Here is a 56,175-nt window from a genome sequence, read left to right on the forward strand (position 1 = left end):
TTCATCGCCGCGACCGTCTCCTTCACCGCCGCGCCGCCCTCGACCGCCTCGGCCGAGGACTGCGCCGCCATGCCGTCAGTGACCTTCGCGTTCTCGGCGTTCTGGCTGATCGACGAAGACATCTGCTCGATCGACGCACCCGTCTCCTCGACGCTCGCCGCCTGCTCGCTGGTCGTCTGCGACATCGACTGCGCGGTCGCCGACACGCCGTCCGACGAGGACGACAGCACCGAGGCGGCGTTGCGGATGTCGGTGACGATGCTCGCGAGATTGCCCGCCATCGTATTCACGGCGTGCGTCAGCTGGCCGATTTCCGTACGCAGGTCGGCCACGCCCTGCATGCGCAAGTCGCCCGCGGCAACGATCTGGCAGCCGCGGATCGCGTCGCCGAGCGGACGCAGCAGCTTGAAGACGAGCAGCCACCAGACCAGCGCCGCGAGCGCGACCCCGGCGCCGGCGAGCGCCGCACGCGTCACCGTGTCGCCGAGGCCCGTGCCCAGCGCGAGCAGGATCGCCGCCAGCCCGACCGACGCGAGGCTCGTGCGCGCCTGAATGTTCAGATGCGCGAGCGCGCCAATCCGGCCGGCGAGACCGCTGCGCACCACCGCGCCGCCCTTCACCGTCAGTCCGCGCGCCGATCCCTCGCGGAAGCGGCGGTAGATGCGCTCGGCCTCGTCGACCTGCGTGCGTGTCGGCCGCGAACGCAGCGACATGTAGCCGACCACCCGCCCGTCCTCCCAGATCGGGTTGGCGTTGGCCTCGACCCAGTAGTGGTCGCCGTTCTTGCAGCGGTTCTTGACCATGCCGCGCCACGGTCGCCCGCCCTGCAGCGTCTTCCACAGGTCGGCGAAGGCCTCCGGCGGCATGTCGGGGTGGCGGATGACGTTGTGCGGCTTGCCGATCACCTCCTCCTCGGAGAATCCGCTGATCTCGAGAAAGGGGCGGTTGACGTAGGTGATGCGGCCCTTGAGGTCGGTCTTCGAGACGATGTACTCGCCCTCGGCGAGGTGTCGCTCCACATTGGTCACGGGCATGTTCACGCGCATGGCGAGTCTCCAGATCAGTTGTGCGGCACGGAGTCCGGTTGCGGGACCTCCGCCGCGGCGCTCATTTCGGTCCTCTCGCCGGCGGTCGCGAGGTCGTCGAGGGAAAGCACGTCGTTGACGCTCAGGATGATTGCGAAGCGCCCATTCACCTTGCCGATACCGGCGATGAAATCGGCCCGCACGCCGGTGCCGAAGCGCGGCGCGGGCTCGATGTCGGCCGGCGCCATCTCGAGCACCTCCGACACCGCATCGACGACGACCCCCAGGTCGTACTTGCGTTCGTCCGACTCGACTTCGACGATCACGATGCAGGTCCGCCGGGAGACGTCCGTGCGCTTGCGGCCGAAGCGCGCCGACAGGTCCACCACCGGCACGACCGAGCCGCGCAGGTTGATCACGCCGCGGATCGCCTCCGGCATCGTCGGCACCTCGGTCAGCTCGCCGTACTCGATGATCTCCTTCACGTGCAGGATGCCGATCGCGAACAGCTCGCCGCCCAGCATGAAGGTCACGTACTGCACCGGCACGTCGATCACCGGCTCCACTGCGGTCTCCAGCCTTGCGCCCATCGTCGCGGCTCCTCAGAAATTCACGAAATCGAGATCCAGATCGCCGAAGGCCGGCTGGGAGGCGCCCGCCGGCGTCGAGCGCGCTCGCCGAACCGGCTTCGTCGCCGGCTGCACGCTCTCCGACGCGCTCGCCGCCCCCCTCACCACCACTCCCGTCTCGACCTTGAAGAAGGCCATCGTCCGCTCCAGCTTGGCTGCCTGCCCGCTCATCTGTTCGGCCGTCGCGGCGAGCGCCTCGGTGGCCGCGGCGTTCTGCTGCGTGATCTGGTTGAGCTGCGTCATCGCGGTGTTGATCTGCGCGACCCCCGCCGACTGCTCTTCCGACGCGACGGCGATCTCCTGCACGAGGTCCGAGGTCTTGCGGATCTTCGGCACCATCGCGTCGAGGAAGCCGCCCGCCTGCTCCGCGAGCCCGACGCTGCCCTTCGCGACTTCGCCGATCTCGCGCGCCGCGACCTGGCTGCGTTCGGCGAGCTTGCGCACTTCGGTCGCCACCACCGCGAAGCCCTTGCCGTGCTCGCCGGCGCGCGCCGCCTCGATCGCGGCGTTCAATGCCAACAGGTTCGTCTGGTAGGCGATGTCGTCGATGATGCCGATGCGCTCGGCGATGCTCTTCATCGCCGCGACCGTCTCCTTCACCGCCGCGCCGCCTTCGACCGCCTCGGCCGAGGACTTCGCCGCCATGCCGTCGGTGATCTTTGCGTTCTCGGCGTTGTGGCTGATCGACGAGGACATCTGCTCGATCGACGCGCCCGTCTCCTCGACGCTCGCCGCCTGCTCGCTCGTCGCCTGCGACAAGCCCTGCGCCGTCCGCGTCACCTGCCCGGCGGCGGCGTTGAGATTGCCCGATGCGCTACGCGCCTCGACAATCACCGCCGAGAACTTCTCCGCCATCCGCCGCACGGCCGCGAGCATACTGCCGCGGTCGTCCGGCGCGACGCGCACGCTCACGCTCACGCCAAGGTCGCCGGCGGCGAGGCGCTCGATCACCGCCTTCGCATACGCGGGCTCGCCGCCCAGTTGCCGCAGCAGCCCCCTGAGGATGAACGCTGCTCCGGCGCCGAAGGCCGCAAGCACGAGCCATGCGACCAGCACGCACTGCTGCAGCGCATCGGCACTTTGCGCGCCGAGCTCCGCGACGGCCGGCAGCGTGCCGGCGACGCGGACCGCCTCCGCAATCCTTGCGACTTCGTAGTATGCGAGGCCCGCCAACGCGGCAAGGCCGAGCACCGCAACGCCCGCGAGGGCATACAGGCGCTGCGTGAGGGTCATTTCCCCGTTCATGGCAGTACGTCTCCGTCAGTGATTTGCAACCGGTCAGCCGATGGCGACCGCCCGTTCCGATGCACTGGGCCGCAGCACGCGCCCGCCGCCCGCCGCGTCCCGCGCCGCCGCCTCCTGCAACAGCGACGGCACATCCAGGATCAAGGCCACCTGGCCGCTGCCGAGGATCGTCGAGCCGCCGATGCCGCGCACCCGGCTGAAGACCTTGCCCAGCGGCTTGATCACGGTCTGGAACTCGTCCATCAGCTCGTCGACGACGAGCCCTGCTTTGTGCGCGCCATAGCGCACGACGACGATGCTTTCGCGATGACCGCCGCAGCCGCCGAGGCCGAAGTGATCGCGCAGCCGCAGGAAGGGCAGGATCTCGCCGCGCAGGTTGATGTAGGTCCGCCCCGTCGCCGCCTGCCGGTCCGCCTCGGAGAGCTCGACGCATTCCAGCACCATGTCGAGCGGCACGACGTAGGCCGCGTCGCCGACGCCGACGAGGAAGCCGTCGATGATCGCGAGCGTCAGCGGCAGCCGGATGCGGATCGTCGTCCCCAGCCCCTCGGTGCTCTCCAGCTCGACCGTGCCACGCAGGGCCTCGATGTTCTGCCGCACCACGTCCATGCCGACGCCGCGGCCCGAAAGATTGCTGACCTGTTCCGCCGTCGAGAATCCCGGCTCGAAGATCAGCTTGTAGATTTCGTGCTCCGTGAGGCTCTGCCCGGGCTGCACCAGTCCGCGCGCGACGGCCTTCGCGAGGATGCGCTCCTTGTTCAGCCCGCCCCCATCGTCGCTCACCTCGATCACGATGCAGCCCGAGTCGTGGTACGCGTTCAGGCGCAGCGTCCCGCGCACCGGCTTGCTGCGCGCGAGGCGGAGCTCGGCCGATTCGATGCCATGGTCGATCGCGTTGCGCACAAGATGCGTCAGCGGATCGGCGATGCCCTCGACGACGCTCTTGTCGAGCTCGGTCTCCGCCCCGGTGATCGCCAGTTCGATGTCCTTGCCGAGCTCCTTCCCGACGTCGCGCACCACGCGCTGGAAGCGGTTGAAGGTCTCGCCGATCTGCACCATGCGCAGGCGCAGCGCGCCGTCACGGATCTCCTCGACGAGGCGCGAGATCAGCGCCGTCGCCTCAAGCATCGCGCCGTCGCTCCGCTGCTGCGCGAGCAGATTCGCGCCCGCACCGGCGATGACGAGCTCGCCGACGAGATTGATCAAGCTGTCGAGCTTATCCGCCGGCACGCGCACCAGCTTGTTGTCCGCAGCCTTGCTCTCGCGGTTGCGCACCTGCTTGTCGAGCGCGCTCTGCACGACCTGCGGCGCCACCACCTGCTGCTCCACGAGCAGCTCGCCGAGCGGCCCTGCCACCGGGCCCGCCGCGAGTGCGGTCTGCCAATCGAGCCCGGCTTCCAGTTCGCGCCGCGTCAGGGCGCCGCTCGCGACGAGGATCTCGCCGAGGCGCAGATCGTCCTCGGGCAGGCGCCGGATCAGCTCGATGTACTCCGACACCTTGCTGCGCGGCGGCAGCACGTGGATCTCCGAATCCTCGCGCACGAACTCGAACACGTTCTCGATCGTTTCCTTGCTCGCGCCAGAATGCAGCTCGATCTCGAAGCCCAGATAGCAGGCTTCCGGGTCCATCGCCGGGCCCTCGGGCATCGCGTCGGACAGCGTCGTAATCGACACGACCTCCCCGACGGTCGCCAGATAGCGGATGAAGGACAGCGGATCCATGCCGTTGCGCAGCACATCGCGGTCGAAGCGCAGGGAGATGTGCCAGTTGTCGGTCGCGACGACATCGCCATCACCGCGTTCCAACGCGCCTCCGCCGGCAGCCTCAACGCCCCCGCGCGACTCGGTGGGCAGCGTCGTCGCCGCGATCGCCGGCTTGCCCAGGAACTCCCGCAGTCTTGCGATCAGGCGCTCGCCGCAGGCCCGGGTCTCCGCGTCCAGCGCCATCGCCGGCACGTGCGCCACGAGCTTGCCGATGTGGTCCCCGCAGGGTAGCAGCAGCGCAATCAGGTCGCCGCAGACCTGGATCTCCCGGGTCCGCAGCTTGTCGAGCACATGCTCCAGCACATGCGTGAATGCGACGATCGGCTCCAGCCCGAAGAGTCCGGCCGAGCCCTTGATCGTGTGCGCGGCGCGAAACATCGCGTGGATGAGCTCGTCATCCGCAGGCGCGCTTTCGAGGCGCAGCAGCGCCTCCTCCATGTCGCGCAACAATTCATCCGCCTCGGCGATGAAGGTGTCCAGAGCCTGATCGAAATTCACGTCTTCGGTCCCCTCAAGGATTGACACAGAGCGTCCAGATCCAGGCGTCAGTTCCGAGACACTCCGCCCTCTGCGGCGCAGTCATCCAGAAGGCTGGCAAGCTGCATCGTCTCCAGCGCGTCCTTCACTACATCGCTGCACCCGGCGACCCGCAGTTCGATCCCGCGCTGTGCGGCCTCGCGCCTCGCCAGGATCAGCAACTGCAGTCCCGCGGTATCCACCTCATTCACCGCCGACATATCCAGATGCACGACCGGGCCGGCGTCCAGCGCCCTCATCAGCAGCCCATGTTGTTCCGCGACGGTGTAGATCGTGAGCTCGCCTTCCGGACGGAAGCCGGCCGGCCGCTCATTCACGGCATCGGATAAAGTTGAGGAGTTCATCGGGTCCGCCTCTCCACTGTCTGCAGGAACTGCCGCGATTCGGTTGCCGATTGCGTATGCCAACGTGGAATGCAGTATCTGCTTTGCGGACTGAGGGGCGAGAGCGTCCAATTACACGCGTGGACTAGGTAATTTCTCACGGGCGCACGAGGCGCGGGCAATCGTCGGCCCGGGCCGCCCGTAAACGAAAAAACCCGGCAACCACGAAGGGCTGCCGGGTCTTACCGAACCGGGTACTACGAGGCGTCGCTTAAAACGGGATATCGTCGTCGAAGTCGCCGAAACCGCCGCCGCTGCTCGGCTGGCTCGGCGCGCGCTGCGCGGGCGCGGCCTGCGGAGCTTGACGTGCCGGAGCCGGGGCCGGCGCGTCATAGCCGCCCTCTGACTGGCGCATCGGCGCATCGCCGCCCGAACGCGAACCCAGCATCTTCATCTCGTCGGCACGGATTTCCGTCGTGTAACGATCCTGGCCGTCCTTGTCCTGCCACTTGCGCGTCTGCAGGCGGCCTTCCACGTACACCTGGCTGCCCTTGCGCAGATATTGCGACGCGATCTCCGCGAGGCGGCCGAAAAACACCACGCGATGCCACTCCGTTGCTTCCTTGCGCTCGCCGCTCGCCTTGTCCTTCCAGGTCTCGGTCGTCGCGATCGTCACGTTGCAGATCGCGTCACCGCTCGGCGCATAACGCGTTTCCGGGTCCCGACCCAGGTTGCCGATCAGGATCACTTTGTTCAGGGAAGCCATCCCTTTCTCCTCGAATACAAATTCAAATTAACGCGCGGCCGCGCTCGCAACGGCACGTCGCACAGGTGGATTCATCGATGTCGCCAGCAGCAGCCAGATCACGGCGAGCAGCCCACAGGCAAAATTCACGGCGCCACTGCCATAGTGTTCAGCAATCCAGCCGCCCATCGCCCCCCCCAGGAACAGCCCGACGGACTGCAGCGTGTTGTAGAGGCCCAGCGCCGTACCCTTCGCATGCGGGGGCGCGACGCGCGAAATCCATGACGGAAGAATAGCTTCGAGCACATTGAACGCAACGAAGAACAACGTCAACCACAAGCCCAGCGCCGGCAGGCTGCGCCCGAAGGCATACAGGCCGGCCTGCACCACTACCAGCAGTCCGACGGCCGTGCTGAAGATGGTCTTCATTCGACCGCCCTTCTCGGCGATGATCACCGCCGGCACCATCAACGCGAACGACAGCACCACCGCCGGCAGATAGACCTTCCAGTGCTCGGGCAGCGGCAGCCCGCCCCCCGCCACCAGCGCCGCGGGCACCAGCACCCACATCGCGGTCTGGATCAGGTGCAGCACGAAGACACCGAAGTTCAGGCGCATCAACTGCCCGTCGCGCAGAACATCCGCGAAGCGCCCGCCGTTCGCGCGCGGCAAGGCCGGCGCCGCCGGCACGACATACAGCACGACACCGATCGCCGCCAAGGCCAGCGCGCCGGTCAGCCAGAAGATCCCGTCCATGCCGATCAGCGAATACAGCACTGGTGCCGCCACCATCGACAACGCAAACACCAGGCCGATGCTCGACCCGATCATCGCCATCACCTTGGTACGATGCTGATCCCGCGTCAGATCCGCCGCCAGCGCCGTCACCGCCGCCGAAATCGCCCCCGCCCCCTGCAACACGCGGCCGACGATGACGATCTGGATGCTCGCCGCAAGCGCCGCGACAACGCTACCCAATGCGAACAGCACGAGTCCGAACACAATCACCGGCTTGCGCCCAAAGCGGTCCGACGCAACCCCGTAGGGCATCTGCAGGAAAGCCTGGGTCAGCCCGTAGGCGCCGATCGCGAGCCCGACCAAGCTCATGTCGTCCCCGCCCGGCAGCTTGTGGGCATGCAACGAAAACACCGGCAGGATCAGGAACAGGCCGAGCATCCGCAGCGCAAAAATGGCTGCCAGGCTCGCGCCGGCTCGCCGCTCGGCAGGTGTCATGGAGTCTTGCTGGGGTCGGGACATGGGAGACGGCAGACGAGACAAAGTGGGGATTCTAACATCCGCCATCGCCGGGTTTGTTTCAGGTCAGTGTTCTCTCGTATAGTTGCATGTTCCCCTCGTCGGCCCAGGTCCATGGACGAAATCCGCATTCGCGGCGCGCGCACTCACAACCTCAAGAACATCAACCTCGACCTGCCGCGCAACCGCCTCACCGTGATCACCGGCCTGTCCGGCTCGGGCAAGTCCTCGCTCGCCTTCGACACCCTCTACGCCGAAGGCCAGCGCCGCTACGTCGAATCGCTGTCGGCCTACGCGCGCCAGTTCCTGCAGCTGATGGAAAAGCCCGACGTCGACCTCATCGAAGGCCTGTCGCCGGCGATCTCGATCGAACAGAAGGCCACCAGCCACAACCCGCGCTCGACCGTCGGCACGGTCACGGAAATCCACGATTACCTGCGCTTGCTCTACGCGCGCGCCGGCACGCCGCACTGCCCGGACCACCCCGACCAGGCGCTCGAAGCGCAGACCGTCTCGCAGATGGTCGACCACATCCTCGCGCTGCCCGAGGACACGCGACTGATGATCCTCGCCCCGGTGGTCTCGCATCGCAAAGGCGAGCAGCACGAGCTCTTCTCCGAATTGCGCGCCCAAGGCTTCGTCCGTGTGCGCGTGGATGGTCAGGTCGGCGAGCTCGACGCCATGCCGCCGCTCGAAAAGGGCCGCCGCCACAGCGTCGAAGTCGTCATCGACCGCCTCAAGGTTCGCGCAGACCAGCGCGGCCGCCTCGCCGAATCCTTCGAGACCGCACTCACCCACGCCGACGGCCGTGCGATCGCCGTCGAAATGGACAGCGGCCACGAACACCTCTTCTCGGCCCGCTTCGCCTGTCCGATCTGCAGCTACTCGCTCGCCGAACTCGAACCGCGCCTCTTCTCGTTCAACAACCCCTCCGGCGCCTGTCCGAAATGCGACGGCCTTGGCCAGGTCGAATTCTTCGACCCCGCCCGCGTCGTCGCCCATCCCGAACTCTCACTCGCCGCCGGCGCCATCCGCGGCTGGGACCGCCGCAACCAGTTCTACTTCCAGATGCTCGCCGGGCTCGCGAGCCACTACGACTTCGACGTCGAAGCGCCGTTCGAGACCCTGTCCGAAGAAGTCCGCCAGGTCGTCCTGCACGGCTCGGGCCGACACAAGATCACCTTCCGTTACCTCTCGGACAACGGCCGCATGGTCCCGAAGGAGCACCCCTTCGAAGGCATCATTCCCAACCTCGAACGCCGCTTCCGCGAAACCGACTCCATCGCGGTACGCGAAGAGCTCGCCAAGTACCGCGCCACCCAGGCCTGCCCCGCCTGCCACGGCACGCGCCTGCGCAGCGAAGCGCGCCACGTGCTCATCGGCGGCCAGTCGCTGCATACCGTCAGCCACATGCCGCTCGGCGAGTGCAAAGCCTTCTTCGACGAACTCAGCCTCAGCGGCCAGCGCGCGCTGGTGGCCGCCAAGATCGTCAAGGAGATCTCCGACCGCCTGAGCTTCCTGATCAACGTCGGCCTCGACTACCTCTCGCTCGACCGCTCCGCCGACACCCTTTCCGGCGGCGAAGCCCAGCGCATTCGCCTCGCCAGCCAGATCGGCTCCGGCCTCACCGGCGTCATGTACGTCCTCGACGAACCCTCGATCGGCCTGCACCAGCGCGACAACGACCGCCTGCTCACGACCCTGCGCCAGCTGCGCGACCTCGGCAACACCGTGATCGTCGTCGAACACGACGAAGACGCCATCCGCTGCGCCGATTACGTCGTGGACATGGGCCCGGGCGCCGGCGTCCATGGCGGCGAAATCGTCGCCCAGGGGACCCCGACCGAGATCATCGCCAACCCGCAATCCCTCACCGGCGCCTACCTCGCCGGCCACGAGGCCATCCAGCCCCCCGTGCGCCGCAGTGCGCCCAACCCGGAACGCCTGTTCCACCTGCGCGGCTGCACCGGCAACAACCTCAAGGATGTCACCCTCGAACTCCCGGTCGGTCTCTTCACCTGCATCACCGGCGTCTCCGGCTCAGGCAAGTCCACGCTGATCAACGACACCCTCTACGCCATCGCCGCACGCCACCTCTATGGCTCCAACATCGAGCCCGCCCCCCACGGCGAGGTCGAAGGGCTGGATCACTTCGACAAGGTCATCAACGTCGACCAAAGCCCCATCGGCCGCACCCCACGCTCCAACCCGGCGACTTACACCGGCCTACTCACTCCGGTGCGCGAACTCTTCGCCGGCGTCCCCGAAGCGCGCGCACGCGGCTACGGCCCCGGCCGCTTCTCGTTCAACGTCAAGGGCGGACGCTGCGAAGCCTGCCAGGGCGACGGCATGATCAAGGTCGAGATGCACTTTCTTCCGGACATGTACGTCCCCTGCGACGTCTGCCACGGCAAACGCTACAACCGCGAAACGCTCGAAATCCGCTACAAGGGCAAGACCATCTACGAGGTCCTCGACATGACCGTCGAGAACGCCCTCGAATTCTTCCGCCCCGTCCCCGGCGTCGCGCGCAAGCTCGAGACCCTGATGGACGTTGGCCTCGGCTACATCCGCCTTGGCCAGAGCGCGACCACCCTCTCGGGCGGCGAAGCCCAACGCGTCAAACTCTCCCTGGAGCTCTCAAAACGCGACACGGGCCGCACCCTCTATATCCTCGACGAACCCACCACCGGCCTGCACTTCCGCGACATCGAACTGCTGCTCGGCGTCCTGAATCGCCTGCGCGACCACGGCAACACCATCGTCGTCATCGAGCACAACCTTGATGTGATCAAGACCGCCGACTGGGTCATCGACCTCGGCCCGGAAGGTGGTCACCGCGGCGGCCAGATCCTCTGCACCGGCGCTCCCGAAGCGATCGCGGGCCACCCGGCCAGCCATACCGGCCGCTACCTGAGGAAACTCCTCCCTGCGACCGCCCCCGCGTGACGGCGCCAAGACAGTTCGCTCGCTCAGTCTGCTTTCAGCGCTTACAATTTGATCAGCACCAGTCCTCGCTTGCCCCGGCTCCCCCAGTTGAGAATCGCGGCCGAAAGCATTAAGGAGACCGCCATGCCCGAAGTCCCGAACGACCCTCAAAGCATCTTCCTCGACCGCATCGAACGGCGGGTGAAGATCCTCAAGACGCTTCTCGACGCAGCTCTGGGCGTCTACCTTCCCGCCGAAGACCAGCAACGGCGACGTGCCATCGAACAGGTCGTGCGCTCGACGGCCCGCCAGAGCGAACTCCCGCAGCTGACCAACGACACGCTCAAGAAGGCCTACGACATCGTCAACGGACACCTCGAGGCCATGCAGAAGGTCCTTCCGCACGACGTCCAGTATCGCAATCGCGTCCGCAAGAACTGGTAAGGCGCCACCGCTCAGTCCGGATAACCGTCCGGATTCTGCGACTGCCAGCGCCACGCGTCGCGGCACATCGCATCGAGGTCGTAACGCGGCGACCAATCGAGACCCTCCCTCGCCCGCTCGGGATCTGCCCAGCACGTCGCGACGTCGCCCGGACGGCGGCTAACCAGATCGAACGCAACCGGACGCCCCGACGCCCGCTCGAACGCACGCACCACCTCCAACACGCTGTATCCGCGCCCCGTTCCCAGGTTGAGGCAGCTCACCGCATCCAGCGCATCAATCCTTTCGACTGCCTTCACGTGCCCCGCAGCCAGATCCACGACGTGGATATAGTCACGCACCCCCGTCCCGTCGATCGTCGGATAGTCGCTTCCGAACACCTGCAGCCTCGGCCGCCGCCCGACCGCCACCTGACATACGAAGGGCATCAGGTTGTTCGGCATCCCATTCGGGTCCTCCCCGATACGCCCGCTCGCATGCGCGCCGACCGGATTGAAATAGCGCAGCAAGACCACGCGCCAACGCGGATCGGACGCCGCCACGTCACGCAGGATCTGCTCCGCCATGAGTTTCGTCCAACCGTAGGGATTAGTCGGCCCGGTTGGAAAATCCTCACGGATCGGCACGCTCGCCGGGTCACCATAGACCGTCGCAGACGAACTGAACACGATCCTCCGGACGCCCGCTTCCCCCATCGCCGAAATCAAGGACAGCAGCCCTTCGATGTTGTTGCCGTAATACCGCAGCGGTTCGGCGACCGACTCACCGACCGCCTTCAGCGCTGCGAAGTGGATCACCGAATGGATGTCATGCGACGCAAAGACCCGCGCAAGCCCCTACCCATCTCGCACATCCAAGGGATAGAAGCCCGCCAGCGAGCGTCCGGCAATTTCCTCGACACGCCGGATCGCTTCGAGCTTGCTGTTGCTCAGATTATCAACGACGACGACCTCATGGCCGCCGGCCAGCAGTTCCACACAGGTATGCGAACCGATATAGCCCGCTCCACCCGTAACCAGTACTGTCGCCACGACGTCACCTCACTATTCCAGCGCCGCGCCGCCCGCGGCGACAAAAAAAATGGGCCGTCGAAACGGCCCATCTCTTCTACGGCTTCATGCACCCGATACTCAGGCTGCAGCTGCCTCGCTGACTTCGACAACTTCGTTGTCGGCGGGGCGATCGACGAGCTCGACCAGCGCCATCGGCGCATTGTCGCCGTCGCGGAAGCCGAACTTCAGGATGCGCAGGTAGCCGCCGTTGCGGGCCGAGAAACGCGGGCCCAGCTCGTCGAACAGCTTCACGACCATGTCGCGGTCGCGCAGGCGGTTGAAGGCCAGACGACGGTTCGACAGGCTCGGCTTCTTGCCGAGGGTGATCAGCGGCTCGACCACGCGGCGCAGTTCCTTGGCCTTCGGCAGCGTCGTCTTGATGACTTCGTGACGCAGCAGCGAGTTAGCCATGTTGCGGAACATCGCTTGGCGATGAGCGCTGGTACGATTAAGTTTGCGAAGACCGTTGCGGTGACGCATTTTTATTCCTCACTCAACTGCGCCAACTCAACCGAGCTTCTCAAGCCCGGCCGGCGGCCAGTTTTCCAGTTTCATGCCAAGCGTCAGCCCGCGGGAGGCCAACACTTCCTTGATTTCGTTCAGCGACTTGCGGCCGAGGTTCGGAGTCTTCAGCAGCTCCGTTTCGGTACGCTGGATCAGATCGCCGATGTAGTAGATGTTCTCGGCCTTCAGGCAGTTCGCCGAACGCACAGTCAGCTCCAGATCATCGACCGGGCGCAGCAGCACCGGATCGATCACCTGGGTCGTCGATTGCTCGACCACCGGCGCCGTTCCCTCGAGATCCGCGAACACCGACAGCTGATCCATCAGCACGCGCGCCGCGTAGCGGATCGCCTCTTCCGGATCGACTGCACCGTTGGTTTCGATATCGATGACCAGACGGTCGAGGTCGGTACGCTGCTCGACGCGTGCGCTCTCGACGAGATAGCTCACGCGGCGAACCGGGCTGAACGACGCGTCCAGAACGACGTTGCCGATGCTCTTCGTCTCGCCGGCAGCCGGACGAACGTTGCCCGGCACGTAGCCGCGGCCCTGCTCGACCTTGATCTGCATCTCCAGCTTGCCGCCGGGAGCGAGGTGCGCGATCACGTGGTCGGGATTGATGATCTCGACGTCGTGACCACCCTCGATATCGGCCGCCGTGACCACACCCTCACCCGACTTCGACAGGCGCAGGGTCGTCTCGCTGCGGTTATGCAGCTTCAGGACCACACCCTTCAGGTTCAGGAGCAGATCAACGATGTCTTCGCGCACACCGTCGAGCGTTGAGTACTCGTGCAGCACGCCCTCGATCGTGACTTCGGTCGGCGCATAGCCAGGCAGCGAGGAAAGGAGGATGCGCCGCAGCGCATTCCCCAGGGTATGACCGAAACCACGCTCGAACGGCTCCATCGTCACCCGCGCCTGAACCGGCGAGATGCTCTGGACGTCGATGATGCGGGGTTTCAGCAGTGAATTGCTTTGCATCAGCAGTTCCTCGGATCTTTGAGTCTTCAGGCGAGCCTGTTAGCGGGAGTACAGTTCGACCACCAGGCCTTCGTTGATCGTCGGCGGCAGCTCTGCACGCTGCGGATACGCCTTGAACACGCCCTTGCCGGCCTTCGCATCGACTTCGATCCATTCCGGGAAACCACGCGATGCGGCAGCCTCGAGAGCAGCCTTCACGCGCAGCTGGCCGCGAGCACCTTCGGTCAGCTCGACGACGTCACCCGGACGCACGACGAACGACGGGATATTCACACGCTTGCCATTGACCAGGATGCCGTTGTGACGGACCAGCTGACGCGATTCCGCGCGCGACGCGCCGAAGCCCATGCGGTACACCACGGAGTCCAGACGGCCTTCCAGCAGTTGCAGCAGGTTTTCGCCAGTCTGACCGCGACGGCGGTCGGCTTCGGCATACACCTTGCGGAACTGGGCTTCCAGCACGCCGTACAGGCGGCGGATCTTCTGCTTTTCACGCAGTTGTACGCCATAGCCGGACAGACGCTGACCGGAACGCTGGCCGTGCTGGCCAGGCGCATACGCACGACGCTCGATCGCACACTTATCGGTGAAGCACTTATCACCCTTCAGGAACAGCTTTTCGCCCTCGCGACGGCACTGACGGCACTTGGGATCCAGATTACGAGCCACGTTTCAACTCCTTGTCAGATACGACGCTTTTTCGGCGGACGGCAGCCGTTATGCGGAATCGGCGTGATGTCGGTAATGCTGGAGATCTTCATACCCAGCGCATTGAGCGCGCGCACGGCAGATTCGCGACCGGGACCCGGCCCCTTGATGCGCACTTCCAGATTCTTGACACCGCATTCCTGAGCGGCCTTGCCGGCAGCCTCGGCGGCGACCTGCGCGGCAAACGGAGTGCTCTTGCGCGAGCCCTTGAAGCCCGCACCACCCGAGGTTGCCCACGACAGAGCGTTGCCCTGGCGATCGGTAATCGTAATGATCGTATTGTTGAAGCTCGCGTGCACGTGGGCGATGCCCTCGGCAACGTTCTTCTTAACCTTTTTGCGAACTTTCGCAGCAGTCTTAGCCATTATCAGTCCCTATCACTTCTTGCCGGCGATGGCCTTGCGCGGTCCCTTGCGGGTACGTGCATTGGTACGGGTACGCTGACCGCGGACAGGCAGACCACGACGGTGACGGACACCGCGGTAGCAACCCAAGTCCATCAGGCGCTTGATGTTCATCGTCACTTCACGACGGAGGTCACCCTCCACGACGAACTTGGCGACCTCATCGCGCAGCCGTTCCATATCCGACTCGGTGAGGTCCTTCACCTTGGCAGAGCGAGCCACGTTGGCAGAATCACAAATATTCTGAGCACGCGAACGGCCAATTCCATAGATGGCGGTCAGCGCAATCTCGGCATGCTTGTGGTTGGGAATGTTTACCCCAGCAATACGGGCCATTCGATTACCCCAAAAAGCGAAACATTAAATATTAATCCTCGAGCGCCCTAAGATCAACCCTGGCGCTGCTTGTGCCGCGGATCTGCGCAGATGACGCGGACCACACCCTTGCGACGCACGATCTTGCAGTTGCGGCACAGCCGCTTAACCGAAGCCTGAACTCTCATTTTGTTGCTCCTGTTTCTTGATTACTTGGTCCGGAAAACGATCCGGGCCTTGGTCAGGTCGTAGGGCGTCAGCTGCACAGTGACCTTGTCACCGGGAAGAATCCGGATGTAGTGCATCCGCATCTTCCCCGAGATGTACCCGAGGACCATGTGTCCGTTTTCGAGCCGGACGCGAAACGTTGCATTGGGAAGGTTCTCTGTGACCTCGCCCTGCATCTCGATAACGTCTTCCTTCGCCATAGCTTACCTGGTCGGAAGCCCCGCCCCCTTGAAGTTCGCCTTCTTGAGCAGGCTCTCGTACTGATGTGACATGACGTACGCCTGGACCTGCGACATAAAGTCCATCGTCACAACCACCAGGATCAGCAGTGAGGTGCCTCCGAAATAGAACGGCACGTTCCACTTCAAGATTAACAACTCAGGCAGCAGGCACACCAGCGTGATGTATCCGGCACCCACCAGCGTCAGCCGCGTCAGGATCTTGTCGATGTATCGGGCCGTCTGATCGCCGGGACGAATCCCGGGAACGAACGCTCCGCTCTTCTTCAGATTATCCGCCGTCTCCCGCGCATTGAACACGAGCGCCGTATAGAAGAAACAGAAGAAGATAATCGCCGCGGCATACAACATGACGTAGATCGGCTGCCCCGGCGCGAGCGTCGAGGACAGATCTCGTAACCAGCGCATGCTCTCCGACGCGCCGAACCATTGTCCCAACGTCGCCGGGAACAGGATGATGCTCGACGCGAAGATCGGCGGGATGACCCCCGACATGTTCAACTTCAATGGCAGATGCGAACTCTGGCCGCCGTAGATCTTGTTGCCGACCTGCCGCTTGGCATAGTTCACCAGGATCTTCCGCTGACCCCGCTCGACAAAGACGACGAAACCCGTCACCAGCACGACCAGCACACAGATCAGCAGCGCTGTGAAGGGATGCATCGCGCCGGTCCGCACCAGCTCGAACAACTTCGCAATCGAGCTCGGCAAGCCGGCTGCAATACCTGCGAAGATGATCAGCGAGATGCCGTTCCCAAGGCCGCGCTCGGTGATCTGCTCACCCAGCCACATCAGGAACATGGTCCCGGTAACAAGCGTCGCCACGGTTACGAAGCGGAACAGGAAGCCCGGATCGAGCACCAGCCCAGCCTGCCCTTCGAGCGCGATCGCGATGCCGAGGGACTGCGCAAACGCCAGTGCAACCGTGCCGTAACGGGTGTACTTCGTGATCTGGCGCCTGCCGGCCTCGCCCTCTTTCTTGAGCGCCTCGAGCTGCGGAATCGCAACCGTCATCAACTGCATGATGATCGATGCAGAGATATACGGCATGATCCCCAGGGCGAAAATCGTAAAGCGCGACAACGCCCCGCCGGAGAACAGATTGAAGACACCAAGGATGCCGCCTGCCTGCGACTGGAACAGCTCGGCCAGTCGCTGCGGATCGATCCCGGGCACCGGAATATGACCTCCGATACGATAGACGATCAGAGCGCCGACCAAGAACATCAGCCGGCGCTTCAGATCGCCGAAGCGACCGGGGGTTCCCAACGTGGCAGCAGAAGTGGCCACAGCCCTGTCCTTCGCCTTACTCGGCAGCCACGGAACCACCGGCTGCCTGAATGGCAGCCAAGGCACCCTTCGTCGCACCGACGCCGCGCAAGGTCACTTTCCGGGCGATTGCGCCGGACAGAACGACCTTTGCCGACAGCGTATCCGCAGGGACCAGTCCGGCCTGCTTCAACACCAGCAGATCGACGTCGTCGACGGGCAGCTTGTCGAGTTCCGACAGACGCACTTCGGCGTTACGACTACCGGTCAGCGACACGAAGCCGCGCTTCGGCAGACGACGCTGCAGCGGCATTTGACCGCCTTCGAAACCGACCTTGTGGAAGCCTCCGGCGCGGGACTTCTGGCCCTTGTGACCGCGACCGCAGGTCTTGCCCAGGCCGCTGCCGATACCACGGCCGACGCGCTTGGCAGTAAACTTTGCGCCAGCAGCGGGTTTGATCGTATTGAGTCGCATATCAGCCCTCACACTTCACGAGGTACGACACCTTGTTCACCATGCCGCGAACTTCCGGGGTGTCCTGGAGTTCGACGGTGTGATTCAGGCGACGCAGCCCCAGACCGCGCACCGTCGCACGGTGCGATTGCTTGGTACCGATCACGCTTTTCACCAGCGTGACCTTGATCGTCTTCTCGGCCATGGCTTACCCCAGAATCTCTTCGACGCTCTTGCCGCGCTTCGCTGCGATTTCTGCAGGCGTATTGACGGCCAGCAGACCATTCAGCGTGGCGCGCACGACGTTGTAAGGATTGGCCGAACCGATGCACTTGCAGGTGACGTCGGTCACGCCCATCACTTCGAACACGGCACGCATCGGGCCGCCGGCAATGATGCCGGTACCGCTCGGAGCGGGCTGCATCAGCACCGAAGAGGCGCCGTGCTTGCCGACCACGGCATGGTGCAGGGTGCCGTTCTTCAGTGACACCTTGACCATCTTGCGGCGCGCTTCATCCATCGCCTTCTGGACGGCGACCGGCACTTCGCGGGACTTGCCCTTGCCCATGCCGATACCGCCGTCGCCATCACCCACCACGGTCAGCGCAGCGAAACCGAGGATACGGCCGCCCTTCACCACCTTGGTGACGCGATTGATGGCAACCATCTTCTCGCGAAGGCCGTCGTCACGCTCCTCCGAAGCCTGCGGACGCTTGCTTTGTTGCTTAGCCATACGAATCCTCGCTTAGAACTTGAGTCCGCCTTCGCGGGCAGCCTCGGCCAGCGCCTGAACGCGACCGTGATATTGGAAGCCGGCGCGATCGAACGCGACCGTCTCGATACCAGCCGCCTTCGCGCGCTCGGCAATCAGCTTGCCGACGAGCTGTGCCGCAGCCTTGTTGCCGCCGTGCGAAAGCTGCGAGCGCACATCAGCCTCGAGCGTCGATGCCGAAGCGAGCACACGCGACCCGCAACCAGCGATCACCTGGGCGTAGATATGCGAATTGGAACGAAACACGGTCAAGCGAACCGCCTTCAGTTCCGCGATTTTGGCTCGGGTTTTACGAGCACGACGCAGACGAACGTCTTTCTTGTTCATATCAAACCGCCCTTACTTCTTCTTGGTTTCCTTGAGCACAACCACTTCGTCCGAATAACGGACGCCCTTGCCCTTATACGGCTCGGGTTCGCGGTATGCACGCACCTCGGCTGCGACCTGGCCGACCAACTGCTTGTCGATGCCCTTGATCACGATTTCGGTCTGCGTCGGGGTCTCGACCTTGATACCCGCAGGCATCTGATGGACCACCGGATGCGAGAAACCAAGGGTCAGGTTCAGCTTGTCGCCCTGAGCCTGGGCGCGATAACCGACGCCCACCAGGGTCAGCTTGCGCTCGAAGCCCTTCGTCACGCCGGCCACCATGTTGTTAACGAGCGCGCGAACGGTACCGGACATCGCACGACCATTGGGCGCACCGGGAACCGCGGCAAACACGAGCGCATCGCCTTCGCGCTGAACTGATACGTCGCCACCGACGAATCGCGTCAGCGTACCGAGCGGTCCCTTGACGGCGACTTCGCCGGCACCGATGGTCACTTCGACGCCCGCGGGGACGGCAACCGGATTCTTAGCTACACGAGACATGAAATCCCCCTTACGCGACGTAGCAGATGACTTCGCCGCCGACGCGACCCGAACGGGCAGCACGGTCGGTCATCACGCCACGGGGAGTCGACACGATCGCGACACCCAGACCGTTCATCACACGCGGCAGATCGTCGCTACCCTTGTAAACGCGCAGACCGGGACGGCTGACGCGCTCGAGGCGCTCGATGACCGGGCGACCGGCGTAATACTTCAGCACCACGTCGAGTTCGGGCTTGCCGCCAGCTTCACGGACGCCAAACGACTCGATGTAACCTTCATCTTGCAGCACCTTGGCAATCGCAACCTTCAGCTTCGAGCTCGGCATCGAGACGCTAGCCTTTTGAGCCTGCTGACCATTGCGGATGCGGGTCAGCATATCGGCGATAGGATCGGACATACTCATCTGCTAATCTCCTTACCAGCTCGCCTTGGTCATGCCGGGCACTTCGCCACGGAACGCCAGGTCACGCAGCTTGTTGCGGCACAGGCCGAACTTGCGGAACACGCCACGCGGACGACCGGTCAGCTCGCAGCGACGACGCTCGCGAACGGGACTTGCATTGCGCGGCAGCTGCTGCAGCTTCAGACGCGCAGCCATGCGCTCTTCTTCAGGCAACTTGAAATCGTTGATCTGAGCGATCAGCGCGGCACGCTTGGCGGCGAACTTCTCGACCGTCTTGCGGCGCTTCTCTTCTCGATTGATCAGAGCCAGTTTTGCCATAACACCCTCAATTCTTGAACGGGAACTTGAACGCAGCGAGCAGAGCCCGAGCTTCCTGATCGGTCTTCGCGGTCGTCGTGATGCTGATATTCATACCGCGCAGCGCGTCGATCTTGTCGTACTCGATCTCGGGGAAAATGATCTGCTCTTTGACGCCCAGGTTGTAGTTGCCGCGGCCATCGAAACCCTTGCCGGCAATCCCGCGAAAGTCGCGAATACGCGGCATCGCGATCGTCACCAAGCGATCAAGGAATTCATACATCGTCGCACCGCGCAACGTCACCATGCAGCCGATCGGATAACCGTCACGAATCTTGAAACCCGCGATCGACTTGCGAGCCTTCGTAACCACCGGCTTCTGACCAGCGATCTTCTGCATGTCGCCAACGGCATGCTCGAGAATCTTCTTGTCACCCACCGCCTCGCCGACACCCATGTTCAGAGTGATCTTGGTGATGCGGGGCACTTCCATAACCGACTTGTAGCCGAACTGCTTCAGCAGATCCGGAGCAATCGATTCCTTGTAGTACTGTTGCAAGCGCGCCATTGCCACTCCTTACGCGTCGATCAGTTCGCCATTGGACTTGAAGAAGCGCACCTTGCGACCATCTTCAAGCACCCGAATCCCAACGCGATCGCCTTTCTGCGATGCGGGATTGAACAGCGCAACATTCGAGATGTGCAGCGGCATTTCCTTCTCAACGATGCCACCGACCTCGCCCTTCAGCGGATTCGGACGCACGTGCTTCTTGGCGCGATTCACGCCTTCGACGACGATACGCTCTTCACCGACGCGACCCAGCACAACACCGCGACGACCACGGTCCTTGCCGGCCAGGACGACTACCTCATCACCTTTGCGGATCTTGTTCATCTCGACAACTCCTTAGAGCACTTCAGGCGCCAGCGAGACGATCTTCATGAACCGCTCGGTACGCAGCTCGCGCGTCACCGGCCCAAAAATGCGGGTGCCGATCGGCTCGAGCTTGTTGTTCAGCAGAACGGCCGCATTGCCATCGAAGCGCAGCAGCGAACCGTCGGGGCGACGAACGCCCTTCGCGGTGCGCACGACGACCGCATTGTAAATATCGCCCTTCTTGACGCGACCACGCGGCGCGGCGTCCTTCACGGCAACCTTGATGATGTCACCAACGCTGGCATACCGACGCTTGGAACCGCCAAGCACCTTGATGCACATCACCGAACGCGCGCCGGTGTTATCGGCGACGTCCAGAATGGACTGCATTTGAATCATGAATTTATCTCCAACTTGCCCCGCTACCGCGGTCAGTCTTGGAACCCGTTCGGGTGGGAAGCTCCGAGGAGCGAGAAGCAAAGAGTATAAACTATAACAGCTTGGCAGTTACCTGCCAAGCTGTTCTATGCGATTTCCGACTGACCTCAGATTTCGCGAGCCTTCTCGAGCACCTTGGCGACGCGCCAAGACTTGGTCTTCGAGATCGGACGGCATTCCTCGATCTCAACCAAGTCGCCCGCCGCAGCAAGACCGCCCTCGACATGAGCGTGATACTTCGCCGAACGCGTGATCACCTTGCCGTACAGCTCATGCTTGACACGACGCTCGACGAGCACGGTGACCGTGTTCTGCATCTTGTCGCTGACCACACGGCCGACGAACACCCGCCGGACCTTTTGCTTTTCTTCGCTCATTTCTGCACCGCCTTTTCACGCAGAACGGTACGCACGCGCGCGATGTCGCGACGGACCTTTCCGAGTTGGCTCGTGTTGCCGAGCTGCTGCGTCGCCAGTTGCATGCGCAGCGAGAACTGCGCCTTCAGCAGTTCGAGCAACTCTTGATTCAATTCACCGGCGCTCTTCGCGCGGAGTTCACTCGCTTTCATGTTTACCCCAACTGACGGTGAACAAACACGGTCTCGAGCGGCAGCTTCGCAGCAGCCAGTCGGAACGCCTCGCGCGCGAGCGCTTCGTCGACACCATCCATCTCATACAGAACCTTGCCCGGCTGGATTTCGGCGACCCAGTACTCCGGGTTGCCCTTACCGTTACCCATCCGCACTTCGGCAGGCTTCTTGGAAATCGGCTTGTCCGGGAAAATCCGGATCCAGATCCGACCACCGCGCTTGATGTGACGGGTCATCGCACGACGCGCCGACTCGATCTGACGCGCGGTCAGACGACCACGACCAACCGCCTTGAGCCCGAACTCGCCGAAGCTGACCTTCGCACCGCGCGTTGCCACGCCGGTGTTCCGGCCCTTCTGCTCCTTACGATACTTCCTTCTCGACGGCTGCAGCATCGTCTACTCCCGCTTTTCTGGTCCGCTTTCCGCCCTTGTCGGCATCGGCTTGATCGGCACCGGCACGACGCGCCGGACGCTTGGCGCCACGGTTGTCACCGGCATCATTGCGAGGCGCGCGACGGCCGCGGCGAGCCTCGTTTTCATTCTCGACGACGGCCGGACGTTCGTTCCGACCGAGCATGTCGCCCTTGTACACCCACACCTTGATGCCGATCACGCCATAGGTCGTGCTGGCTTCGGAGACACCGTAGTCGATATCTGCGCGCAGAGTGTGCAGCGGCACGCGACCTTCGCGATACCACTCAGTACGGGCGATTTCGGCGCCGTTCAGACGACCCGAGCTCATGATCTTGATACCCTGAGCGCCCAGACGCATCGCGTTCTGCATCGCGCGCTTCATCGCACGACGGAACATGATCCGCTTTTCGAGCTGCTGGGCGATCGAGTCGGCGATCAGCTTGGCATCGAGCTCAGGTTTGCGCACTTCTTCGATATTGACGTGCACCGGCACGCCCATGATCTTCTGAAGCTCGCGCTTGAGCAGTTCGATGTCCTCACCCTTCTTACCAATCACCACACCGGGACGGGCACTGAAAAGGGTGATGCGGGCGTTCTTTGCAGGACGCTCGATAACGACACGACCCACTGAGGCGTGCGATAGCTTCTTCTTCAAGAAGTCGCGAACCTTGATGTCCTCATGCAGCATCTTGGAGTAATCCTGGCTCGAGGCGAACCAGCGCGAACTCCAGTCACGGGTGACCGCCAGACGGAATCCGGTCGGATGAATTTTCTGACCCATATTTACCCCTTATTCCCCGACAGTCACGTAGACGTGGCAGGTCGGCTTCAGGATGCGGTTACCGCGACCCTTCGCGCGCGCCGTGAAGCGCTTGAGCGACGTGCCTTCCTCGACATAGATCGTCTTAACCTTCAGCGTGTCGATGTCGGCACCGTCGTTGTGCTCGGCATTAGCAATCGCCGACTCCACAACCTTACGGATGATCTGAGCACCCTTCTTCGGGCTGAAGGCGAGAATATTGAGCGCCTGATCAACCGGCTTGCCCCGCACGAGGTCCGCCACAAGCCGACCCTTCTGGGCCGACAGGCGAACGCCCCGCAGAATTGCTTTGGTTTCCATGTTCGCTCCTTACCTCTTCGCCTTCTTGCTCGCGGCGTGACCCTTGAAAGTACGGGTCAGCGCGAATTCGCCAAGCTTGTGACCGACCATGTTCTCCGAAACGAACACAGGGACATGCTGCCGACCATTGTGCACGGCGATCGTCAGACCGACGAAATCCGGCAGCACGGTCGAACGACGCGACCAGGTCTTGATCGGGCGCTTGTCGTTGCTCACGCGAGCGGCATCAACCTTCTTGAGCAGGTGCGCGTCGACAAACGGGCCTTTTTTAATAGAACGTGCCATCTGTTACCCCTTAACGCTTGTGACGACGCTGCACGATCATGTTATCGGTGCGCTTGTTGCTGCGCGTACGATAACCCTTGGTCGGCTGACCCCACGGGCTGCGCGGCACGCCACCTTCACCGGTACGGCCTTCGCCGCCGCCGTGCGGGTGGTCAACCGGGTTCATCGCAACACCGCGAACGGTCGGGCGGATACCGCGCCAACGATTCGCACCGGCCTTGCCAATCTTCCGCAGGCCATGCTCTTCGTTACCAACGACGCCGATTGCCGCACGGCATTCGACGTGCACGCGGCGCACTTCACCCGAACGCAGACGAACCTGCGCGTAAGCGCCTTCACGCGCGAGAAGCTGAGCCGAAGTGCCGGCAGCACGAGCAAGCTGCGCCCCCTTACCGGGCATCATCTCGATGCAGTGAATCGTCGAACCGACCGGGATATTGCGAATCGGCAGAACGTTACCCGGCTTGATCGGAGCTTCTGCGCCGCTCATCACGGCCGCGCCGACTTCCAGACCCTTCGGGGCGATAATGTAGGCACGCTCGCCGTCCGCATAGCAGATCAGGGCGATATTGGCCGAACGGTTCGGATCATATTCGATGCGCTCGACACGAGCAGCGATGCCATCCTTGTTACGACGGAAGTCGACCAGGCGGTAATGCTGCTTGTGACCGCCGCCCTGATGGCGAACGGTGATGTGACCGTTGTTGTTACGGCCGGCATTTTTCGACTGCTTTTCGACCAGCGAGGCGAGCGGTCGACCCTTGTACAGGTCGGCATTCACCACCTTGACCATCGCACGACGGCCGGCAGACGTAGGCTTGAGTTTTACCAGTGCCATGACTAATTACTCCCCGGCCGCGAAGTTGATTTCCTGGCCCGGCTTCAGGCACACGAAGGCCTTCTTCCAGTCCTTGCGGCGGCCGGTCATCTTGCCGAAACGCTTGACCTTGCCCTTGACGTTCGCGATCTGGACCGACTTGACCTCGACCTTGAACAGCAGCTCGACCGCCGCCTTCACTTCAGGCTTGGTCGCCGTCGAGGCAACCTTGAACACGACCTGCTCGTTCTTGTCGGCGATGTACGTCGCCTTTTCGGAGATCTGGGGCGCGAGCAGCACCTGCATCAGACGCTCTTGGCTGAATCCGCTCATTGCCAGGCCTCCTCCATCTTCGCCAGCGCGCCTTTCGTCACGATGACCTTGTCGTAATGCACGAGCGACACCGGATCCGCCTCGCTGACCTCGAGCACCAGCACGCGATGCAGGTTACGCGACGACAGGAACAGGTTTTCGTCGAAGTTGTCGGTGATCACCAGCACCGACTCCAGACCCATGCCCTTGAGCTTCTGCGTCAGGAGCTTGGTCTTCGGAGCCTCGAGGCTGAAATCCTCGACCACGGCCAGACGATCTTCCCGCGCGAGCTGCGACAGAATGGCAGCGACGCCGGCGCGATACATCTTCCGGTTAACCTTGTGGGTGAAGTTCTCTTCCGGCGACGACGGGAAGATCTTGCCGCCTCCGCGCCACAGCGGGCTGGATGCCATACCGGCACGAGCACGGCCCGTACCCTTCTGACGCCACGGCTTGCGGGTCGACTTGGCGATTTCCGAGCGCCCCTTCTGCGCACGGTTACCCGAGCGCGCGTTGGCCATGTAGGCCACGACGACCTGGTGGACCAGCGCTTCGTTATATTCGCGCCCGAACAGCGCGTCAGAGGCCTGCAGCGTCGCAGCTGCTACGCCCTGATCGTTCAATACTTTCAGTTCCATCACGTCCTCGCTCAGCCACGCGCCTTGACCGCAGGACGGACGATCACGTCGCCACCCTTCGAACCAGGCACAGCCCCTTTCACCAGGAGCAACTGACGCTCGACATCAACGCGAACGACCTCGAGATTCTGGGTCGTGCGCGCCACGTTGCCGTACTGGCCAGCCATCCGCTTACCGGGAAACACGCGACCCGGGTCCTGCGCCATACCGATCGAGCCCGGCGAGTTGTGCGACACGGAGTTACCGTGCGACGCGCGGTTCGACGAGAAGTTATGACGCTTGATAGCACCGGTAAAACCGCGACCGATCGTGACGCCACTGACGTCAACGGCCTGGCCAACAGCAAAGATATCCACACTGATCACATCACCGGTCTTCAGACCGGAGAGCTGCTCGGGCGTGACGGTAAATTCGCGCAATACATGACCGGCTTCGACACCGGCCTTGGCGAGGTGACCGGCGGCCGCTTTGTTAACGCGGCTCGCACGACGCTTGCCGAAAGCCACCTGAACCGCGGCATAGCCGTCGCTTTCAAGCGTCTTGACTTGGGTCACACGATTGTTGGACACGTCAAGCACCGTCACCGGGACGCTTCTGCCGTCCTCGGCGAAGATGCGAGTCATGCCAACCTTGCGCCCTACAAGGCCTAGACTCATTTTCTTCTCCTGATCCCCGGTTACGATTGACCGGGCCCTAACACACAATTACGCCAAAAGGCGCAAAGGCCGGATTATACCGGCCTTTTTCACGATACCGCAAGCAGCGCGGACTTACTGCAGTTTGATCTCGACGTCGACACCAGCCGGCAGGTCGAGCTTCATCAATGCGTCGACGGTCTTGTCGGTCGGATCGATGATGTCCATCAGACGCTGATGGGTACGAATCTCGAACTGGTCGCGAGAAGTCTTGTTCACGTGCGGCGAACGCAGCACGTCAAAACGCTCGATACGTGTCGGCAGCGGCACCGGGCCGCGCACGACAGCACCCGTACGCTTGGCCGTGTCCACGATTTCGAGCGCAGACTGGTCGATCAGACGGTAGTCGAAGGCCTTCAGACGGATGCGAATCTTCTGGTTTTGCATTTCTTGGTTCCTCAAAGAGCAAAAACCCCCGGGGCAGCAACCCCGGGGGACGCATAGCTCGAGTGATTACTCGATGATCTTGGCAACGACACCGGCGCCGACGGTACGACCGCCTTCACGGATCGCGAAACGCAGGCCTTCTTCCATGGCGATCGGCGCGAGCAGCTTGACGGTGATCGACACGTTGTCGCCCGGCATGACCATCTCGGTGCCTTCCGGCAGCGAGATCGAACCGGTCACGTCGGTCGTCCGGAAGTAGAACTGCGGACGGTAGTTGTTGAAGAACGGGGTGTGACGGCCGCCCTCTTCCTTCGACAGGACGTACACTTCGCCCGTGAAGTGGGTGTGCGGGGTGATCGAACCCGGCTTCGCGAGCACTTGGCCGCGCTCGACGTCTTCACGCTTGGTGCCGCGCAGCAGCACGCCGACGTTGTCGCCCGCCTGACCCTGGTCGAGCAGCTTGCGGAACATTTCAACGCCCGTGCAGATGGTCTTGACGGTCGCCTTGATGCCGACGATTTCGATTTCGTCGCCAACCTTGACGATGCCACGCTCGACACGGCCGGTCACGACGGTGCCACGACCCGAGATCGAGAACACGTCTTCGATCGGCAGCAGGAAGGGCTTGTCGATCGCGCGTTCCGGCGTCGGGATGTAGCTATCCAGCGCTTCGGCGAGCTGCAGGATCGCGCCTTCGCCGAGGTCGCTCTTGTCGCCTTCGAGCGCCTTCAGTGCCGAACCCTTGATGATGGGGATGTCGTCGCCCGGGAAGTCGTACTTCGACAGCAGCTCGCGCACTTCCATCTCGACGAGCTCGAGCAGCTCGGCGTCGTCGACCATGTCGCACTTGTTCATGAACACGATGATGTACGGCACACCGACCTGACGGGCGAGCAGGATGTGCTCGCGGGTCTGCGGCATCGGGCCGTCGGCAGCCGACACGACCAGGATCGCGCCGTCCATCTGGGCGGCACCGGTGATCATGTTCTTGACGTAGTCGGCGTGACCCGGGCAATCAACGTGCGCGTAGTGACGGTTGGCCGTCTCGTACTCGACGTGCGCGGTGTTGATGGTGATGCCGCGTGCCTTTTCTTCCGGCGCCGCGTCGATCTGGTCGTAGGCCTTCGCCTCGCCGCCGAACTTCGTCGACAGGATCGTCGTGATCGCTGCCGTCAGCGTCGTCTTGCCATGGTCAACGTGACCGATCGTCCCGACGTTTACGTGCGGTTTCGTCCGCTCAAACTTACCCTTAGCCATTGTCGAATCCTCGCTTCGTTCCTTACTTGCTACGATTGTTGATCACTGCTTCGGCAACGCTCTTCGGCGCTTCGGAGTAGTGCTTGAATTCCATCGAGTACGTGGCGCGCCCTTGCGTCAGCGAACGCAGTTGCGTCGCGTAGCCGAACATTTCAGCCAGCGGCACCTCGGCCTTCACTTCCTTCATGCCGCCCGGTAGGTCATCCATACCCTGGACGATGCCGCGACGACCCGACAAGTCACCCATGACGTTACCCATGTAATCTTCGGGCGTCTCGACAACCACGGCCATCATCGGCTCAAGCAGAACCGGGCTGGCCTTGCGCATCGCGTCCTTGAAGGCCATCGAGGCGGCCATCTTGAAGGCGTTCTCGTTCGAATCGACGTCGTGATAGGAGCCGTCGAACAGGGTGACCTTGACGTCGACCACCGGGAAGCCAGCCAGCACGCCGTTCGGCAGGGTTTCCTGCAGACCCTTGTCGACCGCCGGAATGTATTCGCGCGGAACAGTGCCGCCCTTGATCGCATCGACGAACTCGTAGCCCTTGCCGGTTTCGTTCGGCTCGAGCTTGATCCAGACGTGACCGTACTGACCGCGACCGCCGGACTGCTTGACGAACTTGCCTTCCTGTTCGACAGCCTTGCGGACCGCTTCGCGGTAAGCAACCTGCGGGGCGCCGACGTTCGCTTCAACGTTGAACTCGCGACGCATGCGGTCGACGATGATCTCAAGGTGCAGTTCGCCCATACCCGAGATGATGGTCTGACCGGACTCTTCGTCGGTACGCACGCGGAAGGACGGATCTTCGGCGGCCAGACGGCTCAGCGCGATACCCATCTTTTCCTGGTCACCCTTGGTCTTCGGCTCGACGGCGACGTGAATAACCGGATCCGGGAAGATCATGCGCTCAAGGATGATCGGAGCCGACGGGTCGCACAGCGTTTCGCCGGTGGTAACTTCCTTCAGACCGACGCAAGCCGCGATGTCACCCGCAAGAACTTCCTTGATCTCGTGACGCTCGTTGGCGTGCATCTGCAGAATGCGGCCGATACGTTCCTTCTTGTTCTTGACCGAGTTCAGCACCGTTTCGCCGGAGTTCAGCACACCGGAGTACACGCGCACGAAGGTCAACTGACCAACGAAGGGGTCGGACATCAGCTTGAATGCAAGCGCCGAGAACTTCTCGGCGTCGTCCGCCTTACGCGTCACGGGCTGCTCGTTGTCATCCAGACCGGAAACCGGCGGAATATCGACCGGCGACGGCAGCAGTTCGATGACGGCGTCGAGCATGCGCTGCACGCCCTTGTTCTTGAACGCAGTACCGCACAGCATCGGCTGGATTTCGCAAGCGATGGTGCGCTGACGCAGACCGGCATTGATCTTGTCTTCAGACAGGTCGCCGTTCTCGAGGTACTCGTTCATCAGCTCTTCGCTGGCTTCGGCGGCAGCCTCGACCATCTTTTCGCGCCACTCCGCGGCGTCGGCCTGGAGCTCGGCCGGAATGTCACGGTATTCGAACTTCATGCCTTGCGAGGCCTCGTCCCAGTAGATCGCCTTCATGCGAACCAGGTCGACGACGCCGGCGAAGGTATCCTCAGCGCCGATCGGAATCACGATCGGTACCGGGTTCGCCTTCAGGCGGCTACGCATCTGCTCGTAGACTTTGAAGAAGTTGGCACCCGAGCGGTCCATCTTGTTCACGAACGCAAGACGCGGCACCTTGTACTTGGTCGCCTGACGCCACACGGTTTCGGACTGCGGCTGAACGCCGCCCACCGCGCAATACACCATGCAGGCGCCATCGAGGACGCGCATCGAGCGCTCGACTTCGATCGTGAAGTCGACGTGCCCCGGGGTGTCGATGATGTTGAAGCGGTGTTCCGGATAGGACAGGTCCATGCCTTTCCAGAAGCAGGTGGTGGCAGCGGACGTGATGGTGATGCCACGCTCCTGCTCCTGCTCCATCCAGTCCATGGTCGCAGCGCCATCGTGAACCTCACCGATCTTATGGTTCACACCGGTGTAATAAAGAATGCGCTCGGTCGTCGTTGTCTTGCCGGCGTCGATGTGAGCGGAAATACCGATATTGCGGTAGCGCTCAATGGGAGTCTTGCGAGCCACGGTTTATCCTGCCTTCCAGAATTCGCGCGATCGCGCGAAAGTCCAAGTGTCTTGTTACAAAACAATCGAGCCCTTGCCAGGGCCCGATTTACCGCCGCTTGAAAAGATCAGAAGCGGTAGTGCGAGAACGCCTTGTTGGCTTCCGCCATACGGTGCACTTCCTCGCGCTTCTTCATCGCGGAGCCACGGCCTTCAGCCGCTTCGAGGAGCTCACCCGCCAGACGCTGGGCCATCGACTTCTCGGCGCGCTTACGAGCCGCCTCACGCAGCCAACGCATCGACAGCGCCATACGACGCGACGGACGCACTTCGACCGGAACTTGGTAGTTGGCACCGCCGACACGACGGCTCTTCACTTCGACCACCGGCTTCACGTTGGCAACCGCCGACGCAAAAACTTCCAGCGGATCCTTGCCCGCCTTACCGGAAATGTGCGCGAACGCACCATAGACAATGCGCTCGGCAACCGACTTCTTGCCGGACTGCATGATCACATTGATGAACTTCGAGACGTCCTGGGATGCAAACTTCGGATCCGGCAGGATTTCACGCTTGGGAACTTCGCGACGACGTGGCATGACAACCTCTAGCTATTTCTGAGTGCCGACAATTAGGCTTTCTTCGGGCGCTTGGCGCCGTACTTGGAGCGGGACTGCTTACGATCCTTGACGCCCTGCAGGTCCAGCGAACCGCGCACGATGTGGTAACGCACACCCGGCAAGTCCTTCACACGACCACCGCGAATCAGGACCACCGAGTGCTCCTGGAGGTTGTGGCCTTCACCGCCGATATAGGAGATGACCTCGAACCCATTGGTCAGGCGAACCTTGGCCACTTTACGCAGCGCGGAGTTCGGCTTCTTCGGAGTCGTGGTGTAAACACGGGTGCACACGCCACGCTTCTGCGGGCAGGCTTCAAGCGCTGGCACCTTGCTCTTGGTGACTTCAAGTTGCCGCGGCTTGCGGACGAGCTGATTAATTGTTGGCATAGCTTGAGAATTTTCCAATATACCGAGGCAGCCCACACTGGGCCGCCTCGGGCGGTTGATTCCGGCTGCGACCGACTACGATTGGTCAGTCCACAAAAAGAGGCCGGATGTTATCCCGACAAGCCGGTAAAAGTCAACCGGCCTGCACATCTTGCGACACGCCGTCGGGCACTTCCGACGGTTGTTCCATCTCCGCGGGCCACGCGTGCTCGGTGGCGAGATCCTCGCCTGTCGACTGCGCGCGCCGGTTGCGGTGATACGCCATGCCGGTACCGGCCGGAATCAGACGGCCAACGATGACGTTTTCCTTCAGGCCACGCAGTTCGTCGCGCTTGCCCATGATCGCGGCTTCGGTCAGCACACGCGTAGTTTCCTGGAAGGAAGCCGCGGAGATGAACGAGTCGGTCGACAGCGATGCCTTGGTGATACCGAGCAGTACGTTCTGGTACTGCGCCGGCAGCTTGCCTTCGGCTTCGACGCGATCGTTTTCGTCCAGCACTTCGGAACGTTCGACCTGTTCCTCGCGGATGAAGCGGGTATCGCCCGAATCCATGATGACCACGCGACGCAGCATCTGGCGAACGATCACCTCGATGTGCTTGTCGTTGATCTTCACGCCCTGCAGACGATAGACGTCCTGCACTTCGTCGATGATGTAGCGCGCCAGCGCCTCGACGCCCTGCAGGTGCAGGATGTCGTGCGGGTCGGCCGGACCGTCGACGATCAGTTCGCCCTTGTTGACCACCTGACCATCGTGGACCATGACGTGCTTGTCCTTCGGGATCAGGAACTCGTGGGCCACGCCGTCGGCCTCGGTAATCACCAGGCGCTGCTTGCCCTTGGTGTCCTTGCCGAACGACACGGTACCGGTGAACTCGGCGAGCACGCCGGCATCCTTCGGCGGACGCGCTTCAAAGAGTTCCGCAACGCGCGGCAAACCGCCGGTAATGTCGCGGGTCTTTGCCGATTCCTGCGGGATCCGCGCAAGAATGTCGCCCACGCCGATGACCTGGCCATCCTTCACCGTGATCAGCGAACCGACCTGGAAGGTGATCGCCACCGAGTGGTCGGTGCCGGCGATCTTGACCTCTTCGCCGGTCTCGTCGAGGAGCTTCACCTGTGGGCGCACGCCCTTGGTCGAGGCGCCCGAGCTGCGGCGCTTGCCGTCGATGACAACCAGCGTCGACAGACCGGTCACTTCGTCGATCTGCTTCGCGACGGTGACGCCTTCCTCGACGTTTTCGAACTTCACGGTGCCGGCATATTCCGTCACGATCGGACGGGTATGCGGATCCCAGGTTGCAAGCATGACACCGGCCTTGATCGCAGCGCCGTCATCGACTAACAACATCGCACCGTACGGGAGCTTATGACGCTCACGTTCGCGGCCCATGTCGTCGGCAACGACGATTTCGGCCGAACGCGCGATGATGACCTTCTCGCCCTTCGCGTTCGAGACGTAACGCATGTTGCCGGCAAAGCGGATGGTACCTGCGGACTTCGATTCGACGCCGCTCGCAGCGGCAGCTCGCGACGCCGCGCCACCGACGTGGAAGGTACGCATCGTCAGCTGCGTGCCCGGTTCGCCGATCGACTGCGCGGCGATGACACCGACCGCTTCGCCGACGTTCACCAGCGAGCCGCGGCCAAGGTCGCGGCCGTAACACTTGCTGCACAGGCCGTAGCGCGTTTCGCAGGTCAGCGCGGTGCGGACCTTCACTTCATCGACGCCAAGGCTTTCGATCAGGTCGACAGCGTCTTCATCGAGCAGCGAGCCGGCTTCGATGGCCGTTTCCTGCGTATCGGGATTGACCACGTCCTCGGCGCAGACGCGGCCGAGAATCCGCTCGCGCAGCGGCTCGATGACTTCACCGCCCTCGATCAAGGCCTTCATCACGAAGCCTTCACGGGTGCCGCAATCGTCTTCAGTAACCACCAGATCCTGGGTCACGTCGACCAGACGACGGGTCAGGTAACCGGAGTTCGCGGTCTTCAGCGCGGTGTCGGCCAGACCCTTACGGGCGCCGTGGGTCGAGATGAAGTACTGCAGAACGTTCAGGCCTTCACGGAAGTTCGTCGTGATCGGCGTCTCGATAATCGAGCCGTCCGGCTTCGCCATCAGGCCGCGCATACCGGCGAGCTGACGGATCTGGGCTGCGGAACCCCGTGCGCCCGAGTCGGCCATCATGTAGATGGAGTTGAAGGACTCCTGCTTGACGGTCTGGCCGGCGCGGTTGACGACGTCCTCCTGGCCGAGCTGGTCCATCATCGCCTTCGCGACCTGGTCACCGGCACGGCCCCAGATATCGACGACCTTGTTGTAGCGCTCGCCGTCGGTCACGAGACCGGACGTGTACTGGCGCGCGATTTCCTTCACTTCCTGCTCGGCGGCGTGGATGAGCGTGTCCTTCAGACGCGGGACGAGCATGTCCTTGACGGCAATCGAGATACCTGCGCGGGTCGCCAGACCGAAGCCGAACTGCATCAGCTTGTCGGCGAAAACGACGGTTTCCTTGAGGCCGCAACGACGGAAGGAGGCGTTGATTAGGCGCGAGATTTCCTTCTTCTTCAGCGGCTTGTCGATCACGCTGAAGGGCAGGCCCGGCGGAAGAATCTCGGACAGCATCGCGCGGCCAGCGGTCGTCGTGTAGCGGCTGATCTTGTCGCGACGCTCGCCCTCGGGGGTCACCTCGACTTCCTTCAGTCGCACCGAGACGCGGGCGTGCAGCGACACCTGCTTCGATTCGTAGGCGCGCTTGAGCTCGCCGACATCGGAGAAGGCCATGCCCTCGCCCGCGACGTTCACACCTTCACGGGTCGCGTAATACAGGCCGAGCACGATGTCCTGCGACGGGACGATGATCGGTTCGCCGTTGGCGGGCGATAGGACGTTGTTGGACGCGAGCATCAGCGTGCGCGCTTCCATCTGCGCTTCGAGCGACAGCGGGACGTGGACGGCCATCTGGTCGCCGTCGAAGTCGGCGTTGAACGCGACGCAGACCAGCGGATGCAGTTGGATCGCCTTGCCTTCGATCAGCACCGGCTCGAAAGCCTGGATACCGAGGCGGTGCAGCGTCGGTGCGCGGTTGAGTAGCACCGGATGTTCGCGGATGACTTCTTCCAGGATGTCCCACACCACCGGTTCCTGGCTTTCGACCATCTTCTTCGCCTGCTTGATGGTCGTCGCAAGCCCCATCAGCTCGAGCTTGTTGAAGATGAAGGGCTTGAAGAGCTCGAGCGCCATCAGCTTCGGCAGGCCGCACTGGTGGAGCTTCAGCTGCGGGCCGACCACGATGACCGAACGGCCCGAGTAGTCGACACGCTTACCCAGCAAGTTCTGACGGAAGCGGCCGCCCTTGCCCTTGATCATGTCGGCGAGCGACTTCAGCGGACGCTTGTTGGCGCCAGTCATCGCCTTGCCGCGGCGACCGTTATCGAGCAGCGAGTCGACGGCTTCCTGCAGCATCCGCTTTTCGTTGCGGACGATGATTTCCGGAGCCTTCAGCTCCAGCAGGCGCTTCAGACGGTTGTTCCGGTTGATGACGCGGCGGTACAGGTCGTTCAGGTCGGAGGTCGCGAAGCGGCCGCCATCCAGCGGCACCAGCGGACGCAGGTCCGGCGGCAGCACGGGCAGCACTTCGAGGATCATCCACTCGGGCTTGATGCCCGACTGCTGGAAGGCCTCGAGCACCTTCAGGCGCTTCGAGAACTTCTTGATCTTGGCTTCGGAGCCGGTGGTCTCGAGTTCCCCACGCAGCTTCTCGATCTCCATCACGACGTCGAGCGAACGCAACAGACCGCGGATGCCTTCGGCGCCCATCAGGGCTTCGAATTCATCCCCGTATTCCTCGACCTTTGCGAGGTAGTCATCTTCGGTCAGCAGCTGAGCGCGGTTGAGCGGGGTCATGCCCGGCTCGACGACGACGAATGCTTCGAAGTACAGCACGCGTTCGATGTCGCGCAGGGTCATGTCGAGCACCATGCCGAGACGGCTCGGCAGGCTCTTCAGGAACCAGATGTGGGCGACCGGGCTCGCCAGTTCGATGTGCGCCATGCGCTCACGGCGCACCTTCGACAGGGTCACTTCGACGCCGCACTTCTCGCAGATCACGCCGCGGTGCTTCAGGCGCTTGTACTTGCCGCACAGGCACTCGTAGTCCTTGACCGGCCCGAAGATCTTGGCGCAGAACAGACCGTCGCGCTCGGGCTTGAAGGTGCGGTAGTTGATCGTTTCGGGCTTCTTGACTTCGCCATACGACCACGAACGGATCTTGTCCGGCGAGGCAAGACCGATAGTGATCGCGTCGAACTGGTCTTCGTTCGGCAGGGTTTGCTTGAACAGGTCAGCGAGCAGGCTTTTCATGTATCACTCCATCCGGGTATGCGTTATGGGCATGCACCCGGGTTCAGTAGCTGTCCAGATCGATGTCGATCGCGAGCGAGCGGATTTCCTTCACCAACACGTTGAAGGACTCGGGCATGCCCGCGTCGATCTTGTGCTCGCCCTTGACGATGTTTTCATAGACCTTGGTACGACCGGTGACGTCATCGGACTTGACGGTCAGCATTTCCTGCAGCGTGTAGGCGGCGCCGTAGGCTTCGAGCGCCCACACTTCCATTTCACCGAAACGCTGGCCGCCGAACTGCGCCTTACCGCCCAGCGGCTGCTGGGTGACGAGCGAGTATGGGCCGGTCGAACGGGCGTGCATCTTGTCATCGACCAAGTGGTGCAGCTTCAGCACGTGCTTGTAGCCGACGGTGACCTTGCGGTCGAACGCTTCGCCGGTACGGCCGTCGAACAGCGTGACCTGGCCGCCGGACTCGATGCCGGCCAGTTCGAACATCGCCTCGATTTCGTCTTCGGTCGCACCGTCGAACACCGGGGTCGCGAAGGGCACGCCCTTGCTCAGGTTCGATGCGAGCTCGACGACTTCCTTGTCCTTCAGCCCGGCGATGTCTTCCGGATGGCCCTTGGTGTTGTAGATGTCTTCGAGCAGGCCACGGATCTCGGCGGCCGCAGCATTCGCACGCACCATCGCGCCGATCTTGTTGCCGAGCGCCTTCGCGGCCCAGCCCAGGTGGGTCTCGAGAATCTGGCCGATGTTCATCCGGGACGGAACGCCCAGCGGGTTCAGCACGATGTCGACCGGGGTGCCGTTTTCCATGTAGGGCATGTCCTCGACCGGGACGATACGCGACACGACACCCTTGTTACCGTGACGGCCCGCCATCTTGTCGCCAGGCTGCAGGCGACGCTTGACCGCCAGGTACACCTTGACCATCTTCTGCACGCCCGGGGGCAATTCGTCGCCCTGCGTAAGCTTTTTCTTCTTGATCTCGAACGCCTGTTCGAAGTCCTTGCGCGTCTTTTCCAGACCTTCACGGATCGCTTCGAGCTGGATCGCGAGTTCCTCGTCCGCCATGCGGATGTCGAACCAGTGGTACGGCTCGAGCGTATCAAGATACTCGTCCGAGATCTCGGTGCCCTTGTTGAGCTTCTTCGGCCCGCCGTTGGCCTTCTGGCCGTTGATCATGCGGCGGATACGGGCGAACGCGTCGCGTTCGACGATACGCATCTGGTCGGCGAGGTCGGTCTTGAAGCTGCGCAGCATGTCGTCGATGATCGACTGGGCACGCTTGTCGCGCTCGATACCTTCGCGGGTGAAGACCTGCACGTCGATCACGGTGCCGTTCATGCCCGAGGGCACGCGCAGCGAGGTGTCCTTCACGTCGGACGCCTTCTCGCCGAAGATCGCGCGCAGCAGCTTCTCCTCCGGCGTGAGCTGGGTTTCGCCCTTCGGCGTGACCTTGCCGACCAGCACGTCGCCGGCTTCGACTTCGGCGCCGATGTACACAATGCCCGATTCGTCGAGGCGCGACAGCTGCGCTTCGCCGAGCGACGCGATGTCGCGGGTGATTTCTTCAGGTCCGAGCTTGGTGTCGCGGGCGACGACCGTCAGTTCCTCGATGTGGATCGAGGTGAAGCGGTCTTCGGCGACGACGCGTTCGGAGATGAGGATCGAGTCCTCGAAGTTGTAGCCGTTCCACGGCATGAACGCGACCAGCATGTTCTGCCCGAGCGCGAGCTCGCCCAGGTCGGTCGAGGCGCCGTCGGCGATGACGTCGCCCTTGCCGATCAGGTCGCCGACCTTGACGATCGGACGCTGGTTGATGTTCGTGTTCTGGTTGGAACGCGTGTACTTGATCATGTTGTAGATGTCGACGCCGACTTCGCCCGCGAGGGTTTCGTCGTCGTTGACACGCACCACAATGCGCTGCGCATCGACATAGTCGACCACGCCGCCACGCATCGCCTGCACCGCGGTGCCGGAGTCGACCGCGACGGTGCGCTCGATGCCGGTACCCACCAGCGGCTTCTCCGGGCGCAGGCAAGGCACGGCCTGACGTTGCATGTTGGCGCCCATCAGCGCCCGGTTCGCGTCGTCATGCTCGAGGAACGGGATCAGCGAGGCTGCCACCGACACGATCTGACCCGGCGCGACGTCCATGTACTGGACCTGGTCGGCCGTACACATCGCGAATTCGCCCTTGTGGCGGCAGGACACGAGGTCCCCGACCAGCGAGCCGTCGCTACCGATTTCGGCGTTCGCCTGCGCGATGACGTACTGGCCTTCCTCGATCGCCGACAGGAAGTCGATCTGGTCGGTGACCTTGCCGTCCGCGACCTTGCGGTACGGCGTCTCAAGGAAGCCGTGACGGTTCGTCTGCGCGTAGACCGCGAGCGAGTTGATCAGACCGATGTTCGGACCTTCCGGGGTCTCGATCGGGCACACGCGGCCATAGTGCGTCGGGTGCACGTCGCGGACTTCGAAGCCCGCGCGTTCGCGCGTCAGACCGCCCGGGCCAAGGGCCGAGACGCGGCGCTTGTGGGTGATCTCGGACAGCGGATTGGTCTGGTCCATGAACTGCGACAGCTGGCTCGACCCGAAGAATTCCTTGATTGCGGCGCTGATCGGCTTTGCGTTGATCAGGTCGTGCGGCATCAGGTTTTCGGACTCGGCCTGCGACAGACGCTCCTTGACGGCGCGCTCGACGCGCACGAGGCCCGCGCGGAACTGGTTCTCGGCGAGTTCGCCGACCGAACGCACGCGACGGTTGCCGAGGTGATCGATGTCGTCGATCTCGCCACGGCCGTTACGCAGTTCGACCAGCACGCTCATGACCGCGAGGATGTCCTCATTCGACAGCGTCGCCGGACCGTCTTCGCCACGCGCGCCGACGGCGGCGTAGAAACGCTTCAGCCAATCCGGCGCCTTGTCGTCGATCTTTTCGGGATAAGCGCGGCGATTGAACTTCATGCGACCGACCGACGACAGGTCGTAGCGCTCTTCAGCGTAGAAGAGGCCCTGGAACAGCGCTTCGACGGCTTCCTCGGTGGGCGGCTCACCCGGACGCATCATGCGGTAGATCGCAACACGCGCCGCCCACTGGTCGGCAGTATCGTCGATGCGCAGCGTCTGCGAGATGTACGGACCACGATCGAGATCGTTCACGTACAGCGTCGGCAGGTCCTTGACCCCGGCGTCGCGCAGCTTGCCGAGCACGTCTTCGGTGATCTCGTCGTTCGCGCGGGCGATCAGTTCGCCGGTTTCGGGATCGACGACGTTACGGGCCACGACGCGGCCCAGCAGGAAATCGTCGGGGACGACCATCGAGCGGATGCCGGCTTGATCGAGCTCACGGATGTGCTTGACGGTGATGCGCTTGTCGCGCGCCACGATGACCTTGCCGGAGCTGTCGGTGATGTCGAACTTGGCGACGTCCCCGCGCAGGCGATCGGGCACTAGGTCGAAGGTGACCTGATTGCCGGAGAAGTGGAAGGTGTCGACATCGTGGAAGGTTTCGAGGATCTGCTCGGGCGACATACCGATCGCGCGCAACAGGATCGTCGCAGGCATCTTGCGGCGACGGTCGACGCGGAAGAACAGGCAGTCCTTCGGATCGAACTCGAAGTCGAGCCACGAGCCGCGGTAGGGGATGATCCGTGCCGAGAACAGCAGCTTGCCGGACGAGTGGGTCTTGCCACGGTCGTGCTCGAAGAACACGCCGGGCGAACGGTGCAACTGCGAGACGATGACACGCTCGGTCCCGTTGATGACGAACGAGCCGGTGGTCGTCATGAGCGGAATTTCGCCCATGTAAACTTCCTGCTCCTTGACCTCCTTGACGGTTTCCTTCGGCGCGTCGCGATCCAGGATCACGAGGCGCACGCGAGCCCGCAGCGGCGAGGCAAAGGTCAGGCCGCGTTGCTGGCATTCCTTAACGTCGAAGGCCGGCTCGCCGAGCATGTACTGGACGAACTCCAGCCGCGCGTTACCACTGTGGCTGACGATCGGGAAGATCGACGTGAAGGCGGCCTGCAACCCCTGGTTCATCCTCGACAGCGGCGGGGTTTCAGCCTGCAGGAAGGATGCAAAGGATTCGATCTGCGTGGCGAGCAGGAAAGGGACGTTCAGCACTGCCGCGCGCTTGGCGAAGCTCTTGCGGATACGTTTCTTTTCGGTGTAGGAATACGCCATGGAAGCTCCGGGTAGAGGTCGGACGTCAAAGAGACAGAACACAGCGCCCCGTCACTGACGGGCCAGGCGAAGAATACTTAGACGCTTTCTTCGGCACTGGGTTCTGGCTTCTTGGCGTTACAAAGCAAGAAAGGGCCGGCGCTCCGAAGAGCGCCAGCCCCGAGATACAGCGGGGTATTACTTGATCTCGACCTTCGCGCCAGCGTCTTCGAGCTGCTTCTTGATCGCGTCGGCGTCGGCCTTCGGAGCGCCTTCCTTGACGGTCTTCGGCGCGCCGTCGACCAGATCCTTCGCTTCCTTCAGGCCCAGGCCGGTGACGGCACGGACGACCTTGATCACTTCGACCTTCTTCTCGCCGGCGGCCAGCAGGACGACGTCGAATTCGGTCTTCTCTTCAACGACAGCAGCGGCAGCGCCGGCGCCCGGGGCGGCGACAGCCATCGCAGCGGCGGAAACACCGAACTTCTCTTCGAACGCCTTGACCAGGTCGTTCAGTTCCATCACGGTCATCGAGCCAACGGCTTCGAGGATGTCTTCTTTGGTGATAGCCATGTCAAATAACTCCTAATTCAAGAAAACTTTTGCGGTAGAGATCAGGCAGCAGCCTCTTCCTCGCGCTTCTTGGCGAGGGCGGCCAGCGTGCATGCGAAGCCGGACACCGGCGCCTGCATGACACCCAGCAGCTTGGCGAGCAGCTCTTCGCGGCTCGGAATCGACGCGAGCGCTTGCACGGATGCCTTGTCGAGCGTTTTGCCCGCGTAGGAACCGGCCCTCAGCACCAGCTTGTCGTTGCCCTTGGCGAAGTCGTTGAGCACCTTGGCGGCGGCAACGGGATCTTCAGAGATACCGTAGATCAGCGGTCCGGTCAGCTGCGCGCCGAGATCGGCGAACGGCGTACCTTCGATCGCACGACGCACCAGGGTGTTCTTCAGCACACGCAGGTAAACGCCAGATTCGCGGGCCTTGGCACGCAGCACGGTGAGATCGCCCACCGCAATGCCGCGATACTCGGCCACCGCGATGGTCTGAGCGTTGGCCACCTGTGCCGACACCTCTGCCACTACGGCTTTCTTGTCATCGAGATTGAGACCCACGGGTCTTTCCTCCTTTCAAGTCCACACGCGAACCGCAACGGGCGGTTCGCACCCACGGCGACCTGGATCAGGAGCGCGGCCGACGAATCGGCCAAATCCTGTTCTGGGCACACCGTCTGCGCAGGCCATCTGAATGCTTAAGCGGCCGCCGGAGCGGCCACACCTGCGGTCTTTGACGATCCGCCCCCGAAGGGACGGCCCAAAGTTCTGTTTCAGCCTATCAGGCGGCGTTGATGCTCGACGGCTCGATACGAACGCCCGCACCCATGGTGCTGGAGACCGCGACGCGGCGCAGATACACGCCCTTCGACGCGGCGGGCTTCGCCTTAACGAGCGCCTCGATCAGGGCACCGACGTTTTGCTGCAGCGATTCGACGCTGAACGACGCACGGCCGACGGTGGCGTGCACGATGCCGCCCTTGTCGGTACGGTACTGGACCTGACCGGCCTTGGCGTTCTTGACCGCAGTGGTGACGTCCATCGTGACGGTACCGACCTTCGGGTTCGGCATCAGGCCGCGCGGGCCGAGGATCTGGCCCAGCTGACCGACGACGCGCATGGCGTCCGGGGTCGCGATACACAGGTCGAAATCGATGTTGCCGGCCTTAACCTGCTCGGCGAGGTCGTCGAAACCAACGACATCGGCGCCTGCGGCGCGAGCGGCTTCAGCCTTGTCACCCTGGGCGAACACGGCAACGCGGACGGTCTTGCCGGTACCGGCAGGCAGAACGACCGAGCCACGAACCAGCTGGTCGGATTTGCGCGCATCGATGCCGAGATTGATGGCGATGTCGACAGACTCGTCGAACTTGGCGGTCGCGCATTCCTTCACCAGCGCGAGCGCTTCGGAGACGGCGTAAACGCGGTTGCGGTCAACCTTGGCGCGGACGGCCTGAACGCGCTTCGAAAGCTTTGCCATGATTAGAGGCCCTCCACGGTAATGCCCATGCTGCGAGCCGAACCGGCGATGGTGCGGACAGCAGCTTCCATGTTGGCAGCGGTGAGGTCAGGCATCTTGGCCTTGGCGATTTCCTCGACCTGCGCACGGGTGATCGAACCGACCTTGTCCGTGTGCGGTTTGGCCGAACCGGACTTGATGCCGGCCGCCTTCTTGATGAGGACGGTCGCGGGCGGCGTCTTCATGATGAAGGTGAAGCTCTTGTCGGCGAAGGCCGTGATCACCACCGGAATCGGCAGACCGGGCTCCAGGCCCTGGGTCTTGGCGTTGAACGCCTTGCAGAATTCCATGATGTTCAGGCCGCGCTGACCGAGCGCCGGACCGATCGGGGGACTGGGGTTGGCCTTACCAGCTGGCACTTGCAGCTTGATATAGCCGATGATCTTCTTTGCCATCGCGGCTAGCTCCTAATATGAGTACAAGCGCGCCGGCCGTGGCCAACGCTCCTCGCCTTTCCCGCCCGGAGGCGGGCATTTACGGGCCTTGCGGCCCACCTGCATCAGGTCTTTTCGACCTGACTGAAATCCAGCTCGACCGGCGTGGCGCGACCGAAAATGGTCACCATCACGCGCAGCTTGCTCTTGTCGTAATTGACGTCTTCCACGGAGCCGTGGAAATCGGTGAACGGACCTTCCTTGACGCGCACGACTTCGCCCATTTCCCACAGCACCTTCGGGCGCGGCTTGTCCACGCCTTCCTGCATCTGCTGCATGATCTTCTCGACTTCCTTTTCGGAAATCGGAGTGGGCTTGTTCGCGGAACCACCAACGAAGCCGGTGACCTTGGGCGTCGACTTGACCAGGTGCCAGCTCTCGTCGTTCATCTCCATCTCGACGAGCACGTAGCCAGGAAAGAATTTCCGCTCGGTAATGCTTTTCTGGCCGCTCTTCATCTCGATGACTTCTTCGACGGGCACGAGGATCTGCCCGAAGGCATCTTCCATCCCGGCGCGAGCGATGCGCTCCTTGAGGGCGCGTTGAACGGACTTCTCGAAGCCCGAATAGGCATGCACCACGTACCAGCGCTTCGTCATGATCACTTCCACCCCAGAATCAGGTCATACAGGACCCACTCGAGGCTCTTGTCGGTCAGCCACAAAAACACCGCCATCACCACAGCGAAGGCGAACACAATGCCGGTCGTCTGCACGGTTTCCTTGCGCGAAGGCCACACGACCTTCTTTGCCTCGGTCACCGACTCGCGCGCGAATTCGGCGAAGCGACGCCCAGGCTCGGACTGCCAGGCGACCGCTGCACCCGCGGCGACGCCGACGAGCACGGACAGCACGCGCAGCACAAGCACCTGCTCCGAGAGCAGGTAAAAGCCGACCACGCCGGCCGCAACCAGCGCGAGGGCCAGCGCAAACTTCAACTTATCGGCCATCGAGATTGAACACCCGGAAAGGAGTGGCAGGGGCAGAGGGAATCGAACCCCCAACCTTCGGTTTTGGAGACCGACGCTCTGCCAATTGAGCTATACCCCTGCAGCAGAGACTACGAGGCGCCCCGGTTGAGACGAGGCGCCTTCGGATCGATTAATCGCTTCGACGATTACTCGATGATCTTGGCAACGACACCGGCGCCGACAGTACGACCGCCTTCACGGATCGCGAAACGCAGGCCTTCTTCCATGGCGATCGGCGCGAGCAGCTTGACGGTGATCGACACGTTGTCGCCCGGCATGACCATCTCGGTGCCTTCCGGCAGCGAGATCGAACCGGTCACGTCGGTCGTCCGGAAGTAGAACTGCGGACGGTAGTTGTTGAAGAACGGGGTGTGACGGCCGCCCTCTTCCTTCGACAGGACGTACACTTCGCCCGTGAAGTGGGTGTGCGGGGTGATCGAACCCGGCTTCGCGAGCACTTGGCCACGCTCGACGTCTTCACGCTTGGTGCCGCGCAGCAGCACGCCGACGTTGTCGCCCGCCTGACCCTGGTCGAGCAGCTTGCGGAACATTTCGACGCCCGTGCAGATGGTCTTGACGGTCGCCTTGATGCCGACGATTTCGATTTCGTCGCCAACCTTGACGATGCCACGCTCGACACGGCCGGTCACGACGGTGCCACGACCCGAGATCGAGAACACGTCTTCGATCGGCAGCAGGAAGGGCTTGTCGATCGCGCGTTCCGGCGTCGGGATGTAGCTATCCAGCGCTTCGGCGAGCTGCAGGATCGCGCCTTCGCCGAGGTCGCTCTTGTCGCCTTCGAGCGCCTTCAGTGCCGAACCCTTGATGATGGGGATGTCGTCGCCCGGGAAGTCGTACTTCGACAGCAGCTCGCGCACTTCCATCTCGACGAGCTCGAGCAGCTCGGCGTCGTCGACCATGTCGCACTTGTTCATGAACACGATGATGTACGGCACACCGACCTGACGGGCAAGCAGGATGTGCTCGCGGGTCTGCGGCATCGGGCCGTCAGCGGCCGACACGACCAGGATCGCGCCATCCATCTGGGCGGCACCGGTGATCATGTTCTTGACGTAGTCGGCGTGACCCGGGCAATCAACGTGCGCGTAGTGGCGATTGGCCGTCTCGTACTCGACGTGCGCGGTGTTGATGGTGATGCCGCGCGCCTTTTCTTCCGGCGCCGCGTCGATCTGGTCGTAGGCCTTCGCCTCGCCGCCGAACTTCGTCGACAGGATCGTCGTGATCGCTGCCGTCAGCGTCGTCTTGCCATGGTCAACGTGACCGATCGTCCCGACGTTTACGTGCGGTTTCGTCCGCTCAAACTTACCCTTAGCCATGCCGACACCTCATTAAACAGATTCAGAAAACCGGACCGATGACAGATCGACCATCGCGACGATCGCCGCAATATGCAGTGGTGCCCATGACGTGGATTGAACACGTGGCCTCTCCCTTACCAAGGGAGTGCTCTACCACTGAGCTACATGGGCTCCGAAAAACCGATGCGCCGCCATACCTGGAGCGGGTGAAGGGAATCGAACCCTCGTCATAAGCTTGGAAGGCTTCTGCTCTACCATTGAGCTACACCCGCATACAACGCAGACGAAACGCTTTACACCCGCTACCGACTCAAAACTCCGAGCCAGCAGCAAAATCTTTGGTGGAGGGGGAAGGATTCGAACCTTCGAAGGCAGTGCCGTCAGATTTACAGTCTGATCCCTTTGACCGCTCGGGAACCCCTCCAAACGAAGACCAGCACTATAGAGGACTGATTTCGCCGTGTCAAACCTTTTGTGCAATTTCTTTTCCGAACGACCGACGACCCGGTCTTCCGAATCGCTGTCGCCGCGGTGCACGATGGCCTTAGCCGTCCGCGGGGCGCAATAATGCCCGACTTGGTTCTTTCCGTCCAACCGGAGCCGAATTGATGACCCCCATGCACGACGGGCAACGCGTCCCTCTTCCCGATGCTTTCCTGGCTTTCATGCGCGAGCGCTTCGGCAAGCGTTTTTCGACGGCCGACGCGGTGCGCGCGCACCATGGGCACGACGAATCGCATTTCGCGGATGCGTTACCCGATGGCGTGGTCTGGCCGCATTCGACCGACGAGGTCGTCGAGATCATGAAGGCTTGTGGCACCCATGGCGTGCCGGTGATCGCGTTCGGCGTGGGCAGCTCGCTCGAGGGGCACGTGCTCGCGACGCGCGGCGGGATCAGCGTTGATTTTTCGGAAATGAACCGCGTGCTGCGCATCAACGCGGAGGACATGGACGTCGTCGTCCAGCCCGGGATCACGCGCAAGCAGCTCAATGCCGCGCTACATGGCACCGGGCTCTTCTTTCCGGTCGATCCGGGCGCGGATGCGAGCATCGGAGGGATGGCGGCGACGCGGGCTTCGGGGACGAATGCCGTGCGCTACGGGACGATGCGCGAGAACGTGATGGGGCTGGAGGCGGTGCTCGCGAACGGGTCGGTGATCCGGACCGGGAGCCGCGCGCGGAAGTCGTCGGCGGGCTATGACCTGACGCGCCTGCTGGTAGGGTCGGAAGGCACGCTGGGATTGATCACGGAGCTGACGGTACGGCTGCATCCGCTGCCGGAGGCGGTGTCGGCGGCGGTGTGTGCGTTCCCGGACCTGGACAGCGCGGTGCAGACCGTGATTCAGACGATCCAGCTGGGGATTCCGGTCGCTCGCATCGAGTTGCTCGACGAGCTGACGGTGAAGGCGGTGAACCGCTTCAGCAAGACGACGCTGCGCGAGTCGCCGATGCTGTTCTTCGAGTTCCACGGGTCGCCGGCCGGGGTCGAGGAACAGGCGCGCACCGTGCAGGAGCTGGCTGGCGAGCTCGGCGGAGCGAACTTCGAGTGGGCGACACATCCCGAGGACCGTTCGCGGCTTTGGGCCGCGCGGCACGACGTGTATTTCGCGAGCCTGAACCTGCGTGCGGGGAGCCGCGGCATCACGACCGACGTGTGCGTACCGATTTCGCGGCTTGCCGACTGCATCGCAGGGACGCGCGAGGATATTGCCGAGAGCGGTCTGATCGCGCCGATCGTCGGGCACGTGGGCGACGGGAACTTCCATACGCTGATCCTCGTGGATCCCGACAATCCGGCCGAGATCGAGCAGGCGGAAGCGCTGAATCGCAGGATCGTCGCACGCGCGCTGGAGATGGGGGGAACCTGCACCGGCGAGCACGGGGTGGGATTCGGGAAGCAGGAGTTTCTCGTCGCGGAGCATGGCCGCGAGGCCGTAGAGGCGATGCGGGCGATCAAGCTCGCGCTCGATCCGGACAACCTGCTGAATCCGGGGAAGGTGGTTCCACCACTGTAGGTGCACGGCAATCGGGCCGCGCAACGGTCCGGGCATTGATACGGGCGCCTGCACGGGCTAGGCTGATTGGAGCCTCAGTCGCTGGCGTGCAGTCCCTTCCGCTGCAAGGAGACCCGTATGGCCGAAGTCGATCCCCTGCCCGGCGCCACCGGGCGCCCGGTGAGTCTCGAGGACAAGTACACGCTCGCATCCGGACGCGTGTTCCTCACCGGCTATCAGGCGCTGGTGCGCCTGCTGATGATCCAGAAGGAACGCGATGCAGCAGCGGGACTAAACACGGCGGGCTTCGTGTCGGGTTACCGCGGTTCGCCGCTCGGCGGGCTCGACCAGACGCTGTGGAAGGCGAAGAAGCATCTGGCGGAACACGACATCGTGTTCCAGCCGGGGGTGAACGAGGATCTGGCGGCGACCGCCGTATGGGGCTCGCAGCAGGTCAATCTGTCGCCGCAGGCGAAGTACGATGGCGTATTCGCGATGTGGTACGGCAAGGGGCCGGGTGTCGATCGGACCGGCGACGTGTTCCGTCATGGCAATGCGGCCGGCACCTCGCGCCACGGCGGCGTGCTGGTGATCGCGGGCGACGATCATGCCGCAAAGTCCTCGACGCTGCCGCATCAGACGGATCATTTCTTCAAGGCGATGATGATGCCGGTGCTGGCACCGGCAGGCGTGCAGGAGTACATCGACTTCGGCGTGCACGGCTACGCGCTGTCGCGCTACTCGGGCTGCTGGGTGGCGTTCAAGGCAGTCGCGGACACCGTGGAGACGTCGGCATCGGTCGACATCGATCCGCAGCGCATCGAAGTGGTGATCCCGGCGGATTTTGCGCTGCCGCCGGACGGGCTCAACCTCCGCTGGCCGGATCCGCCGCTGGTGCAGGAAGAGCGCCTGCTGCACTACAAGTTGTATGCGGCCCTCGCCTACTGCCGCGCCAACCGGCTCAACCGCATCGTGATCGATGCGCCGGCACCACGGCTGGGGATCATCACCTGCGGCAAGTCCTATCTCGATGTGCGACAGGCCTTCGACGATCTTGGCATCGACGAGAGCCTTGCCGCGAACCTCGGCATCCGGCTCTACAAGGTGGGCATGGTGTGGCCGCTTGAAGCAGAGGGGGTGCGGCAATTTGCTGCGGGGCTGGACGAGATCCTGGTGATCGAGGAAAAGCGTCAGCTCATCGAATACCAACTGAAGGAGGAGCTGTACAACTGGCGCGAGGACGTGCGCCCGCGGGTGATCGGCAAATTCGACGAGAAAGGCGAATGGGCGATGATCCCGAAGGACGGCGGGATCCTCGATCACGGCGAATGGCTGTTGCCGGCGGCGGGCGAACTGACGCCGGCGATGATCGCGCGGGCGATCGCGTCGCGCATTCAGCGCTTTTTCTCGTCGCCGCAGATTGAAGCGCGGCTGGCTTTCCTCGAAGCGAAGGAGAAGGCGCTCGCGGAGCGCTACTTCGCGATCGACCGCGTGCCGACCTTCTGCTCGGGCTGTCCGCACAACACCTCGACACACGTGCCGGAAGGCAGTCGTGCACTGGCCGGCATCGGTTGCCATTACATGGTGACGTGGATGCCGGAGCGGCGCACGGGCACCTTCTCGCAGATGGGCGGCGAAGGGGTGCCGTGGGTCGGGCAGGCGCCCTTCACGAACGAAAAGCACGTCTTCGCGAACCTCGGGGACGGGACCTACTTCCATTCTGGCCTGCTGGCGATCCGCCAGTCGATCGCGGCGGGCGTGAATATCACCTACAAGATCCTCTACAACGATGCGGTCGCAATGACCGGCGGGCAGCCGGTGGATGGCGCGCTGACAGTGCCGAAGATCGTGCATCAGCTCCTCGCCGAGGGCGTCGGCAATATCGTCGTCGTCACCGACGGCACGTCGCGTGCATACAGCCCCGCCGACATCCCGCACGTGCCGATCCGGCATCGCGACGAGCTCGATGCGATCCAGCGCGATCTGCGCGCCTCGCCGGGGGTGACAGCGCTGATCTATGACCAGACCTGTGCGGCGGAGAAGCGGCGGAGGAGGAAACGCGGGACCTTCCCCGATCCAGCTCGACGGGTGTTCATCAACGAGGCGGTATGCGAGGGCTGCGGCGACTGCGGGGCCGAGTCGAACTGCATGTCGATCGTGCCCGTGGAGACGGAGTTCGGAAGGAAGCGCCGGATCGACCAGTCCTCGTGCAACAAGGATTATTCGTGCCTGAAGGGCTTCTGCCCGAGTTTCATCACGATCGAAGGCGGACAACTGCGCAAGGTGGGCGCGCGCGCGATCGACGATGCCTTCCCCGATCTGCCGATGCCGGAGCTGCCGTCGACGCAGACCCCGTTCGGCATCCTCGTGACCGGGGTCGGCGGCACGGGGGTGGTGACGATCGGGGCGCTGATCGGGATGGCGGCGCACATCGACGGCAAGGGTGTGACGGTGCTGGACATGACGGGTCTCGCGCAAAAAGGTGGCTCGGTGTTCAGCCACATCCGCGTCGCCGACCGGCCCGAAGACTTGCATGCAGTGCGGATCGCGGCGGGCGAAGCGCGTTCGGTGATCGGCGGCGACATCGTCGTGACGGCGAGCGTCGAGGCGCTGGCGAAGATGGCGGCCGGGCGCACACGGGCGGTCGTCAATTGCGCCGAGACGCCGACCTCGGAATTCACGCGCAATCCCGACTGGAGCTTTCCGCTTTCGCGAATGGAAGGGGCGATCCGCGATGCGGTGGGCGATCCACGGGCGGCCGATTTTCTCGATGCACAGGCGATTGCGACGAAGCTGATGGGCGATGCGATCGCGACCAACGCCTTCCTGCTCGGGTATGCCTGGCAGAAGGGCCTGGTGCCGGTGACACACGAGGCGCTGCAACAGGCGGTCGCGCTGAACGCAGTTTCGGTGGAGATGAACCGCCAGGCCTTCCTGTGGGGGCGCCGTGCGGCGACGGATCTCACGGCCGTGCTGCGCGTGGCGATGCCCGTTGAAGAAGTCGCAGCGGAGGCACCGACGCTGGATGAAGTCATCGCGCGTCGCGTCGAATACCTCACCGACTATCAGGATGCGGCCTATGCCGACCGCTACCGGATGCTCGTCGAGCGGGTGCGCAATGCCGAGCAACGGGTGGCCGGCGCCGGCAATCCGGAGCGTCTCGCCGAAGCGGTCGCGCGCAACTACTTCAAGGTGCTCGCGATCAAGGACGAGTATGAGGTGGCGCGGCTCTACACCGATCCGGCGTTCTGGCAGAAGGTGGAAGGCAGCTTCGAAGGCGACTTCACGGTCCGCTTCCACTTGGCGCCGCCGCTACTCGCGCAGCCGGATCCGGTGACCGGCAAGTTGCACAAGAAGGCGTTCGGCCCGGGCATGCGCAGGGTGTTCCGCTGGCTCGCCCGGCTCCGCCGCATCCGCGGCACGCGCTGGGACATCTTCGGACGGACCGAGGAGCGCCGCGGCGAACGGGCGCTGATCACGCGATATGAGAACGACATCGCCGAACTGCTGGAGACGCTCTCCTTCCTGCGCCTGCCGCTCGCGGTGCAGATCGCGAGCCTGCCCGAGCAGATTCGCGGCTTCGGTCACGTCAAGGCGCGCAACATGAAGCAGGCCGATGCGCGGCGCGCGGCCTTGCTGGAGGAATGGCGCAAGCCGGCAATCGCGGAGCGGGAGCCGCAGGTGGCGTAGGCAGGCCTAGGCGACGGGAGCGCGCGGACGGCGCGGTATCATTGCGGCTTCGTCCCGCGCCCCGCCATCCATGTCGCCAGCATTGAAAGCCCTGTCTTCCCAGCTTGCCGGCTGGGCCCTCGCGATCGGTTTGGCGCGCGGCGGCTGGCTTCCGGCCGGGATCTGGCCGCTCATCGGGGTCCAGGTCGCCGTCGCGATGGCCGTCGCAGCGGCACTGCGCAGCGACCGCTGGTGGCTCGCGATCCACCTGGGCTTTGCGCCGATGCTGGTTCTGGCGAGCCGACTCGGCATCGCGCCGGGCTGGTATCTGGGCGGCTTCGCGCTCCTCGCCGCCATCTACTGGACGAGCTTCCGCACACAGGTTCCGCTCTACCTCTCGAACCGCCGCACGGCCGAAGCGATGGCACGCCTGCTGCCGGAAGGGCGTGCGCTGCGCGTGCTGGACCTGGGTAGCGGCACCGGGTCGTTGCTGCGGCCGCTTGCACGCCGTCGCCCGGACTGCCGCTTCGACGGCGTCGAGGCCGCGCCTGCCCCGTGGCTGATCAGCCGACTGCTCGCGCGCCGTCTCGGCAACCTGGCGCTCCGGCGCGGGGATTTTTTTGCCGAGCCATGGTCAGAATACGACGTGGTCTACGCCTTCCTTTCGCCGGTGCCGATGCCGGCGGTGTGGGAAAAGGCGGAACGGGAGCTCGCGCCGGGGGCGCTGCTCGTGAGCAACAGTTTTCCCATTCCCGGCCGTAAACCCCGGGAAGTGGTCGAGGTCGCCGACCGGCGTGCGACCCGGCTCTATGTGTACGAGGTCGCCCCGGCGCGACGGCGGGCGAAATAGCGGCAAATCACGGCGCTTTTTCGCTGCTTGCGGCTGCGGGACGGCCCCGATAATGAGATCGTGCGGCGATGAGGCCGCGACCAGAGGTACACCGGCATGGCTGAAATCATTTGCGTCATCGGCAACAAGGGGGGCACGGGCAAGACCACCCTGTCGCACATGCTCGCCCAGGGCCTGGGGCTGCTCGGGCATCGTTCGGCGTGCGTGCTGACCGACACATCGCGCGAACCGCTGAGCCCCGAGGGGCGGCGCTACATCACGGCCGACGCCCGCACGCGCGAGGCGTTGGCGAAGGTCGTCGACAAGCTGCGCTCGCTGCAGGACTGGATCGGCGTGATCGACGGCGGCGGCAACCGCACCGAGATGGACCGCCGGCTGTATGCGCTGTCGGACATCGTGCTGCTGCCCTTCCGCGAATCGCACGAGGATATCCGCACGGTCGTACGGGACCTGGAAATGTTCCCGCGTGCCTACGCGGTGCCGACGCAGTGGCCGACGAACTCCTGGCAGCGCGACGCGGCCGACCGCAATGTGGCGCAGTTGATGGGCGCGTACCGGCATCGGATCCTGAATCCCGTCTGCGCCGTGTCGGCGTCAAAGGTGCTGCTGCAGAAGAAGTTGCCCGAACAAATGCCGACCGGGCTCGCCAATGCGTGCCGTGCCTTCGCGCGACAGGTGCTGGAAGTGATGGAGATCGACCACGTGGAGCCGGTCGCCCAGGTCGAGGACGACGAGGTCGATCAGGTCGGCGGCCGTCTGTCGGCTGCGGATATGCCGATGCGCCTGCAGGCGAGCCGCCGCTCGCACTAGCCGGCGACACCCGCGGTCCGCTTACAGCCGCGGGCCGTGGCGATTGATGACGATCAGTGCCTGCGCGCGGCTGGTGACGTTGAGTGCGCGGAAGATCGCCGACATGTGCACCTTCACGGTGCCTTCGGAGAGCCCCAGCAGATCGGCGATTTCGCGGTTGGTCTTGCCCTGGGCGAGTAGTTCGAGCACCCGCGTCTGCCCGGCGGTCAGGCCGAATCGCTCGCTGACTGGCGCACCCGAGCGCTTCGAGGCCGCATCGGAAGCACTGTCGGGCGAGTAGATGCCGCCAGCGAGCACGCAGCGCACGGCGTCACGCAGGACGTCGCCGGAACTCGCCTTCGACACGAAGCCCGACGCGCCACCCTTCATCGCGCGGCGGATCGACGTGGAGTCATCGAGCGCGGACACGACAATCGTCGGCACGTCCGGGAAGCGCTTGGCCAGCACGCCCAGCAAGGAAAAGCCGTTGAGGTCCGGCAGCATCAGGTCGATCACGGCGAGATCCCAGTCCGGGCTCGCCTCGAGCTTCGCCAGCGCCTCCTCGGAACCCTGGGCTTCGACACACTCGACCCCGGGTTCCAGCCGGGACAGCGTCTGAGCCATCGCTTCACGGACGAGGGCATGGTCTTCGACGATCAGAATCCTGGTCACTCAACGCTCCGCAAACTGGGCTGCCAACGAAGCCAACAGCATAGCACGCGGCGGGCGCAGCGGGACGGGGTGCGCGGCGCGCAGCGAGTCTTCGTCCGGGATCAAGCACCCGCGCGGCGGACGCCGGAAAACCGTTCCGCCGCTCATGCGACGGCGTTTGTCAGTACTTGTTTCAGCCATTATCATCGACGCGATGGGCATAACGATCAGGCATTGCGACGCACGCGGGAGGACGCCTTGCCGCAAGGGCGAGTCCGCGCTCGACACAAGCGCCAGTCGTCGCCGTCCGGTCGCGGCGGCAGCCTCATGAGCTTTCGGCCGAATCCGCTGCGCGCGCTCCTAGCCATCTTGCTGATGCTGCTTGCCACGGTCGGCCAGGCTGCGGGGGGCCCGCGCGTCGTGCTCGTCACGGGGGAGCGCACCGCCGCGCACGACGAGACGATCGGCGCGATCCGCTCGGCCCTGGCGCCGGAATTGAGCGCGACGGACATCGGCCTCGTCGAGGCGCAGGACTTCGACGGCGGCGGGCACGCCGAGGCGCGCATCATCGTCACGGTCGGGACTCAGGCGGCCAAGGCCGTCGGCGCGCGCCGACCGGCGCAGCCGGTACTCAACACCCTGCTGACTCGCGAACTCTACGAAGCACAGCCCGCACCGCTGCCCGGCCAGACACGCTCGGCGATCTTTCTCGACCAACCGCCGCGCCGGCAGCTTGCGCTGCTGAATGCCGCCCTGCCCGACCAAGGAACGGTCGCCCTGCTCGTCGGCCCGAATTCCGACGAACTCGCCCGCCAGTTCGTCGCCAGTGCAGGGGAGTACAAACTGCGGGTCAATGTCGTTCAGGTGAGCCAGGAACGGGAAATCTATCAGGCGCTCGAAAAGCTGCTGCGCGAGCGGTCGGTCCTGTTCGCGCTGCCCGACGCCACGGTGTTCAACACCTACACGATCCAGAACATTCTCCTCACCAGCTACCGCCACCGCACGCCACTGATCGGCTTCTCGCCGGCCTACGTGCGCGCGGGCGCCTTGCTGGCGCTGTATTCAACGCCCGCGCAAATCGGGCGGCAGGCCGCCGCGATCGTGCGCAACGTACTGACCGGCATGGCATTGCCACCGCCGCAGGTGCCGCGCGAATTCGAGGTCGCGGCGAACCCGGTGGTGGCGCGCTCGCTCGGCATCGAACTGGACGCACCCGAACGAATCGCTGAACGCGTGCGCGAACGCGAGAACCTGAAGGAGCCGAAGCCTTGATCGACCATTGGGGAATCCGTGCGCGGGTGATGCTGGCCGCCGTGCTGCCGATGCTGGTGCTGGCGATCGTGCTGACGGCCTTCTACACGCGCACCCGCATCAACGACCACGAAGACGCATACCGCGCGCGCGGCCAAGCCTTCGGCCGCCAGCTTGCGGCGGCGAGCGAATACGCCCTCTTCTCCGGCAATCGCGAAACGCTGCAGCGGCTGTCGGCGTCGATGCTCGCCGAGGAAGACCTGACCGGCGTGCTGATCCTGGCGCACAACGGCGAGATCCTTGCGCGCAGCGGCAACCTGGACACGGCGCTCCCCCCGCCGCGCGGCACGGCGATCGAGGAAGAAGTGCTGAGCTCGCGCCACACGCTGCGCATCATCGAGCCTGTCCTGCCGAGCTCGGTCGAGCTCGACGACGGGCTGTCGGGGATCGCGGTCGGCGTCCCGGCCGAATCGCGCCCGCCGGCGGTCCTGGGTTCGGTGGTGGTCGATATCTCCCGCGCGCGCCTGGACGCGCGCCTGAACGAACTGCTGCTGACGAGCGGCCTGGGCATCGTGCTCGTGCTGATCGGCAGTCTCGTGCTCGCGAACTACATGAGCCGCAGCGTGACGGGGCCCATCCGCCAAGTCGCGAGGGCCGTCGAGCGGATCGGGCGCGGACAGTTCTCGGCGCGCGTGCCGCCCGTGGGCGGCGGCACGCTGCGCACGCTCACGGACGGCGTCAACGAGATGGCGGCTCAGCTCGCGAGCGCGCACGAGGACATGAGCCGTCAGATCGCCGAGGCGACCGCGGAGCTGCGCGAACGCAAGGAGCAGGCGGAACGCGCGACGCTGTCGAAATCGCGCTTCCTCGCGGCGGCGAGCCACGACCTGCGCCAGCCGATGCATGCGCTGGGCCTCTTCATCGCCGAGCTCGCGCAGCACCAGCATCCGCCGCAGATCCGCCAGCTCGTCGAGCGCATCGCGGCCTCGGCGGGCGCCATGGAGAACCTTCTCGACAGCCTGCTCGACATCTCCCGGCTCGACGCGGACGTCGTCAAGCCGAACGTGCGCCCCTTCGCGCTGCAGCCGCTGCTCGATCGGATCGCGACGGAGGAGCGCCCGGGGGCCGATGCGCGCGACCTGGAGCTGAAGGCACGACCGACCGATGCTTGGATCAGCAGCGACCCGGTGCTCTTCGAGCGCATCCTCGGGAACCTCGTCAGCAACGCGGTGCGCTATACGCGCAAGGGGCGCGTGCTCGTCGTATGCCGTCGCCGCGGCAACCGGCTGCGCATCGAGGTGCGCGACAACGGCATCGGCATCCCGCCCGAGTCGCAGGATCTGATCTTCCAGGAGTTCGTGCAGTTGCATAACCCGGAGCGCGCGCGCGACAAGGGGCTTGGCCTCGGACTGCCGATCGTGCGGCGCCTCACGAACCTGCTGGGCCATCGACTGACGCTGCGCTCGCGGCCCGGCAGGGGCTCGGTGTTCGCGGTCGAGGTACCGATCGCTGCACCCGTGCCGGAAGTCGAACGGGTCGAGGACCGCCGCCCGCCCGGCGATCTCGGCGGACTCAGCGTCGCCCTCGTCGACGACGACCCGCTCGCCCGGACCAGCATGCAGAGCCTGCTCAGTTCATGGGGCTGCAACGTGATCGCAGCCGGCGACCTCGATGCGCTGACCGATAGCCTGCGGCGCGAGCGCAAGCAGCCGGAATTGATCATCAGCGACTTCCGGCTCGACGGCACCCGCAACGGCGTGGATGTGATCCGCAGCCTGCGCGCGCTGCATGGCAGCGACATTCCGGCGGTGTTGGTCACCGGCGATACCGGCGAAGACACCTTGCGGCTCGCACAGCAACAGGGCCTGCCGCTGCTTCACAAGCCGGTGCGTCCGGCACGTCTGCGGGCGCTGCTCAACCGGCTGCCCGGAAGCGCCGAATGACGGACGATGCTCCGGCATATGCGGTTTGACGGTAGGACTAGTAGTAAGATGGGTAGATGTTCAAACAGGCCGGGAGAGAACGATGCAGAATCAGAATAACGCCCAGGATCCGCTCCAGTTCGTACGTGGCATGTGGAGCAACATGGGCTTTTCTCTGCCCGGAATCGTCGCCCCGACGCTGGATGTGAATGAACTCGACAAGCGCATCGCCGACCTGAAGGCGGTCGAGAACTGGCTGAAGATGAATCTCAGCATGCTGCAGATGACGACCCAGGGGCTCGAAGTCCAGCGTGCGACGATCGCCGCGGTGCAGGCGATGAGCCAGCAGGCACGCGATGCGGCCAACAAGGCCGGCAGCGAAGAAGGCGCGGCGGCCAACCCGTTCGCGTCGGCCGCGCTATGGGCCTGGAACGTGATGGGCTCGCAAGCAAACGCTGCGGCCGCAGCGGCGGCGCCCGGAACGCCCGCTCCCGCGCCGGCAAAGGCCGAAGCCGCAGCGGCGGCGAAGAAGGCGGCCGCAGAGAAGAAATGAGCCTGACGGCCTAGAGCAGCATCAGCCAGAGAGACAGGGTCGGCACCGCCAGCACGGTCGTCGCCGAGATCAGCCACGCGACGCCCGGTCCGTCTCCGCCCATCCGCATCGCCAGGATGTAGGCCGAACTTGCCGTCGGCAAGGCGGCGAAGAGCACCAGGATATCGAAAGTCATCCCGGTAAGTCCCAGTGCGCGGCCGAGCTGCCACGCGATAGCCGGCAGCAGCAGGAGCTTGACGCCGACGAGCCACGCCGACCCCGTCCAACGTCCGCCGATGTTCCCCCAGCGCAATGCAGCGCCCACCGCGAGCAGGCCCAGCGCGACGGCGGCATCGCCGAGGCGCTTCAGGAAGGCGACCATCGGCGCCGGCAATTCGAGTCCGAGCAGGTTGAAGACGAGCCCGCTGAGGGTCGCGAGCACCAGCGGATTACGCGACAGTTCGCGCAGCAGGCTGCCTTGCCCGTGGCGGGCGAGCATGCCGACGGCCATCACGTTCACGAAGGGCACCATCGCGCCGCACAGCCCGCCCATCAGCGCCACGCCGGCAGCCGCATGCAGCTTCCCGGCGATCGCGATGCCGATGTAGGTGTTGAAGCGGTACGCGCATTGCAGGCGCGACGCGAAGCCCATCGCATCGAGTCCCATCAGGCCGCGCCCGAGCCAGCCGGCGAGAAAGCCGACGATGACGACGCCGAGCCCGCCGAGGAAGAGCGGCAGCGCATGGGCGGGATCGATGTTGGCGGTGGCGAGCGCATTGAAGAGCAGCGCGGGGAAAAGGACGAAGTAGACGAGCTTCTCGACGCCGGCCCAGAAGGCCTCGTTATCGACGAGGCGCCGCCG

Annotated in this window: 60 protein-coding genes, 4 tRNA genes and 1 pseudogene (2 of these 65 running past the window's edge); 9 read left to right on the top strand and 56 right to left on the bottom strand. The window is 63.8% G+C overall.

Annotation, left to right across the window (positions count from 1 at the left end):
* From AZKH_RS19645 to AZKH_RS19675, 7 genes are all read right to left on the bottom strand, one after another.
* On the bottom strand, positions 1–1,046 hold the 5' portion of the coding sequence (locus AZKH_RS19645) for a PAS domain-containing methyl-accepting chemotaxis protein (protein WP_015437548.1). Its footprint begins 460 nt before the window's first position; only the first 1,046 of its 1,506 coding nucleotides appear in the window; its start codon is at positions 1,044–1,046; its stop codon lies off the left edge, out of view.
* A gap of 14 nt (positions 1,047–1,060) precedes the next feature.
* A complete protein-coding gene (locus AZKH_RS19650; RefSeq protein WP_015437549.1) occupies positions 1,061–1,615 on the bottom strand; it encodes a chemotaxis protein CheW in 555 nt (184 codons plus the stop codon).
* Positions 1,616–1,627: 12 nt separating this feature from the next.
* Positions 1,628–2,899, bottom strand: a complete 1,272-nt coding sequence (locus tag AZKH_RS19655) for a methyl-accepting chemotaxis protein (RefSeq protein ID WP_015437550.1) — start codon at positions 2,897–2,899, stop codon at positions 1,628–1,630.
* A gap of 33 nt (positions 2,900–2,932) precedes the next feature.
* Positions 2,933–5,161 (bottom strand): chemotaxis protein CheA, encoded by a 2,229-nt coding sequence (locus AZKH_RS19660; protein ID WP_051071793.1) that lies wholly within the window; start codon positions 5,159–5,161, stop codon positions 2,933–2,935.
* Between the two features lie 47 nt (positions 5,162–5,208).
* Entirely contained in the window at positions 5,209–5,544 is a 336-nt protein-coding gene (locus AZKH_RS19665) for a lipid asymmetry maintenance protein MlaB (RefSeq protein WP_015437552.1), read from the bottom strand.
* 250 nt (positions 5,545–5,794) lie between these two features.
* Positions 5,795–6,289 (bottom strand): single-stranded DNA-binding protein, encoded by a 495-nt coding sequence (ssb, locus tag AZKH_RS19670; RefSeq protein WP_015437553.1) that lies wholly within the window; start codon positions 6,287–6,289, stop codon positions 5,795–5,797.
* A 27-nt stretch (positions 6,290–6,316) separates the two neighbouring features.
* Positions 6,317–7,501: an MFS transporter gene (locus AZKH_RS19675; RefSeq protein WP_015437554.1), complete on the bottom strand. Its 1,185-nt coding sequence runs from the start codon at positions 7,499–7,501 to the stop codon at positions 6,317–6,319.
* A 135-nt stretch (positions 7,502–7,636) separates the two neighbouring features.
* On the opposite strand from AZKH_RS19675, the gene uvrA reads away from it, so the two are divergent.
* Both uvrA and AZKH_RS19685 read left to right on the top strand, forming a co-directional pair.
* On the top strand, positions 7,637–10,471 hold the full coding sequence (uvrA, locus tag AZKH_RS19680) for an excinuclease ABC subunit UvrA (RefSeq protein WP_015437555.1): 2,835 nt from the start codon (positions 7,637–7,639) through the stop codon (positions 10,469–10,471).
* A 123-nt stretch (positions 10,472–10,594) separates the two neighbouring features.
* Positions 10,595–10,894 carry a hypothetical protein gene (locus tag AZKH_RS19685; RefSeq protein ID WP_015437556.1) on the top strand — a complete coding sequence of 100 codons (300 nt, stop codon included), beginning with the start codon at positions 10,595–10,597 and terminating at the stop codon, positions 10,892–10,894.
* Positions 10,895–10,905: 11 nt separating this feature from the next.
* Here AZKH_RS19685 and galE read toward each other — a convergent pair.
* The 47 genes and pseudogenes from galE to AZKH_RS19915 all read right to left on the bottom strand — a co-directional run bounded on the left by galE (position 10,906) and on the right by AZKH_RS19915 (position 44,079).
* Positions 10,906–11,925: pseudogene (gene galE / locus AZKH_RS19690) on the bottom strand (UDP-glucose 4-epimerase GalE).
* Positions 11,926–12,024: 99 nt separating this feature from the next.
* On the bottom strand, positions 12,025–12,426 hold the full coding sequence (gene rplQ / locus AZKH_RS19695) for a 50S ribosomal protein L17 (RefSeq protein ID WP_015437559.1): 402 nt from the start codon (positions 12,424–12,426) through the stop codon (positions 12,025–12,027).
* A 27-nt stretch (positions 12,427–12,453) separates the two neighbouring features.
* Positions 12,454–13,434, bottom strand: coding sequence for a DNA-directed RNA polymerase subunit alpha (gene rpoA, locus AZKH_RS19700; protein ID WP_015437560.1), 981 nt, complete (start codon positions 13,432–13,434; stop codon positions 12,454–12,456).
* A 39-nt stretch (positions 13,435–13,473) separates the two neighbouring features.
* Positions 13,474–14,103 (bottom strand): 30S ribosomal protein S4, encoded by a 630-nt coding sequence (gene rpsD, locus AZKH_RS19705; protein WP_015437561.1) that lies wholly within the window; start codon positions 14,101–14,103, stop codon positions 13,474–13,476.
* 14 nt (positions 14,104–14,117) lie between these two features.
* Positions 14,118–14,507, bottom strand: a complete 390-nt coding sequence (rpsK, locus tag AZKH_RS19710) for a 30S ribosomal protein S11 (protein WP_011237995.1) — start codon at positions 14,505–14,507, stop codon at positions 14,118–14,120.
* 12 nt (positions 14,508–14,519) lie between these two features.
* Entirely contained in the window at positions 14,520–14,882 is a 363-nt protein-coding gene (gene rpsM, locus AZKH_RS19715) for a 30S ribosomal protein S13 (protein ID WP_015437562.1), read from the bottom strand.
* 53 nt (positions 14,883–14,935) lie between these two features.
* On the bottom strand, positions 14,936–15,049 hold the full coding sequence (gene rpmJ, locus AZKH_RS27005; protein WP_076603157.1) for a 50S ribosomal protein L36: 114 nt from the start codon (positions 15,047–15,049) through the stop codon (positions 14,936–14,938).
* A 21-nt stretch (positions 15,050–15,070) separates the two neighbouring features.
* Positions 15,071–15,289: a translation initiation factor IF-1 gene (gene infA / locus AZKH_RS19720; protein WP_015437563.1), complete on the bottom strand. Its 219-nt coding sequence runs from the start codon at positions 15,287–15,289 to the stop codon at positions 15,071–15,073.
* Between the two features lie 3 nt (positions 15,290–15,292).
* A complete protein-coding gene (secY, locus tag AZKH_RS19725) occupies positions 15,293–16,555 on the bottom strand; it encodes a preprotein translocase subunit SecY (protein ID WP_255345719.1) in 1,263 nt (420 codons plus the stop codon).
* 79 nt (positions 16,556–16,634) lie between these two features.
* Positions 16,635–17,072 carry a 50S ribosomal protein L15 gene (gene rplO / locus AZKH_RS19730; protein ID WP_015437565.1) on the bottom strand — a complete coding sequence of 146 codons (438 nt, stop codon included), beginning with the start codon at positions 17,070–17,072 and terminating at the stop codon, positions 16,635–16,637.
* Position 17,073: 1 nt separating this feature from the next.
* Positions 17,074–17,256, bottom strand: coding sequence for a 50S ribosomal protein L30 (gene rpmD / locus AZKH_RS19735; RefSeq protein ID WP_015437566.1), 183 nt, complete (start codon positions 17,254–17,256; stop codon positions 17,074–17,076).
* Positions 17,257–17,259: 3 nt separating this feature from the next.
* Positions 17,260–17,784: a 30S ribosomal protein S5 gene (gene rpsE / locus AZKH_RS19740; RefSeq protein ID WP_015437567.1), complete on the bottom strand. Its 525-nt coding sequence runs from the start codon at positions 17,782–17,784 to the stop codon at positions 17,260–17,262.
* A gap of 12 nt (positions 17,785–17,796) precedes the next feature.
* A complete protein-coding gene (gene rplR / locus AZKH_RS19745) occupies positions 17,797–18,150 on the bottom strand; it encodes a 50S ribosomal protein L18 (protein WP_015437568.1) in 354 nt (117 codons plus the stop codon).
* Between the two features lie 12 nt (positions 18,151–18,162).
* Entirely contained in the window at positions 18,163–18,696 is a 534-nt protein-coding gene (gene rplF / locus AZKH_RS19750) for a 50S ribosomal protein L6 (protein ID WP_015437569.1), read from the bottom strand.
* Positions 18,697–18,706: 10 nt separating this feature from the next.
* Positions 18,707–19,102, bottom strand: a complete 396-nt coding sequence (gene rpsH, locus AZKH_RS19755) for a 30S ribosomal protein S8 (RefSeq protein ID WP_015437570.1) — start codon at positions 19,100–19,102, stop codon at positions 18,707–18,709.
* Positions 19,103–19,114: 12 nt separating this feature from the next.
* Positions 19,115–19,420 (bottom strand): 30S ribosomal protein S14, encoded by a 306-nt coding sequence (rpsN, locus tag AZKH_RS19760; protein WP_015437571.1) that lies wholly within the window; start codon positions 19,418–19,420, stop codon positions 19,115–19,117.
* Between the two features lie 7 nt (positions 19,421–19,427).
* Positions 19,428–19,967: a 50S ribosomal protein L5 gene (gene rplE / locus AZKH_RS19765; protein WP_015437572.1), complete on the bottom strand. Its 540-nt coding sequence runs from the start codon at positions 19,965–19,967 to the stop codon at positions 19,428–19,430.
* Positions 19,968–19,976: 9 nt separating this feature from the next.
* A complete protein-coding gene (gene rplX, locus AZKH_RS19770; RefSeq protein WP_015437573.1) occupies positions 19,977–20,294 on the bottom strand; it encodes a 50S ribosomal protein L24 in 318 nt (105 codons plus the stop codon).
* A gap of 12 nt (positions 20,295–20,306) precedes the next feature.
* Positions 20,307–20,675, bottom strand: a complete 369-nt coding sequence (gene rplN / locus AZKH_RS19775; RefSeq protein ID WP_015437574.1) for a 50S ribosomal protein L14 — start codon at positions 20,673–20,675, stop codon at positions 20,307–20,309.
* A 146-nt stretch (positions 20,676–20,821) separates the two neighbouring features.
* Positions 20,822–21,091, bottom strand: a complete 270-nt coding sequence (gene rpsQ, locus AZKH_RS19780; RefSeq protein ID WP_015437575.1) for a 30S ribosomal protein S17 — start codon at positions 21,089–21,091, stop codon at positions 20,822–20,824.
* Positions 21,088–21,282, bottom strand: a complete 195-nt coding sequence (gene rpmC / locus AZKH_RS19785) for a 50S ribosomal protein L29 (protein WP_015437576.1) — start codon at positions 21,280–21,282, stop codon at positions 21,088–21,090. The genes rpsQ and rpmC overlap by 4 nt, the downstream gene beginning before the upstream one ends.
* 2 nt (positions 21,283–21,284) lie before the next feature.
* Complete coding sequence (rplP, locus tag AZKH_RS19790; protein WP_015437577.1) at positions 21,285–21,698, bottom strand: 50S ribosomal protein L16; 414 nt, start codon at positions 21,696–21,698, stop codon at positions 21,285–21,287.
* The gene (gene rpsC, locus AZKH_RS19795) at positions 21,667–22,500 is read right to left on the bottom strand and encodes a 30S ribosomal protein S3 (protein WP_015437578.1); all 834 of its coding nucleotides are present in this window, start codon (positions 22,498–22,500) and stop codon (positions 21,667–21,669) included. Before rpsC ends, rplP begins: the two co-directional genes overlap by 32 nt.
* Before the next feature lie 9 nt (positions 22,501–22,509).
* Positions 22,510–22,839, bottom strand: a complete 330-nt coding sequence (gene rplV / locus AZKH_RS19800; RefSeq protein WP_015437579.1) for a 50S ribosomal protein L22 — start codon at positions 22,837–22,839, stop codon at positions 22,510–22,512.
* A gap of 9 nt (positions 22,840–22,848) precedes the next feature.
* Positions 22,849–23,124: a 30S ribosomal protein S19 gene (rpsS, locus tag AZKH_RS19805; RefSeq protein ID WP_015437580.1), complete on the bottom strand. Its 276-nt coding sequence runs from the start codon at positions 23,122–23,124 to the stop codon at positions 22,849–22,851.
* Between the two features lie 10 nt (positions 23,125–23,134).
* Positions 23,135–23,962 (bottom strand): 50S ribosomal protein L2, encoded by an 828-nt coding sequence (gene rplB / locus AZKH_RS19810; protein WP_015437581.1) that lies wholly within the window; start codon positions 23,960–23,962, stop codon positions 23,135–23,137.
* 6 nt (positions 23,963–23,968) lie between these two features.
* Positions 23,969–24,274 (bottom strand): 50S ribosomal protein L23, encoded by a 306-nt coding sequence (gene rplW, locus AZKH_RS19815; protein ID WP_041656425.1) that lies wholly within the window; start codon positions 24,272–24,274, stop codon positions 23,969–23,971.
* Positions 24,271–24,891: a 50S ribosomal protein L4 gene (gene rplD / locus AZKH_RS19820; protein ID WP_015437583.1), complete on the bottom strand. Its 621-nt coding sequence runs from the start codon at positions 24,889–24,891 to the stop codon at positions 24,271–24,273. Before rplD ends, rplW begins: the two co-directional genes overlap by 4 nt.
* Before the next feature lie 11 nt (positions 24,892–24,902).
* Entirely contained in the window at positions 24,903–25,547 is a 645-nt protein-coding gene (gene rplC, locus AZKH_RS19825) for a 50S ribosomal protein L3 (RefSeq protein WP_015437584.1), read from the bottom strand.
* A gap of 114 nt (positions 25,548–25,661) precedes the next feature.
* Positions 25,662–25,973 carry a 30S ribosomal protein S10 gene (gene rpsJ, locus AZKH_RS19830; protein WP_015437585.1) on the bottom strand — a complete coding sequence of 104 codons (312 nt, stop codon included), beginning with the start codon at positions 25,971–25,973 and terminating at the stop codon, positions 25,662–25,664.
* A 66-nt stretch (positions 25,974–26,039) separates the two neighbouring features.
* Positions 26,040–27,230 carry an elongation factor Tu gene (gene tuf / locus AZKH_RS19835; RefSeq protein ID WP_015437586.1) on the bottom strand — a complete coding sequence of 397 codons (1,191 nt, stop codon included), beginning with the start codon at positions 27,228–27,230 and terminating at the stop codon, positions 26,040–26,042.
* Between the two features lie 22 nt (positions 27,231–27,252).
* On the bottom strand, positions 27,253–29,352 hold the full coding sequence (gene fusA, locus AZKH_RS19840) for an elongation factor G (protein ID WP_015437587.1): 2,100 nt from the start codon (positions 29,350–29,352) through the stop codon (positions 27,253–27,255).
* 107 nt (positions 29,353–29,459) lie between these two features.
* Positions 29,460–29,930, bottom strand: a complete 471-nt coding sequence (gene rpsG, locus AZKH_RS19845) for a 30S ribosomal protein S7 (RefSeq protein ID WP_015437588.1) — start codon at positions 29,928–29,930, stop codon at positions 29,460–29,462.
* A 32-nt stretch (positions 29,931–29,962) separates the two neighbouring features.
* Positions 29,963–30,340 (bottom strand): 30S ribosomal protein S12, encoded by a 378-nt coding sequence (gene rpsL, locus AZKH_RS19850; protein WP_015437589.1) that lies wholly within the window; start codon positions 30,338–30,340, stop codon positions 29,963–29,965.
* Between the two features lie 133 nt (positions 30,341–30,473).
* Positions 30,474–34,703 (bottom strand): DNA-directed RNA polymerase subunit beta', encoded by a 4,230-nt coding sequence (gene rpoC / locus AZKH_RS19855; protein WP_015437590.1) that lies wholly within the window; start codon positions 34,701–34,703, stop codon positions 30,474–30,476.
* Positions 34,704–34,746: 43 nt separating this feature from the next.
* Complete coding sequence (rpoB, locus tag AZKH_RS19860; protein ID WP_015437591.1) at positions 34,747–38,880, bottom strand: DNA-directed RNA polymerase subunit beta; 4,134 nt, start codon at positions 38,878–38,880, stop codon at positions 34,747–34,749.
* A 177-nt stretch (positions 38,881–39,057) separates the two neighbouring features.
* Entirely contained in the window at positions 39,058–39,426 is a 369-nt protein-coding gene (gene rplL / locus AZKH_RS19865) for a 50S ribosomal protein L7/L12 (RefSeq protein WP_369795119.1), read from the bottom strand.
* Positions 39,427–39,473: 47 nt separating this feature from the next.
* On the bottom strand, positions 39,474–39,974 hold the full coding sequence (gene rplJ / locus AZKH_RS19870) for a 50S ribosomal protein L10 (RefSeq protein WP_015437593.1): 501 nt from the start codon (positions 39,972–39,974) through the stop codon (positions 39,474–39,476).
* A 220-nt stretch (positions 39,975–40,194) separates the two neighbouring features.
* Complete coding sequence (gene rplA / locus AZKH_RS19875; protein ID WP_015437594.1) at positions 40,195–40,893, bottom strand: 50S ribosomal protein L1; 699 nt, start codon at positions 40,891–40,893, stop codon at positions 40,195–40,197.
* Positions 40,894–40,895: 2 nt separating this feature from the next.
* The gene (rplK, locus tag AZKH_RS19880; protein WP_015437595.1) at positions 40,896–41,327 is read right to left on the bottom strand and encodes a 50S ribosomal protein L11; all 432 of its coding nucleotides are present in this window, start codon (positions 41,325–41,327) and stop codon (positions 40,896–40,898) included.
* Between the two features lie 104 nt (positions 41,328–41,431).
* Positions 41,432–41,965, bottom strand: a complete 534-nt coding sequence (gene nusG / locus AZKH_RS19885; protein WP_041656427.1) for a transcription termination/antitermination protein NusG — start codon at positions 41,963–41,965, stop codon at positions 41,432–41,434.
* A gap of 2 nt (positions 41,966–41,967) precedes the next feature.
* The gene (secE, locus tag AZKH_RS19890) at positions 41,968–42,315 is read right to left on the bottom strand and encodes a preprotein translocase subunit SecE (protein ID WP_015437597.1); all 348 of its coding nucleotides are present in this window, start codon (positions 42,313–42,315) and stop codon (positions 41,968–41,970) included.
* A 24-nt stretch (positions 42,316–42,339) separates the two neighbouring features.
* Positions 42,340–42,415 (bottom strand) — tRNA-Trp (locus AZKH_RS19895).
* A 67-nt stretch (positions 42,416–42,482) separates the two neighbouring features.
* Positions 42,483–43,673, bottom strand: a complete 1,191-nt coding sequence (tuf, locus tag AZKH_RS19900) for an elongation factor Tu (RefSeq protein ID WP_015437586.1) — start codon at positions 43,671–43,673, stop codon at positions 42,483–42,485.
* 78 nt (positions 43,674–43,751) lie between these two features.
* Positions 43,752–43,826 (bottom strand) — tRNA-Thr (locus AZKH_RS19905).
* Positions 43,827–43,853: 27 nt separating this feature from the next.
* Positions 43,854–43,927: transfer RNA gene (locus AZKH_RS19910), tRNA-Gly, on the bottom strand.
* A 67-nt stretch (positions 43,928–43,994) separates the two neighbouring features.
* A tRNA-Tyr gene (locus AZKH_RS19915) sits at positions 43,995–44,079 on the bottom strand.
* 184 nt (positions 44,080–44,263) lie between these two features.
* Here AZKH_RS19915 and AZKH_RS19920 point away from each other — a divergent pair.
* The 4 genes from AZKH_RS19920 (at position 44,264) to AZKH_RS19935 (ending at position 50,978) form a co-directional block, all read left to right on the top strand.
* Positions 44,264–45,670 (top strand): FAD-binding oxidoreductase, encoded by a 1,407-nt coding sequence (locus AZKH_RS19920; protein ID WP_015437598.1) that lies wholly within the window; start codon positions 44,264–44,266, stop codon positions 45,668–45,670.
* Positions 45,671–45,787: 117 nt separating this feature from the next.
* Positions 45,788–49,339 carry an indolepyruvate ferredoxin oxidoreductase family protein gene (locus AZKH_RS19925; RefSeq protein ID WP_015437599.1) on the top strand — a complete coding sequence of 1,184 codons (3,552 nt, stop codon included), beginning with the start codon at positions 45,788–45,790 and terminating at the stop codon, positions 49,337–49,339.
* Positions 49,340–49,421: 82 nt separating this feature from the next.
* Entirely contained in the window at positions 49,422–50,168 is a 747-nt protein-coding gene (locus AZKH_RS19930) for a trans-aconitate 2-methyltransferase (RefSeq protein WP_369795071.1), read from the top strand.
* A gap of 96 nt (positions 50,169–50,264) precedes the next feature.
* Positions 50,265–50,978: a hypothetical protein gene (locus AZKH_RS19935; protein ID WP_015437601.1), complete on the top strand. Its 714-nt coding sequence runs from the start codon at positions 50,265–50,267 to the stop codon at positions 50,976–50,978.
* A gap of 21 nt (positions 50,979–50,999) precedes the next feature.
* Here the strand turns inward: AZKH_RS19935 and AZKH_RS19940 are convergent, their stop codons facing one another.
* Entirely contained in the window at positions 51,000–51,629 is a 630-nt protein-coding gene (locus AZKH_RS19940; RefSeq protein WP_015437602.1) for a response regulator transcription factor, read from the bottom strand.
* A gap of 306 nt (positions 51,630–51,935) precedes the next feature.
* Here AZKH_RS19940 and AZKH_RS19945 point away from each other — a divergent pair, with 306 nt between their 5' ends.
* The 3 genes from AZKH_RS19945 to AZKH_RS19955 all read left to right on the top strand — a co-directional run bounded on the left by AZKH_RS19945 (position 51,936) and on the right by AZKH_RS19955 (position 55,334).
* On the top strand, positions 51,936–52,880 hold the full coding sequence (locus AZKH_RS19945) for an ABC transporter substrate-binding protein (protein ID WP_156822136.1): 945 nt from the start codon (positions 51,936–51,938) through the stop codon (positions 52,878–52,880).
* A gap of 29 nt (positions 52,881–52,909) precedes the next feature.
* The gene (locus AZKH_RS19950) at positions 52,910–54,802 is read left to right on the top strand and encodes a response regulator (RefSeq protein ID WP_015437604.1); all 1,893 of its coding nucleotides are present in this window, start codon (positions 52,910–52,912) and stop codon (positions 54,800–54,802) included.
* A gap of 82 nt (positions 54,803–54,884) precedes the next feature.
* Positions 54,885–55,334: a PhaM family polyhydroxyalkanoate granule multifunctional regulatory protein gene (locus tag AZKH_RS19955; protein WP_015437605.1), complete on the top strand. Its 450-nt coding sequence runs from the start codon at positions 54,885–54,887 to the stop codon at positions 55,332–55,334.
* A gap of 10 nt (positions 55,335–55,344) precedes the next feature.
* Here AZKH_RS19955 and AZKH_RS19960 read toward each other — a convergent pair whose 3' ends face one another.
* Positions 55,345–56,175: the 3' portion of an AEC family transporter gene (locus AZKH_RS19960; protein ID WP_015437606.1), read on the bottom strand. It continues 60 nt past the right edge of the window; only the last 831 of its 891 coding nucleotides appear in the window; its start codon lies beyond the right edge, outside the window; it ends in the stop codon at positions 55,345–55,347.

It is taken from the genome of Azoarcus sp. KH32C (genome assembly GCF_000349945.1).
Lineage (GTDB): Bacteria > Pseudomonadota > Gammaproteobacteria > Burkholderiales > Rhodocyclaceae > Aromatoleum.

Bases quoted from the DNA above. Each gene is read 5' to 3' on its own strand.
- AZKH_RS19650 (WP_015437549.1), bottom strand. From the start codon at position 1,615: ATGGGCGCAAGGCTGGAGACCGCAGTGGAGCCGGTGATCGACGTGCCG.
- AZKH_RS19655 (WP_015437550.1), bottom strand. From the start codon at position 2,899: ATGAACGGGGAAATGACCCTCACGCAGCGCCTGTATGCCCTCGCGGGC.
- AZKH_RS19665 (WP_015437552.1), bottom strand. From the start codon at position 5,544: ATGAACTCCTCAACTTTATCCGATGCCGTGAATGAGCGGCCGGCCGGC.
- ssb (WP_015437553.1), bottom strand. From the start codon at position 6,289: ATGGCTTCCCTGAACAAAGTGATCCTGATCGGCAACCTGGGTCGGGAC.
- AZKH_RS19675 (WP_015437554.1), bottom strand. From the start codon at position 7,501: ATGACACCTGCCGAGCGGCGAGCCGGCGCGAGCCTGGCAGCCATTTTT.
- uvrA (WP_015437555.1), top strand. From the start codon at position 7,637: ATGGACGAAATCCGCATTCGCGGCGCGCGCACTCACAACCTCAAGAAC.
- AZKH_RS19685 (WP_015437556.1), top strand. From the start codon at position 10,595: ATGCCCGAAGTCCCGAACGACCCTCAAAGCATCTTCCTCGACCGCATC.
- rplQ (WP_015437559.1), bottom strand. From the start codon at position 12,426: ATGCGTCACCGCAACGGTCTTCGCAAACTTAATCGTACCAGCGCTCAT.
- rpoA (WP_015437560.1), bottom strand. From the start codon at position 13,434: ATGCAAAGCAATTCACTGCTGAAACCCCGCATCATCGACGTCCAGAGC.
- rpsK (WP_011237995.1), bottom strand. From the start codon at position 14,507: ATGGCTAAGACTGCTGCGAAAGTTCGCAAAAAGGTTAAGAAGAACGTT.
- rpsM (WP_015437562.1), bottom strand. From the start codon at position 14,882: ATGGCCCGTATTGCTGGGGTAAACATTCCCAACCACAAGCATGCCGAG.
- rpmJ (WP_076603157.1), bottom strand. From the start codon at position 15,049: ATGAGAGTTCAGGCTTCGGTTAAGCGGCTGTGCCGCAACTGCAAGATC.
- infA (WP_015437563.1), bottom strand. From the start codon at position 15,289: ATGGCGAAGGAAGACGTTATCGAGATGCAGGGCGAGGTCACAGAGAAC.
- secY (WP_255345719.1), bottom strand. From the start codon at position 16,555: ATGTTCTTGGTCGGCGCTCTGATCGTCTATCGTATCGGAGGTCATATT.
- rplO (WP_015437565.1), bottom strand. From the start codon at position 17,072: ATGCGACTCAATACGATCAAACCCGCTGCTGGCGCAAAGTTTACTGCC.
- rpmD (WP_015437566.1), bottom strand. From the start codon at position 17,256: ATGGCCGAGAAGACGATCAAGGTCACGCTGGTGAAAAGCGTGATCGGT.
- rpsE (WP_015437567.1), bottom strand. From the start codon at position 17,784: ATGGCTAAGCAACAAAGCAAGCGTCCGCAGGCTTCGGAGGAGCGTGAC.
- rplR (WP_015437568.1), bottom strand. From the start codon at position 18,150: ATGAACAAGAAAGACGTTCGTCTGCGTCGTGCTCGTAAAACCCGAGCC.
- rplF (WP_015437569.1), bottom strand. From the start codon at position 18,696: ATGTCTCGTGTAGCTAAGAATCCGGTTGCCGTCCCCGCGGGCGTCGAA.
- rpsH (WP_015437570.1), bottom strand. From the start codon at position 19,102: ATGAGTATGTCCGATCCTATCGCCGATATGCTGACCCGCATCCGCAAT.
- rpsN (WP_015437571.1), bottom strand. From the start codon at position 19,420: ATGGCAAAACTGGCTCTGATCAATCGAGAAGAGAAGCGCCGCAAGACG.
- rplE (WP_015437572.1), bottom strand. From the start codon at position 19,967: ATGGCGCGCTTGCAACAGTACTACAAGGAATCGATTGCTCCGGATCTG.
- rplX (WP_015437573.1), bottom strand. From the start codon at position 20,294: ATGAACAAGATCCGCAAAGGTGATGAGGTAGTCGTCCTGGCCGGCAAG.
- rplN (WP_015437574.1), bottom strand. From the start codon at position 20,675: ATGATTCAAATGCAGTCCATTCTGGACGTCGCCGATAACACCGGCGCG.
- rpsQ (WP_015437575.1), bottom strand. From the start codon at position 21,091: ATGAGCGAAGAAAAGCAAAAGGTCCGGCGGGTGTTCGTCGGCCGTGTG.
- rpmC (WP_015437576.1), bottom strand. From the start codon at position 21,282: ATGAAAGCGAGTGAACTCCGCGCGAAGAGCGCCGGTGAATTGAATCAA.
- rplP (WP_015437577.1), bottom strand. From the start codon at position 21,698: ATGCTGCAGCCGTCGAGAAGGAAGTATCGTAAGGAGCAGAAGGGCCGG.
- rpsC (WP_015437578.1), bottom strand. From the start codon at position 22,500: ATGGGTCAGAAAATTCATCCGACCGGATTCCGTCTGGCGGTCACCCGT.
- rplV (WP_015437579.1), bottom strand. From the start codon at position 22,839: ATGGAAACCAAAGCAATTCTGCGGGGCGTTCGCCTGTCGGCCCAGAAG.
- rpsS (WP_015437580.1), bottom strand. From the start codon at position 23,124: ATGGCACGTTCTATTAAAAAAGGCCCGTTTGTCGACGCGCACCTGCTC.
- rplB (WP_015437581.1), bottom strand. From the start codon at position 23,962: ATGGCACTGGTAAAACTCAAGCCTACGTCTGCCGGCCGTCGTGCGATG.
- rplW (WP_041656425.1), bottom strand. From the start codon at position 24,274: ATGAGCGGATTCAGCCAAGAGCGTCTGATGCAGGTGCTGCTCGCGCCC.
- rplD (WP_015437583.1), bottom strand. From the start codon at position 24,891: ATGGAACTGAAAGTATTGAACGATCAGGGCGTAGCAGCTGCGACGCTG.
- rplC (WP_015437584.1), bottom strand. From the start codon at position 25,547: ATGAGTCTAGGCCTTGTAGGGCGCAAGGTTGGCATGACTCGCATCTTC.
- rpsJ (WP_015437585.1), bottom strand. From the start codon at position 25,973: ATGCAAAACCAGAAGATTCGCATCCGTCTGAAGGCCTTCGACTACCGT.
- tuf (WP_015437586.1), bottom strand. From the start codon at position 27,230: ATGGCTAAGGGTAAGTTTGAGCGGACGAAACCGCACGTAAACGTCGGG.
- rpsG (WP_015437588.1), bottom strand. From the start codon at position 29,930: ATGCCACGTCGTCGCGAAGTTCCCAAGCGTGAAATCCTGCCGGATCCG.
- rpsL (WP_015437589.1), bottom strand. From the start codon at position 30,340: ATGCCAACAATTAATCAGCTCGTCCGCAAGCCGCGGCAACTTGAAGTC.
- rpoC (WP_015437590.1), bottom strand. From the start codon at position 34,703: ATGAAAAGCCTGCTCGCTGACCTGTTCAAGCAAACCCTGCCGAACGAA.
- rpoB (WP_015437591.1), bottom strand. From the start codon at position 38,880: ATGGCGTATTCCTACACCGAAAAGAAACGTATCCGCAAGAGCTTCGCC.
- rplA (WP_015437594.1), bottom strand. From the start codon at position 40,893: ATGGCAAAGCTTTCGAAGCGCGTTCAGGCCGTCCGCGCCAAGGTTGAC.
- rplK (WP_015437595.1), bottom strand. From the start codon at position 41,327: ATGGCAAAGAAGATCATCGGCTATATCAAGCTGCAAGTGCCAGCTGGT.
- nusG (WP_041656427.1), bottom strand. From the start codon at position 41,965: ATGACGAAGCGCTGGTACGTGGTGCATGCCTATTCGGGCTTCGAGAAG.
- secE (WP_015437597.1), bottom strand. From the start codon at position 42,315: ATGGCCGATAAGTTGAAGTTTGCGCTGGCCCTCGCGCTGGTTGCGGCC.
- tuf (WP_015437586.1), bottom strand. From the start codon at position 43,673: ATGGCTAAGGGTAAGTTTGAGCGGACGAAACCGCACGTAAACGTCGGG.
- AZKH_RS19920 (WP_015437598.1), top strand. From the start codon at position 44,264: ATGACCCCCATGCACGACGGGCAACGCGTCCCTCTTCCCGATGCTTTC.
- AZKH_RS19925 (WP_015437599.1), top strand. From the start codon at position 45,788: ATGGCCGAAGTCGATCCCCTGCCCGGCGCCACCGGGCGCCCGGTGAGT.
- AZKH_RS19935 (WP_015437601.1), top strand. From the start codon at position 50,265: ATGGCTGAAATCATTTGCGTCATCGGCAACAAGGGGGGCACGGGCAAG.
- AZKH_RS19945 (WP_156822136.1), top strand. From the start codon at position 51,936: ATGAGCTTTCGGCCGAATCCGCTGCGCGCGCTCCTAGCCATCTTGCTG.
- AZKH_RS19950 (WP_015437604.1), top strand. From the start codon at position 52,910: ATGCTGGCCGCCGTGCTGCCGATGCTGGTGCTGGCGATCGTGCTGACG.
- AZKH_RS19955 (WP_015437605.1), top strand. From the start codon at position 54,885: ATGCAGAATCAGAATAACGCCCAGGATCCGCTCCAGTTCGTACGTGGC.